The organism is Photobacterium halotolerans DSM 18316 (assembly GCF_000425165.1).
In the GTDB taxonomy this organism is placed as follows: domain Bacteria; phylum Pseudomonadota; class Gammaproteobacteria; order Enterobacterales; family Vibrionaceae; genus Photobacterium; species Photobacterium halotolerans.
This window is the reverse complement of sequence record NZ_AULG01000013.1, coordinates 57,672-115,342: the sequence shown is the minus strand read 5'-3', so window position 1 is coordinate 115,342 and position 57,671 is coordinate 57,672. Positions and strand designations below refer to the sequence as shown.

General features: G+C 47.6%; 58 protein-coding genes and 2 pseudogenes (2 of these 60 cut by a window edge). 21 read left to right on the top strand and 39 right to left on the bottom strand.

Features of this window, described 5'->3' with window-relative positions; genetic code table 11:
• The 3 genes and pseudogenes from hchA to H511_RS0101745 form a co-directional block, all read left to right on the top strand.
• On the top strand, positions 1-92 hold the end of the coding sequence (hchA, locus tag H511_RS0101750; RefSeq protein WP_027250763.1) for a glyoxalase III HchA. The gene continues 772 nt to the left of window position 1, outside the view; only the last 92 of its 864 coding nucleotides appear in the window; its start codon lies off the left edge, out of view; it ends in the stop codon at positions 90-92.
• Positions 93-141: 49 nt separating this feature from the next.
• Positions 142-288 (top strand): annotated as a pseudogene (locus H511_RS24950) (LuxR C-terminal-related transcriptional regulator); the annotation flags it as partial.
• Between the two features lie 182 nt (positions 289-470).
• A complete protein-coding gene (locus H511_RS0101745; protein ID WP_036758396.1) occupies positions 471-1,472 on the top strand; it encodes an NAD(P)H-quinone oxidoreductase in 1,002 nt (333 codons plus the stop codon).
• Between the two features lie 194 nt (positions 1,473-1,666).
• Here the strand turns inward: H511_RS0101745 and H511_RS22205 are convergent, their stop codons facing one another.
• A complete protein-coding gene (locus H511_RS22205; protein ID WP_051287686.1) occupies positions 1,667-2,593 on the bottom strand; it encodes a DMT family transporter in 927 nt (308 codons plus the stop codon).
• 244 nt (positions 2,594-2,837) lie between these two features.
• Here H511_RS22205 and H511_RS0101730 point away from each other — a divergent pair, with 244 nt between their 5' ends.
• The 3 genes from H511_RS0101730 to H511_RS0101715 all read left to right on the top strand — a co-directional run bounded on the left by H511_RS0101730 (position 2,838) and on the right by H511_RS0101715 (position 4,713).
• Entirely contained in the window at positions 2,838-3,242 is a 405-nt protein-coding gene (locus tag H511_RS0101730) for a GFA family protein (RefSeq protein ID WP_027250760.1), read from the top strand.
• A 33-nt stretch (positions 3,243-3,275) separates the two neighbouring features.
• On the top strand, positions 3,276-3,851 hold the full coding sequence (locus tag H511_RS0101725) for a chloramphenicol phosphotransferase CPT family protein (RefSeq protein ID WP_027250759.1): 576 nt from the start codon (positions 3,276-3,278) through the stop codon (positions 3,849-3,851).
• Positions 3,852-3,936: 85 nt separating this feature from the next.
• Positions 3,937-4,713 carry a phosphotransferase gene (locus H511_RS0101715; protein ID WP_036758394.1) on the top strand — a complete coding sequence of 259 codons (777 nt, stop codon included), beginning with the start codon at positions 3,937-3,939 and terminating at the stop codon, positions 4,711-4,713.
• 161 nt (positions 4,714-4,874) lie between these two features.
• Here the strand turns inward: H511_RS0101715 and H511_RS0101710 are convergent, their stop codons facing one another.
• Positions 4,875-6,284 carry a PepSY-associated TM helix domain-containing protein gene (locus H511_RS0101710; protein WP_051287684.1) on the bottom strand — a complete coding sequence of 470 codons (1,410 nt, stop codon included), beginning with the start codon at positions 6,282-6,284 and terminating at the stop codon, positions 4,875-4,877.
• Between the two features lie 123 nt (positions 6,285-6,407).
• Positions 6,408-6,758 (bottom strand): hypothetical protein, encoded by a 351-nt coding sequence (locus tag H511_RS25165; protein ID WP_155804775.1) that lies wholly within the window; start codon positions 6,756-6,758, stop codon positions 6,408-6,410.
• 381 nt (positions 6,759-7,139) lie between these two features.
• Here H511_RS25165 and H511_RS0101700 point away from each other — a divergent pair, with 381 nt between their 5' ends.
• On the top strand, positions 7,140-7,553 hold the full coding sequence (locus tag H511_RS0101700) for an aegerolysin family protein (protein WP_027250756.1): 414 nt from the start codon (positions 7,140-7,142) through the stop codon (positions 7,551-7,553).
• 324 nt (positions 7,554-7,877) lie between these two features.
• A pseudogene (locus H511_RS25190) lies at positions 7,878-8,349 on the top strand (ISAs1 family transposase); the annotation flags it as partial.
• Between the two features lie 526 nt (positions 8,350-8,875).
• Here H511_RS25190 and H511_RS0101695 read toward each other — a convergent pair.
• The 17 genes from H511_RS0101695 to H511_RS0101615 all read right to left on the bottom strand — a co-directional run bounded on the left by H511_RS0101695 (position 8,876) and on the right by H511_RS0101615 (position 26,039).
• Entirely contained in the window at positions 8,876-9,949 is a 1,074-nt protein-coding gene (locus tag H511_RS0101695) for a 3-deoxy-7-phosphoheptulonate synthase (protein WP_051287715.1), read from the bottom strand.
• A 152-nt stretch (positions 9,950-10,101) separates the two neighbouring features.
• Entirely contained in the window at positions 10,102-11,124 is a 1,023-nt protein-coding gene (locus tag H511_RS0101690; RefSeq protein ID WP_027250754.1) for a 3-oxoacyl-[acyl-carrier-protein] synthase III C-terminal domain-containing protein, read from the bottom strand.
• A 9-nt stretch (positions 11,125-11,133) separates the two neighbouring features.
• Positions 11,134-11,361 (bottom strand): phosphopantetheine-binding protein, encoded by a 228-nt coding sequence (locus tag H511_RS0101685; RefSeq protein ID WP_027250753.1) that lies wholly within the window; start codon positions 11,359-11,361, stop codon positions 11,134-11,136.
• Positions 11,351-12,847 carry an AMP-binding protein gene (locus H511_RS22195; RefSeq protein WP_051287680.1) on the bottom strand — a complete coding sequence of 499 codons (1,497 nt, stop codon included), beginning with the start codon at positions 12,845-12,847 and terminating at the stop codon, positions 11,351-11,353. Before H511_RS22195 ends, H511_RS0101685 begins: the two co-directional genes overlap by 11 nt.
• A gap of 71 nt (positions 12,848-12,918) precedes the next feature.
• Complete coding sequence (locus H511_RS0101675; protein ID WP_027250752.1) at positions 12,919-14,079, bottom strand: acyl-CoA dehydrogenase family protein; 1,161 nt, start codon at positions 14,077-14,079, stop codon at positions 12,919-12,921.
• Positions 14,066-14,863 carry an SDR family oxidoreductase gene (locus tag H511_RS0101670; RefSeq protein WP_027250751.1) on the bottom strand — a complete coding sequence of 266 codons (798 nt, stop codon included), beginning with the start codon at positions 14,861-14,863 and terminating at the stop codon, positions 14,066-14,068. The genes H511_RS0101675 and H511_RS0101670 overlap by 14 nt, the downstream gene beginning before the upstream one ends.
• A 22-nt stretch (positions 14,864-14,885) precedes the next feature.
• Positions 14,886-16,316, bottom strand: a complete 1,431-nt coding sequence (locus H511_RS22190) for an MFS transporter (protein ID WP_036758392.1) — start codon at positions 16,314-16,316, stop codon at positions 14,886-14,888.
• A gap of 24 nt (positions 16,317-16,340) precedes the next feature.
• Entirely contained in the window at positions 16,341-17,030 is a 690-nt protein-coding gene (locus H511_RS0101660; RefSeq protein ID WP_211225164.1) for a class I SAM-dependent methyltransferase, read from the bottom strand.
• A gap of 70 nt (positions 17,031-17,100) precedes the next feature.
• Positions 17,101-18,483: an aldehyde dehydrogenase family protein gene (locus tag H511_RS0101655; protein ID WP_027250749.1), complete on the bottom strand. Its 1,383-nt coding sequence runs from the start codon at positions 18,481-18,483 to the stop codon at positions 17,101-17,103.
• A complete protein-coding gene (locus tag H511_RS0101650; RefSeq protein WP_051287678.1) occupies positions 18,483-19,574 on the bottom strand; it encodes an acyl-CoA synthetase family protein in 1,092 nt (363 codons plus the stop codon). The genes H511_RS0101655 and H511_RS0101650 overlap by 1 nt, the downstream gene beginning before the upstream one ends.
• Entirely contained in the window at positions 19,555-20,184 is a 630-nt protein-coding gene (locus H511_RS24245; protein ID WP_081669136.1) for a pyridoxine 5'-phosphate oxidase C-terminal domain-containing protein, read from the bottom strand. Before H511_RS24245 ends, H511_RS0101650 begins: the two co-directional genes overlap by 20 nt.
• A 20-nt stretch (positions 20,185-20,204) precedes the next feature.
• Positions 20,205-21,056: a PhzF family phenazine biosynthesis protein gene (locus H511_RS0101640; RefSeq protein WP_027250747.1), complete on the bottom strand. Its 852-nt coding sequence runs from the start codon at positions 21,054-21,056 to the stop codon at positions 20,205-20,207.
• Entirely contained in the window at positions 21,041-22,972 is a 1,932-nt protein-coding gene (locus H511_RS22185) for a chorismate-binding protein (RefSeq protein WP_036758389.1), read from the bottom strand. Before H511_RS22185 ends, H511_RS0101640 begins: the two co-directional genes overlap by 16 nt.
• The gene (locus H511_RS0101630) at positions 22,965-23,594 is read right to left on the bottom strand and encodes an isochorismatase family protein (protein WP_051287675.1); all 630 of its coding nucleotides are present in this window, start codon (positions 23,592-23,594) and stop codon (positions 22,965-22,967) included. Before H511_RS0101630 ends, H511_RS22185 begins: the two co-directional genes overlap by 8 nt.
• 97 nt (positions 23,595-23,691) lie before the next feature.
• Positions 23,692-24,159, bottom strand: a complete 468-nt coding sequence (locus H511_RS0101625; RefSeq protein ID WP_027250745.1) for a PhzA/PhzB family protein — start codon at positions 24,157-24,159, stop codon at positions 23,692-23,694.
• 134 nt (positions 24,160-24,293) lie between these two features.
• Positions 24,294-24,683 (bottom strand): VOC family protein, encoded by a 390-nt coding sequence (locus H511_RS0101620; RefSeq protein WP_027250744.1) that lies wholly within the window; start codon positions 24,681-24,683, stop codon positions 24,294-24,296.
• A 468-nt stretch (positions 24,684-25,151) separates the two neighbouring features.
• On the bottom strand, positions 25,152-26,039 hold the full coding sequence (locus H511_RS0101615) for a DMT family transporter (protein ID WP_027250743.1): 888 nt from the start codon (positions 26,037-26,039) through the stop codon (positions 25,152-25,154).
• A 356-nt stretch (positions 26,040-26,395) separates the two neighbouring features.
• Between H511_RS0101615 and H511_RS22180 the strand changes: the two genes are divergently transcribed.
• Positions 26,396-27,418: a GlxA family transcriptional regulator gene (locus H511_RS22180; protein WP_051287673.1), complete on the top strand. Its 1,023-nt coding sequence runs from the start codon at positions 26,396-26,398 to the stop codon at positions 27,416-27,418.
• Here H511_RS22180 and H511_RS0101605 read toward each other — a convergent pair.
• The 5 genes from H511_RS0101605 to H511_RS0101580 form a co-directional block, all read right to left on the bottom strand.
• Complete coding sequence (locus H511_RS0101605) at positions 27,399-28,262, bottom strand: dienelactone hydrolase family protein (RefSeq protein ID WP_027250742.1); 864 nt, start codon at positions 28,260-28,262, stop codon at positions 27,399-27,401. The two genes, H511_RS22180 and H511_RS0101605, sit on opposite strands and share 20 nt — an antisense overlap.
• Before the next feature lie 5 nt (positions 28,263-28,267).
• Positions 28,268-29,458, bottom strand: coding sequence for a trans-sulfuration enzyme family protein (locus H511_RS0101600; RefSeq protein WP_051287671.1), 1,191 nt, complete (start codon positions 29,456-29,458; stop codon positions 28,268-28,270).
• Positions 29,459-29,490: 32 nt separating this feature from the next.
• Entirely contained in the window at positions 29,491-30,738 is a 1,248-nt protein-coding gene (locus H511_RS0101595) for an MFS transporter (protein WP_027250740.1), read from the bottom strand.
• Positions 30,738-32,075 carry an iron-containing redox enzyme family protein gene (locus H511_RS24890; protein ID WP_202603985.1) on the bottom strand — a complete coding sequence of 446 codons (1,338 nt, stop codon included), beginning with the start codon at positions 32,073-32,075 and terminating at the stop codon, positions 30,738-30,740. The genes H511_RS0101595 and H511_RS24890 overlap by 1 nt, the downstream gene beginning before the upstream one ends.
• Before the next feature lie 129 nt (positions 32,076-32,204).
• On the bottom strand, positions 32,205-32,660 hold the full coding sequence (locus tag H511_RS0101580) for an HPP family protein (protein ID WP_027250739.1): 456 nt from the start codon (positions 32,658-32,660) through the stop codon (positions 32,205-32,207).
• 107 nt (positions 32,661-32,767) lie between these two features.
• Here H511_RS0101580 and H511_RS0101575 point away from each other — a divergent pair, with 107 nt between their 5' ends.
• Positions 32,768-33,355: a TetR/AcrR family transcriptional regulator gene (locus tag H511_RS0101575; protein ID WP_027250738.1), complete on the top strand. Its 588-nt coding sequence runs from the start codon at positions 32,768-32,770 to the stop codon at positions 33,353-33,355.
• Positions 33,356-33,622: 267 nt separating this feature from the next.
• On the opposite strand, the gene H511_RS0101570 is transcribed toward H511_RS0101575, so the two are convergent.
• The 3 genes from H511_RS0101570 to H511_RS22165 all read right to left on the bottom strand — a co-directional run bounded on the left by H511_RS0101570 (position 33,623) and on the right by H511_RS22165 (position 35,767).
• Positions 33,623-33,970, bottom strand: coding sequence for an endonuclease domain-containing protein (locus H511_RS0101570; RefSeq protein ID WP_027250737.1), 348 nt, complete (start codon positions 33,968-33,970; stop codon positions 33,623-33,625).
• Between the two features lie 64 nt (positions 33,971-34,034).
• Positions 34,035-34,757, bottom strand: coding sequence for an SIMPL domain-containing protein (locus H511_RS0101565; protein ID WP_027250736.1), 723 nt, complete (start codon positions 34,755-34,757; stop codon positions 34,035-34,037).
• Between the two features lie 38 nt (positions 34,758-34,795).
• Entirely contained in the window at positions 34,796-35,767 is a 972-nt protein-coding gene (locus H511_RS22165; RefSeq protein WP_211225163.1) for a LysR substrate-binding domain-containing protein, read from the bottom strand.
• 133 nt (positions 35,768-35,900) lie between these two features.
• On the opposite strand from H511_RS22165, the gene H511_RS0101555 reads away from it, so the two are divergent.
• Positions 35,901-36,707 carry an aminotransferase class IV family protein gene (locus H511_RS0101555; protein WP_027250735.1) on the top strand — a complete coding sequence of 269 codons (807 nt, stop codon included), beginning with the start codon at positions 35,901-35,903 and terminating at the stop codon, positions 36,705-36,707.
• Between the two features lie 127 nt (positions 36,708-36,834).
• On the opposite strand, the gene H511_RS0101550 is transcribed toward H511_RS0101555, so the two are convergent.
• A complete protein-coding gene (locus tag H511_RS0101550; protein ID WP_027250734.1) occupies positions 36,835-37,476 on the bottom strand; it encodes an NAD(P)-dependent oxidoreductase in 642 nt (213 codons plus the stop codon).
• A 111-nt stretch (positions 37,477-37,587) separates the two neighbouring features.
• Between H511_RS0101550 and H511_RS22160 the strand changes: the two genes are divergently transcribed.
• Positions 37,588-38,490, top strand: a complete 903-nt coding sequence (locus tag H511_RS22160) for a LysR family transcriptional regulator (protein WP_036758377.1) — start codon at positions 37,588-37,590, stop codon at positions 38,488-38,490.
• A gap of 20 nt (positions 38,491-38,510) precedes the next feature.
• On the opposite strand, the gene H511_RS0101540 is transcribed toward H511_RS22160, so the two are convergent.
• The 3 genes from H511_RS0101540 to H511_RS0101530 form a co-directional block, all read right to left on the bottom strand.
• A complete protein-coding gene (locus H511_RS0101540; protein WP_027250733.1) occupies positions 38,511-39,086 on the bottom strand; it encodes an NAD(P)H-dependent oxidoreductase in 576 nt (191 codons plus the stop codon).
• A gap of 59 nt (positions 39,087-39,145) precedes the next feature.
• Entirely contained in the window at positions 39,146-39,499 is a 354-nt protein-coding gene (locus H511_RS0101535; RefSeq protein ID WP_027250732.1) for a MerR family transcriptional regulator, read from the bottom strand.
• Positions 39,500-39,561: 62 nt separating this feature from the next.
• The gene (locus tag H511_RS0101530; protein ID WP_027250731.1) at positions 39,562-41,424 is read right to left on the bottom strand and encodes a sigma-54-dependent Fis family transcriptional regulator; all 1,863 of its coding nucleotides are present in this window, start codon (positions 41,422-41,424) and stop codon (positions 39,562-39,564) included.
• A 253-nt stretch (positions 41,425-41,677) separates the two neighbouring features.
• Between H511_RS0101530 and H511_RS0101525 the strand changes: the two genes are divergently transcribed.
• From H511_RS0101525 to H511_RS0101500, 6 genes are read left to right on the top strand one after another with little or no spacing between them, the layout of a single operon-like run.
• Positions 41,678-42,769: an ABC transporter ATP-binding protein gene (locus H511_RS0101525; protein ID WP_027250730.1), complete on the top strand. Its 1,092-nt coding sequence runs from the start codon at positions 41,678-41,680 to the stop codon at positions 42,767-42,769.
• On the top strand, positions 42,769-43,917 hold the full coding sequence (locus H511_RS0101520; RefSeq protein ID WP_027250729.1) for an ABC transporter ATP-binding protein: 1,149 nt from the start codon (positions 42,769-42,771) through the stop codon (positions 43,915-43,917). The genes H511_RS0101525 and H511_RS0101520 overlap by 1 nt, the downstream gene beginning before the upstream one ends.
• Positions 43,907-44,776 (top strand): carbohydrate ABC transporter permease, encoded by an 870-nt coding sequence (locus tag H511_RS0101515; protein WP_027250728.1) that lies wholly within the window; start codon positions 43,907-43,909, stop codon positions 44,774-44,776. Before H511_RS0101520 ends, H511_RS0101515 begins: the two co-directional genes overlap by 11 nt.
• A 2-nt stretch (positions 44,777-44,778) precedes the next feature.
• Positions 44,779-45,579, top strand: coding sequence for a carbohydrate ABC transporter permease (locus H511_RS0101510; protein WP_027250727.1), 801 nt, complete (start codon positions 44,779-44,781; stop codon positions 45,577-45,579).
• A 24-nt stretch (positions 45,580-45,603) separates the two neighbouring features.
• Complete coding sequence (locus H511_RS0101505; RefSeq protein WP_027250726.1) at positions 45,604-45,876, top strand: DUF2160 domain-containing protein; 273 nt, start codon at positions 45,604-45,606, stop codon at positions 45,874-45,876.
• A 22-nt stretch (positions 45,877-45,898) separates the two neighbouring features.
• A complete protein-coding gene (locus H511_RS0101500; protein ID WP_027250725.1) occupies positions 45,899-47,626 on the top strand; it encodes an ABC transporter substrate-binding protein in 1,728 nt (575 codons plus the stop codon).
• Between the two features lie 52 nt (positions 47,627-47,678).
• Here H511_RS0101500 and H511_RS0101495 read toward each other — a convergent pair whose 3' ends face one another.
• Positions 47,679-47,897 carry a VF530 family protein gene (locus tag H511_RS0101495; RefSeq protein WP_027250724.1) on the bottom strand — a complete coding sequence of 73 codons (219 nt, stop codon included), beginning with the start codon at positions 47,895-47,897 and terminating at the stop codon, positions 47,679-47,681.
• 156 nt (positions 47,898-48,053) lie between these two features.
• Between H511_RS0101495 and H511_RS0101490 the strand changes: the two genes are divergently transcribed.
• Both H511_RS0101490 and H511_RS0101485 read left to right on the top strand, forming a co-directional pair.
• Positions 48,054-48,290: an RNA recognition motif domain-containing protein gene (locus tag H511_RS0101490; protein ID WP_027250723.1), complete on the top strand. Its 237-nt coding sequence runs from the start codon at positions 48,054-48,056 to the stop codon at positions 48,288-48,290.
• A gap of 329 nt (positions 48,291-48,619) precedes the next feature.
• Complete coding sequence (locus H511_RS0101485) at positions 48,620-49,093, top strand: peroxiredoxin (protein ID WP_027250722.1); 474 nt, start codon at positions 48,620-48,622, stop codon at positions 49,091-49,093.
• Between the two features lie 46 nt (positions 49,094-49,139).
• Here the strand turns inward: H511_RS0101485 and H511_RS0101480 are convergent, their stop codons facing one another.
• Positions 49,140-49,565, bottom strand: coding sequence for a GNAT family N-acetyltransferase (locus H511_RS0101480; RefSeq protein ID WP_027250721.1), 426 nt, complete (start codon positions 49,563-49,565; stop codon positions 49,140-49,142).
• A gap of 141 nt (positions 49,566-49,706) precedes the next feature.
• Positions 49,707-50,648, bottom strand: a complete 942-nt coding sequence (locus H511_RS0101475) for an alpha/beta hydrolase family protein (RefSeq protein WP_027250720.1) — start codon at positions 50,646-50,648, stop codon at positions 49,707-49,709.
• A gap of 309 nt (positions 50,649-50,957) precedes the next feature.
• Here H511_RS0101475 and H511_RS0101470 point away from each other — a divergent pair, with 309 nt between their 5' ends.
• On the top strand, positions 50,958-51,863 hold the full coding sequence (locus H511_RS0101470) for a LysR substrate-binding domain-containing protein (RefSeq protein WP_027250719.1): 906 nt from the start codon (positions 50,958-50,960) through the stop codon (positions 51,861-51,863).
• 118 nt (positions 51,864-51,981) lie between these two features.
• Here the strand turns inward: H511_RS0101470 and aspA are convergent, their stop codons facing one another.
• From aspA to H511_RS0101450, 4 genes are all read right to left on the bottom strand, one after another.
• Positions 51,982-53,412 carry an aspartate ammonia-lyase gene (gene aspA, locus H511_RS0101465; RefSeq protein WP_036758374.1) on the bottom strand — a complete coding sequence of 477 codons (1,431 nt, stop codon included), beginning with the start codon at positions 53,410-53,412 and terminating at the stop codon, positions 51,982-51,984.
• Between the two features lie 524 nt (positions 53,413-53,936).
• A complete protein-coding gene (locus tag H511_RS0101460) occupies positions 53,937-55,229 on the bottom strand; it encodes a dicarboxylate/amino acid:cation symporter (protein ID WP_027250717.1) in 1,293 nt (430 codons plus the stop codon).
• A 346-nt stretch (positions 55,230-55,575) separates the two neighbouring features.
• Positions 55,576-56,988, bottom strand: coding sequence for a sigma-54-dependent transcriptional regulator (locus tag H511_RS0101455; protein ID WP_027250716.1), 1,413 nt, complete (start codon positions 56,986-56,988; stop codon positions 55,576-55,578).
• A protein-coding gene (locus H511_RS0101450) for a transporter substrate-binding domain-containing protein (RefSeq protein WP_027250715.1) crosses the window boundary here: on the bottom strand, positions 56,988-57,671 show its end. It continues 1,026 nt past the right edge of the window; 684 of the gene's 1,710 nt are visible here — the last part of the coding sequence; its start codon lies off the right edge, out of view; it ends in the stop codon at positions 56,988-56,990. The genes H511_RS0101455 and H511_RS0101450 overlap by 1 nt, the downstream gene beginning before the upstream one ends.

Genomic DNA, 57,671 nt, shown 5'->3' with positions numbered 1-57,671 from the left:
GGAAGATGCTGACGGGCGATAGCCCCCTCGCCGGGAATAATCTCGGGAAACTTGCAGCCAAAGCTCTGCTTGACGAGATTGGCAAAGAGTAATACCTATGCCAGCAGACGATGCAATTCGAGCTGCAATGATCATTGGAGGCGGTCGAAATCTGACATTGCAGCTACTCTTGGGCTATCCATACGCACGGTAGAAAACCACCTCCGCCGGGCCCGTCTTCGTCTTGGTGTGGCAACCACCGCTGAAGCCATCAGAATGGCGATTCGTAATGGTGACATCGAGGGGTGATCCGCGCACTCAATAAACAACACATGCCTATTGAAATGATCGATGCGATCCTAAACGTGGTGGAAGCTGAGCTCCCTCCCTGTAAGAGGGTACGTGCTGCAACGTGCAGAAAAATGGTTAGTGATGAGACAGAATGTGATTGGAATATTCAACGAAAAACGAAATCATAAGGACTGACGTACATGTTACATACTGCGAATAAAATGACTGTCATTGAAATCTCTGAGCCTGGCGGGCCAGAGGTTTTAACGCCCCTTGAGACAACGATTCCGGTGCCAAAGACCGGGGAAATCTTGGTTCGGGTCGAGGCCGCAGGTGTTAATCGTCCTGACGTCATTCAACGCCAGGGTCATTACCCAATGCCTGAAGGCGTCACTCCAATTCCTGGCCTTGAGGTTGCCGGAACGGTTTCATCAATTGGAGAAGGTGTTACGGGCGTACAGATTGGTGACCGAGTATGCGCACTGACTAATGGCGGTGGCTATGGTGAATATTGTACTGTGCCAGAAAGCCAGACACTGCCAGTGCCGGACGGCATGTCAATGACAGCGGCGGCGGCTCTTCCCGAAACCCTGTTCACAGTCTGGGCAAACTTATTCAAGCTCGGTGGCGCAAAGCAAGGTCAGAGTGTTCTGATTCACGGCGGGACAAGTGGCATCGGCACAACCGCGTTGATGCTATGCCGCGAATTCGGTATCGAGGCATATGCGACGGCTGGATCAGATGATAAATGCGATGTAATCGCAGATCTTGGCGCTACCCCTATCAACTACCGGAAAACTGATTTTTCCGATTTCATTTTGAAGCAAACGGATGGCCGTGGCGTTGATATCATTCTCGATATAATGGGTGCATCCTATTTCTCTGGAAATATGCGGAGTTTGGGAATGGATGGCCGGCTGGTAATCATTGGTTTCCTTGGCGGAGTCTGTGCAGAGCGAGTGAATCTGCAAGAACTCGCGTTGAAGCGGGCAGTTGTCACTGGTTCAACTATGCGAGCACGGACTTCGGCCGAAAAAGCCGAAATTGCCAACGACTTGCTTAAAAATATCTGGCCGATTCTCAATGCAGGTCGATGTCATCCCATCATTCACAGCACGTTCCCGTTACACGAAGCCGCGCGCGCACATGCAATGATGGAATCCGGCAAGCATATTGGAAAAATTGTTCTTACGGTGAGTTAGCTTTAAGCCCGGTACAGCGCCCACGATCACTTCATGAGCACATGTAATATCTCAGTACCCACTGATATGAGATGTCATCTGGTTGGTAAAATGAAGGCTCACCATCAGCCATTTAATCCGGGTACCAAAAAAACAGCCAGTCTGAGGCTGGCTGTTTGATCTGTACGTGTATGCTGATAAAGAAGAGAAAAAGTTTACCGGGTCGGGCCCGTCGCCACTTTTCGCTTACTCAGTGATTTCAGCGTGGACAGCTTCACTTCATGGATCAGAATCGCTCCCAAAATGCAGCCTCCGCCCAGCATCTGCATCGGCGAGACTAACTGACCTAAGAAAACAAAACCCAGCATCAAAGCAAAAATGGGTTCCGAAAGTTCAACCAGCTGAACCGTCTGGCTTTTCAAAATAGTCAGGGACTTGGTCGTGCACCAGAAACCGCCTATGGTGGGCAGCAGCGCCAGCAATAAGAGCGTTAACCAGACATTGCTTTCTACACCAGCAAAGCCCGACATGGAAAAGGGGACAAACAGATACACCACACCAAACAGCAGCAATCCGCAAACCGGAACTAACCCGCCGCCAATGTTCAGTTTCTTATTGAGCACCAGAAACAGCCCGTAACCCCCCCCCGCCAGCACCGCGAACACAAAGCCGGTATTATCTGAACTGGCGATAGTCTCATTTTCCATGAAGATCAGGTACAGACCCAGTACTGCGAACAGGACCGACATCCATTCCTGCGCCACCAGGTTTCGCTTTTCAAACAGTGCGTTGGCAAAAAAGGTTACCAGGGTAGAGACACCGAACAGCAGGAAGACCACCACGGCAACATTCAGGGTTTCGTAAGATGCCGTTTCAAAAAAGTACAGCATGAAGAAGCCAAAGAAACTGCACACCGACAAGGCTTTCCACTTGGTTTTTACATAAGAAAGCAAAGTGGCGGTTTGTCCGGTGACGGCCAGTAACATCACAATTATCAGCAAGGCAACGACGCATTTATAAAATGCCACGGCTTCCGGCGAGAGGCCCGACTGAAACAAGTTAACACTCAGTATGCCAACCATGCCGTTAAAAAAGGCGGCAAGCAGTGCCAAAATGACACCAAAGGTATGTTTTCTATCCATGAAGTTTCTCTGTGTAGGGGAAAAAGAGAATGCCAATTCACCATTGAGCCAACTGACGTCAATTTTGCATGCTGGGGTCAGGCTACTATCAACGGCATTACGCATCAACATGAATATTAAACAAAAATGCCATCAGGTGGCGGCCAGCTTTATTGCGTTGATTATTTTTGCATTTACAGTTTGAACAATATGCAATAGTGTTAAATCCAACATTTAGCAGGTTGCGAACAACAAGGAATGTTCAATGCGTAAATTACACGGCGCTTGCCTGTGCGGCGCAGTCACCTTTTCACTGGATGACGATTTTTCTCATTTTTATTTGTGTCACTGCGATCAGTGCAAAAAGCTGACGGGATCAGCCCATGCTTCCAACCTCTTTACTCAGCCGCACAATATCCGGTGGGAGCAGGGTGAACAGGCCATAGTGCGATACAACCATCCGACACGCACTTTCTCCAATGCCTTTTGCGGCCAATGCGGCGCGAACCTGCCCTATTTGTCCCAGAGCGGAAAAGCCTTGATCGTGCCGGCAGGCTCACTGAACGAGTTGCCATCCAAATCCCCGGACTGTCAGATTTTCTGTGATGAGCAGGCACCCTGGCACCAAGCCGGTATGCTAACCAAACACCTGCCGGGGTTTCCGGAGTAACTCTTGCTGCTCACTATTAAACGTAAATAAAAAATGGATCTCATCTTTCTCAACGGACCCAGCAGTGCTGGTAAAAGCTCAATTGCCCGCGAACTACAACACTGTCTGGACGATTACTATCTGCACCTTGGTATCGACACCTTCATCGTGATGATGCCTGATAATGCCAATGCACTGGGAGAATCCGACCAAAAGGCAGATGGGTTTTACTGGCAAACCCAGTTACTGCAAAACCAACCGGTCAAGCGTATTTCCTCGGGCAGTTTCGGTAAAAAAGTAAACACCGTTTACCGAACAACGGTCAGACATATGATTGATTCCGGTCTTAAAGTCATCGTGGACGATGTAATCGACGGTGAAACCGAAATGGCAATCTGGCAGTCTGTCCTTGCTGGCTGCAACTGTTTATACATAGGTGTAACCTGCTCTGACGAATCGCTCAGACTGCGTGAGAGGAAGCGGGGGGACAGGCTCCCAGGCTCTGCCATTGAGCAAGCTTCCCGAGTGCATCAAGGCATTAGCTATGATTTAACCGTCAACACTGACAGATTGTCAGCATCAGAATGCGCCGAGACGATAAAACGTCACATAGCACTCATTGGAAGTTAACTATGGCATATCTCTTTGCCATGATTCTGTGGGCGTTATCTGTCATCCCGGTTATTCAGGTAACCCTGAAACATCAGGTATCACAATGACTCAAGAACTCACTCAAATGGGTAACGCTCAGGTCTTTCTCAGGAAAACGGAAGGCAGACATTACATAGAAAAGCTCAATGCCAGTGACGTTGAATTGCTTTTCTATCTGCAAATTGCCCCGCAGATGAGCACGTTAGGTGTAAATACACCGGCAGTTTACCTTTGCGATACCGACAACCGTGTACTTCAACTCGAATACATTCCACATTCAGTTTCTCTGGAGGAGCTGCAAGACGATCCAAGATGTTTTCGACAGTTAACTGCTGTTCACCACTTTTCGCTTCGTCCCGAGCACCCAAAACGGCTACATGACTGGAAAGCTCAGCATACATTCCAAGCATTAGAACATCTCCAACTTTCAGGCCAAAGCGAAGCACAATTACTTAAGCTGAGAGAGCAGTCTGAACCTCTTTTCTCCCCGCTTGCCTGTCTGTCTGGCGACAGTAACGCTGGTAATTGGGGCAAACGAGACAATGGTGATTTGGTGTTATTCGACTGGGAGCGCTTAGGTCAGGGCAGTCCAGCGATAGATTTAGCGCCACTGGTAAAAGGCATGGGCAACATTACCGCTTATAAAGCCATCACTAACCGGTATCTGGCGCATACTTCCCTGTTAACGCAAGAGACGCTGATAAAGCACCTTATTCTTGCCAAAGCATGGATTGTGGTGGAGGTGGTGAATATTTTGAAAGACAGGCAAAAGCCAGACTGCGATCACTACCTCAACTGGTTTCGGCAGGTTTTACCAGACTGGCTCAATTTAGCTGCATGATCCGAAAATCATGCCTGTTATGGACTACACTACTCGGACAGTTCCTCCCCCTTTTCAAGGGGGAGGTTAGGAGGGGGTTACTGAGCACAAATGCCAAATCCGTGCGCGCTGTTCGAAACCCCACCCTAACCCTCCCCTTGCCAAGGGGAGGGAAATGAAAATTACCCAAAGAATCGCGCGAGTGTCGGGACCCGGCTGAAGATCAGACGGTCGGCGAGCAGCACAGTCACAATCGCTATCCCTGCCAGCGGGAAACACACACCTAACACCATAATCACCACCGTTGCGCCTTTCCACAGCGTCATATTCTTCGGTGCAGGCGGTGCAGACAGCACACGCTTGCCTTTCGGCCGGCGCAGCCACCACATCGCGATACCACTCAGGCTGATCACAATGAATGCCAGGCAGAGCACAGTGTTTGCTGCTTTGTTCCACCAGCCAAAATCGCCCTCGTGCAGCGCAATGCCCCACGCCATCACTTTCGCCATCGGGGAATATTGTTCGTACCTGATATCTGCCAGAATCTTGCCTGTGTACTGGTCGATGTGCAGGGTGCGGTCTTGCGTCGCATCGTTAATATCGTTACTCATGGTGCTTTGCAGCACGCTGTATGCGCCCTGCTCACCTTTAGGCAGATTGACACGAAATGACGTAAAGCCCTGCTGTTTGGCAAACGAAACAACCGACTCCAGATCCACCTTACCCGCCATGCCGTGATGGCCGGCATGTGAGCCAGACACAGGCACAGGCGTTTGCTCCAGGTTCCACGGCACTTCTTCCAGTTCGCCGTGGTTCATGTCGGCATGCTTGGCATCCGAGAGTGGGACATCACCAAATACCTCCGCGGGAAAGCTGTTCCATGCCTGAACCATCTTGCTTCCCCAGATTCCCGACCAGGACAGGCCAGACAGCAGAAAAAGCAGTAAAAACACAGACGTTAAGATCCCAAGATTCGCGTGAAGATCGCGCCAGAACGTACGCTTGCCGCTGGTCATACGCACACGCAGCGCACCGGCTCTGCTGGCGTTGTCGCGCGGCCACCACATGTAAGCACCACTCACAATCAGGATCACGGCAAAACTCGCCGCCAGTTCAATCAGGCGATCGCCGATGTTGCCGATAAGCAGCGTGCCGTGTATTTCATTCGCCAGCGTGTACAGGTTGTTATCGCGATCAAGTGAGCCCAGCACTTCAGCTGTGTAAGGGTTCACTGTCACGAACAAGCCGTGTCCATCTGCTGTCACTACCGCAAAACGCGCCGCATCTTCAGGCTGCTTAGGGGTTAAATATTGATGAATTGTGGCCTGGGGATAAGCTTGCTGAACAGCATTGAGCTGCTGACTGACAGGCAGACTTTGAGCAGCAGGCTCGACAAAAAGCAGGTCTTTGAAACGGATATTATCAATCGTCCCCGCGTAGAGCATCATCAGGCCGGTTACCGCCAGCATGAGCAAAAAAGGCACCACATACAAACCGGCATAAAAATGCCAGCGCCAGGCCGTCATGTAACCGTTACGTTGTGGTGATGGCAGCTTATCCTGCTGCGCCAGAGTCTCGTTATTATTTGTCATTGAGTTTCCTTCCAGTGCGAAAAATACGCACAATTACACCGTTTCTGTCTGTCAGGCAGAAACAACCAGCATAGAGAAATGTTTGGGGAATGCGTAAGCCGGGATCAGACGGATCTATCCCGGTTAAACCGCTGGCGGCGCTCTGGAAGGCGAAAGAAAATAGTGCCACTGGCGAGGCGTGAACTGATAGGCGCTGACTGGTTGTTCGAGCCCTGGCTCACCCAGCCCCAGCCATCTGTCATCAATATGCGCCAGGCTGAAAACACCGATGGGACAGTGCCCCTGAGTATCATGCTTGAGCTGATCTTTACCATCGGCCAGTTTGACGAGTTTAAAACCGCCCAGTGTACACAAGCTGGCCCAGGTGCCCGCAGGCTGGTGATGGGCATTGACCACAGGCATAGCAATGATCAACAGCCAGCTCAACAGGCTGGCAACAATCATCATTCTGTGTAGTGGATTCCCTGGGCGCATTGATACTCTCATCCTTGATAGCGATTGAATAGTAGATGTTGATAAAAGAATCTACAAGGTAAAAACAGCATTCGTGACGGATGAACCGGAGAGCCTTGGTGGAAATCGACGCGTTTCATCAAATTCGGGCAATTCATCGCCTTAGTTCAAAGAAGGGAATATTCGTGCAGAAACCAAATTCTAAGCCAATATGTAAATCATATGATGATGAATTACAGAATTCTTATCCCAAAATCACACATCATAAACATGCTGTTGTTATTCGGATATTCATTAACTAATTTCATGCTGACTGCTTAGAACAATCGCTAGTAAGTGGTAATGAGTCGTCAGCGATAATTCTAGGTTTCTTAAACTTAATTGTATTTTTAAGGAGCTTACATGGCTTACGCACAATGGGTCAGCTATACCGTCATCGCAGATAACTGCAACCTGCAAGTGAAAAATGCGCAACACAGCTGGGGTAAATTTTATCAGTACGACAATAAAGATCATGAACTGTCACCTGAAGAAGTGAATGGGCAAGTCGTCGAAATTGGGCAGGAAGGTTTTAACATCGTAAGCTCCTGTGGTCGCTCTGATTCAGCTTCCGGTACCCAAGGTTCGTTTGATCTGTACGACGGTTCAACAAAAGTCGTGACCCTGGTTTGGGATTGTCCCTGGGGCAGTAAGTCAAACAGCTGGTCTCAAACAGGCCAGAACAGCAAGTATGTTGTCTCTGTGACTGGTGGCTCCATGAACTCTGGCGCCATCGGTGTCCTGACGGTGGAAGTCATTAAGAAACACGTCGGCTAACAACTAAGGCAGTGCGGGATACACTATCCCCACTGCCTTTCTCTTTTTCACCGCATAACGACACATATGCGCCATCACGCTTTACTGCGCCAGAAAGTCTTTGTTAGCCCAAATAGTGCTCAGAAATGCTTTTAGTGCTTTGTCGCTGCCTGGATCGGTTGCAGGCACTCCCGGCACTGACTACCTATAAATTCGTCCAGAATTTTCCCTGAGGATGTCAGCAAAATCAGGGCTGAGTCGCACTTTGTTAGAAACTATCCTTTAATAGACGTAAACTCTTAACTAGTCTAAGAAATTGAACCTTATTGAATATGTTTCTTCGGAGACAGAAAAGCGCACATATTTGCCCAGGTGAAAACAACCAGCCAAAGCTTCATGAAGCCGTTGTTTCTCAATTTCAGGCAGTATTCGACGCACAAAAGAGCAAGCAGTGACAGAAATTGTTCAAGATTAACATGGCCGTAAATTAGAACAGTATGTTTTTCAGCCAAAGGCCAATTGACCAGACGATTTGAAAGAAAAGTGACCGACAGTTCGAAGTATCGTCGCCCTGGAGCGGCATCATGTTATCAAGGTAAAGGTAGCATCGAAACGTTTTATTACGTGTTAGATATTTTTTCAAAGAAGATAGCTCACGAATAACCCCAGATGATGCGGATGAGAACATTGCGCTGTTCAGGCGTTTTGTGATGAACATAATAAAACAGTGTGACTATGGCGCCCTAAGCCAAAAATAAAACTGAAAAAGGTAGCTTGGAGAGATGATTATCGGTCAAGGGATTTCTTTGGGTTATAATATAAGTAAAGGATGCTCCCGCCCTGCTGCAACCACAGATTCGTACGGGTAATACCATGAGGATTAGTTAGCCCGCATTAATTTATAGGCCTATTCACTCCCAGCACTGAAAGATCGTCGTGAAGATATTCCGGCCAACCTCCACTTTAAACTGGAGTGCTTTACTCGAAAAAATGGGAAATGCGTTCAATTTAGTAAAGAAGCAAAACTGAGTTTCTGCGATTTGCAAAATCGCCTCATGCCCTCTGACGGGGAAGTTTCTGGGATATAACTGCAACCATTACCCGTTTATGTACGCTGGCCGACGCCGAACGTGTGCTCTTCAATGTCAGCAGATTACAGAAATCGTCCAGTAACGACTCCAACCGCCTGCAAAAGTATCTAACAAAATTCGGACTGAAATGGTCGGATATTCATGCATAATAGTCGGTGTTCGGTTTATGCCAAACACCGAAATAATTCATTCATGCATCCACTTTTAATCGAAGGTCAGCTCGAAATCATCTGGGATCATACATGCGTTGTATCATTCGCCTGTCTTTCCCGAGTTCACTTTCTTCATTTTTTGATGAATATCCAACAAGATCTTCTCCGTTTCTTGCCAACCAACGCAGCTATCCGTAATAGAAACGCCATATTTCATTTGCTCACGTTGTTCAAGAATAGGTTGATTCCCTTCGTAAAGGTGACTCTCAAGCATTAATCCGACAATATGGCGATTTCCCTGCATAATTTGAATGATCACTGAATCGACGACAATGGACTGACGACGAAAATCTTTCTCTGAATTCCCATGGCTACAATCAACTACAACGTTCGGTCTGACACCGAGTTTCTTCAATTCCGACACATGTCTTATTACATCCTCATGGCTATAATTGGGTGACTTTCCGCCACGAAGAATAATGTGACCATGTGAGTTTCCTGGCGTTCTCATCAAGCAAACTTTTCCGTCTTCATTCACACCAATATGGCTATGCGATAATGACGATGACTGTATGGCATGAATTGCAGGTAAGACACTGCCACTGGTTGAGTTTTTATAGCCAACGGGCATTGATAGACCTGATGCAAGCTCACGATGTATTTGAGACTCAGCAGTTCTGGCACCAACTGCTGCCCAGCTAAAAATATCATTGAAATAGTGTGAAATGTTTGGATCAAGCACTTCCGTTGCTAACGGTATACCAAGTTGAACAAGACGAGTTAAAAAATCTCTCGATACTTTTAACCCTTGTTCAATATTGCAACTCCCATCCATATTGGGATCGTTGATCAATCCCTTCCATCCGGAGACAGTACGCGGTTTTTCAAGATAAGCCCGCATTACAATAAAGATTTGACCTTCAACTTTTTCAGATATCCGCTTCAATCGCTGTGCATACTCAATAGCAGCATAAGGATCATGAATAGAACATGGCCCACAAATCACAAGTAATCTGGGATCATTGCCATCAATGATGTCACAAATAGTTTTTCTAAACTTATTAATTTCGAACTTTTCATTTGCTGATATCGGATATTGAGACTTCAACAAAGAAGGGGATATAAAATCTAATCCACTGCATTCAATATCATTTACTTCAAGAATATTTTCCATAATAAACCGATTCAATTCATTCTTTAAAAATGACGTTTCAAGGCCAATACAAAACATCATCTCATCCATAGACACAGACACTTTCAGCATAGACTTATCGAAAGTGGGTTGAACTTGATAAAAAAAGTAATAGATAGAACAGAATTTTCAAATCATTTTTGATAATGAAAAATAGCAGCTCCCCATTTTAAACCTGTTGAAATGGTACTCATGATAATATCATCACCTGGCTTTATCATCTCTCTATCCACCAAAACATCCAACGATATTAGTAAATCAGCACAACCTGCATGTCCTACTTCAGATAACAATTCCAAATTACTTCTATCTGTCGGTATATCTAATTTCGCACATAAACTTTCAATGCTTTGCTGACCTTCCAATGTTTGAATAAGAAACGGGTTTTCTATTTTCTTTTTACTTTTCGAGATAACCTTATTAATAATATTGATATTATTCTCAGCACGCAGGGCCAAAAAATCATTTAAAGCATCTGCGTCGAAATTATAAATATCTGCGATACGTTCACGTCCCAATTTGTCATGACGCGCATCAAACGCTTCCGTGACATATGGTTGCAGACCACCACCATGCTCAACACGCATCATGTCCACAAAGCGACAATCTGATATATCTTCAGCACCGAGATAGTGTAAAGCAGCCCCATCCATCTCCCAATGCTCAGACGCAACCAATGCGACAGCCGCACCATCACTCAAGATGGCATTCATTAAACCAAATCTGTCTTGATGCGCTTCGCTAATACGCTGAGCAACCACCACAAGGCCAACTTTATCTGCAGATTGTTTTTTCAAGAGAGACGCAGCATGTTCCCAGACACTAATGCCACTATTACACCCCTCAACAATATTAATTGTTCGAATATCTTTACAAGATAATTCCGCTCCGACCTGGCACGCAAAATCAATTCCAATATAGTCAGGTACACCCGATTGACCAGCAACGATAAAGCCAATATCTTCAGGACGAATCCGTGCTTTTAATAAAGCTTTTTTTGCTGCAATACCAGCCATTTCTCTGACACTTCCCGGTTCTTTCCAAAATTGAGCGTACCCGGCAAATTTCAGTGTATTTAATTGCATTTGATTTGGGTGATCGACCCTTTCCAAGTGTTCTGACACTGATAGCTGGCTGCCCATACTGATTATTTTCATGAAATCAATCTACCCTTTTAATTTTGATAATTCGACATCTGATATTTTAGCGCCAAGTAATTGTGTGACATTCACTAAAATTTTATCTCTTTTTTTTAACGTCTCAGATATTTTCATGGCAATAATGGAGTTGCCACCCATCTCAATCAGATTATCACTAACTCTGATATCATTTTCTCCGAGGACAACCTTGATTTCACATAGTAATATTTCTAGCATCTCGTGATTACTGTTCATATAACCTCTTTTCTAATTCTGCCTTATTTGTTTTTCCTCGAATATTCATTGGCCAATCATTTTGTGGAATCATCAAATAGCGCGCAGGTCGCAGCCAAGGAGATAGCTTCGCACAGAATGTCCTTAAGTCTCTGGTCGTCAATAAACTATCAAACATCACATTAATACAAGCACATAAAATGGATAAGTCCTCTGATTTATTTTCAACCAGCACAACGGCTTCGCCAACACCAGGAATTGACTGTAAATACTCTTCAATTTCTAATAAATCGATCCGAAAACCATTCACCTTCACAAATCCGCCTGTCCGCTTGATATAATGAAACACATCATCATAACCAACTGAGCAAATATCACCCGTCTTATATATATTATTCTCCAGAGGTCGCCCTTCATAACCTTCAAAAACCTGACCACCTTGTAATAAAAGCTCTCCGACGTGTTCGTTCTCCTGACTTCCAAGAGAAAAAATCATGTCGTGAAATGCTTTTCCGATCGGTATTGAACCGTTCAGAATATCTTGCTCAGTCACAGTATGTGCTGAGCAAAATATTGTTGCTTCCGAGGGACCGTATGTATTCACTAACTTCACTTGTTGGCCATTAAATTCAGAAAAAAATGGCCTAACTGTTTCCACAGAAAGCTTTTCACCACAAAAGAGTATTTCTTCAAGTGACAGCTTTGTCACATCCTGAGGCCGAACCTCACTAAAAATAAAACGGAATTCCGAAGGTGTTACCATGATTTGGTTGACATGGTTCTCTTCGAGGACACGCCATATGCTACTTGGCTCTCTTTTTTCTTCCTCACTGAGAATCACCAGTCCGCCACCATAAAACAAACACCCCATGATTTCCCATATTGATAAATCAAATGACAAATCATGTAACCATAACCATCTTCTCTTCACTGGTATGTCGAATTCTATATCGACATTCTTGAGAAAAGATGTAAGCTGCCGTGCATAGATTGGGACAATTTTGGGTTCGCCGGTTGTCCCTGAAGTTCTGACACAATAAATCTCAGTACCCGAACGAGAATGAGGATTTCTTGGGATTGTTCGTTCAGGAAATATCGATAACAATCCCGCCCCCATCGAAACTTGATCCAACAAATCAAACTCAGACGTCAGAGAGAATATCGCTGCACAAGATGTATCTCTTGCAAATTTAATTTTACTTTCAGGTTCTAAACTTCTTGGCACATAAATAAATGAAATACCAGAAAGCAGACATGCAATAATAATAGAGTAAAGCTCACTTGATCTTGGCGCATCCAGTGCTAATCGATGACCTTTATCAAGACCTGCTTCTGCGAATTGCTCTGAAATATCTAGTGCTGTTCGGATGACCTGCTGATAACTGAAAGTTACCTGGCCACAGATCAACGCTTCTTTATCCGGTTGTGTTAAAAGTAACCATTCTAATTTTTCATTCAGACATGTAAGACTTGTATTTACATGGCAAGATTTTGAGGTGATGTTCATATCATTTCCATATTAATATCTCTCATACAGACATCATTAATTAGACTCAATACTCTATGAGAGATGAACGATTAAAACATTCTTGACAGTGAAACCGGATCAGCATTGAGCAATGTTAGGCCAATCATTTCCTCTGGTATGAACTTTGAAAATCCGCCATGTCGAGCACCGACATTCACATCACGCCAGATTTTCTCTAGCGGGCAGCTGGTATCCAAACCGGATGAACCATAAATCCACAACAAGGATTGCACGATTTCAGTACAGCCTTTCATCACCTGAGTTGCCCTGGCTCTAATCTCAACCCGGTCGTTATCCGATAAAGGAGCCGATACCTGATCAACGGCATGATCAACGATGCTGGCGTTATACTCTGCCGCACGTATCAGTAGATCTAAATTGCTTTTCAAACGACCTAATTCGTACCTGACAGGACCCGAATCTCGCATTGAAGCATAAGTGCTGCCACCGATTGGCCGTTGCAAATTGGCTACCACATAATCAAGCGCAGATTCGGTTGCACCTAAAATTGTGCCAACCAGGCAGTTCATCAACACGCCGGTGAAATACCCCGCGTACGAGCGCCCTTCAAATCGGCCATCCAAACTGCCTTGCAATATTGGCTGATAATTCACAGTGAATGATTCAGGGATCATGACATCACACGCTTGAATCGTGACACTTTGTGTGCCAAGTAATCCGGTTGAATGCCAGGGTGAAGTGATCTTGAGTGCCTGAGACGGCATAACAACAACCTTCACTATCCCCTCGTTTGTTGCAGCCAAACCGAAAAAGTAGGATGACAATGGATAACCAGATGCATACTTCCACTCCCCATTTAAGCGCCATCCTGTGCCATTTTCGTCAGGAACCAGAGTACCAGGACGCCCCAGCACCATTGACAGCATCGAATTCTCCTTCATGTTCGCAAGAACAGTCTCAGGAAGATCAAAGTTTGCTTTCATTGACCATGAAGAATTCGAAACACCAACGAGCCAGCCAAGTGAGGCATCTATCTTGCCAAGGGACCGACAAACAGAAACCACATCACCCAACAGGCCTGGGCCATTTAATGGGCTCTCGTCAAGAATTCTCAGTAACGAGCTATTCTGGAGCACTTGAATCGTCTGGTTTGATAATATTTCCGAACCATCTTCAAGCACATAGGATGCAATCAATGCATCAATATTAGCGCTCAAATTTTTATGCGGAACAGCTTTATAATTGCTCAAAGGAACCTCTCAATAACTGCATATTTTCCATTGATTTTTCACAAATCATTTCGACAAATGGTTTTGAAGTTGCAATTCTCAGCGGCATTTTGGTTTGATCAAACATCTGCCAGAAAAAAGGTAAACTTGCTGTCGGGTCTTCTACTTGAAAGCCACAGCTTACACGACTTTTCAGTGCTTCTTCGTCATAGAAATCACTCACCTTCTGCCTTTTTGCGGAAAAAGTTGCCCAGCCAGTTTTGTGCGGACCCGGCTCGATAATGCCAACCTGGATAGGCGTATCTTCAAGTTCGAGTCTCAAGGTTTCACCTAATGCCTCAATGGCATACTTACTCATCTGATAAGCACCCAAAAGTGGCCAGCAAGCAACACCACTCATACTGGAAACCAACAAAATTCTTGCTTCTTCCAAAGTCCGCATCAATGGCAGTAACGGTCTGATGACGTTCAGCGTTCCTTCAACGTTCGTTTCGAACTGCTCTCTCAGTTGCTGATTAGATAAATCTTCCAGTGTCCCGAATTGTGCATAGCCAGCGCACGTCACCACGCGATTTGGTGTACCAACCTGATGGGCTAATGCCGTCAGCTGTTCTTTCAGACCTTTTTCATCACGGACATCAGCAATACAAGGGATAAATCGTTCCGAATAAAGTGAAACCATCTCTTCTGCTGATGCTTCAGAGCGAGTAATTCCGATCACGATTTCCTTTCGTTCATTGATAATAGATTCAGTCCATGCACGACCAAGTCCGCTGGAGCAACCACTCACAACCCAGATATTCATAGTATTTGTCCCTTAATAATTCTTAACTTTGCACCGTTTCATTTTCCGTTTTTGTATGCTCTCGAGATAACCAAGCACCCAGGCCAACACAGCCAGCGATGACCAGCAAACATGCGAAAGCTGCATAAGCGACGACTGGAGAATAAGGCTGTAAAGCGTTTTCTTCGGTAAAGCCAAATAACTGATTATTTCGAACCATATAATCAAAAAGCAATGCAACAATGACGCTCCCAAGTGCACTCAGTAATTGACGCGTACTATTAAAAAATGCAGCGGCACGACCAATAACCTGAGGTGATATATCTCTTAAAGCGAGGTTTGCCAAAGGAGCAAAAGCTAAGCCCGTTCCTATTCCTGCAAATATCATTGCGATCACCGTCATGACAAATGCATTCAATCCGCCAGCCATCGTGAGACCAACCCCCCCTAAGAGCAAAGCAGAGAAAGCAAGCGATAAGAGACCATAACGAACAATTACTTCAGGTTCTTTTTTATCCGACAGACTGCCTGCAACTGGCCCGACGACTGCATTCGCCAACGCGATTGTTACCATAATGATACTGATAAAAACAGGACCAAAATTCATTCTTATCTCAATGAGATAAGCCAGCGGCAAATAAAGAGACGTCAGTCCTAAACCTAATAAACCTGAGATAAGACACGTTCTCATAAATTTTATATCTTTCCAGATTTCAAAAGGTAAAACATATGCGGACCGATGAGAAATCTCATGTCTTAATAACCAGAATGTACCTAAAATACCAAGCGCTAAAAATGCCAGAACTTTATAGATGTTTTCAGCGCTCTCATGAATCAGTTGTAAACTGAGAATAACAATGGCAATAGAAAAGCTGAATAGTCCGTTAAACACGAGCTCTTTCAACTTCAGGCCATTCCCTTGTGTCTTTGGTAAATAGATCGATGTCACCAACAGTCCAATCATGGCGACGGGTATATTAATCCACATAACCCATCGCCAGTCAGACACCTGTAAGAAGAATTGCGTGACAACCGGGCCTGTTGCCGTCGCTATCCCTGCCACAGCGCCCCAGATACCAAATGCTTTTCCCCTGCCACCTTCAGCAAAGATAATGGAAATAAAAGCCATACTTTGAGGTGTTAATAAGCCAGCACCAACGCCCATGATGGCACGGCCGATAATGACCTGATTTAAAGTTTCTCCATAACCACTGAGTAAAGCGCCAAATGCGAGAAGGAGTAAAGCGCTCGATACCAGAAGTTTGCGATTGTATGCATCGCCAAGGCGACCACCTAATAGCAGAAATGCTGCATAAGAAATTAAATAGCTGTTATTCACCCACGCAGCCATAGCAGGGGTTACACCAAAGTCTTTAATTAATGATGTATAAATCAATGGAACTGTGGTTGTATCCATCATTACGATGAAAAATCCAAGACACAGACCACCAAAGGCCATTTTATTCTGACTCATATTCAGATCCTAGTTCAGTTATTTTCAGATTTTCACTTTGAGAATAACGTGCCAGCTTGGTAAACAAGTTAATCCATTTTCATCCGTGAGTATGTTAAGGTTCTTTTTCTTTTGGAAATCAGAAATAGCTCCTGCATTTCCTTTATATGTCACCCGTTCAACAGATTGGATCGCCCAATCATTTATTTCGGCCAATTGTATAATCTCTGACAATTCAATTGCTAAAGGTTTCGGCATACCATGTTGTGATGGCGCAAAGGTGATTAGATGAAATTCAGCGTCATCATTCGCCAAGCGCCGCATTTCTTTCATATAGGCACTTCTGTCACTCGATGGAATTGAGTGATAAACAGCTGAATCTAAGATAATATCAAATTTTTCATTGAGTCCAGTATCGCAAGCATTCGCTAATTGAAACTGAATGCCGGTCTTCTGATGAACATTTAAACAATGTTCAATCGCTTTTGATGCGCTATCAATCGCAGTGACCTGATATCCCAAATCATTCGCTTGCTTTGCGTTCAGCCCCAATCCACAACCAACATCCAATAACCTGTTTTTCTGACCTTTTTCCAGAATATCTTGAACTACTGGCTGTGGTCGACCAATATCCCAAGGGACGGCAGTTATTTCTGCACTGCTTATTAATGTTTTACCTTCGTAAACACCTTGGAAATCCGCTTTATCAAATTCATTTATTGTTGGGTTATTCATAAATCATTCGCTACTAAATGCTCAATTTAAATTAAACTTCTGATAAGAAGCATCGAATAAAACTTGCCGCTCAACTAAAATCGACTCGATATCCCCTTGACCGGGTTAAAAACTCAGCAATATACCCATCATGTGGGACGTGGGCTTGCATCCAGATTGTAGGAACCTGACCAATGTATAGGTTTCTAATCTCCGGGATCTCACTGATCGACTGAATCAAAGCCACTTTCTTTGTCGCAACCGAGACAACAAGTGCTGGTGCTAAAAATGATAAACACGCCTGATGTTGAAATGGCACAAATGTTACCGATGCAACAGGTAATTCAAGTTGGACGATGGGTTGATCAGTAGAATCAGCCAGCATGATCAATGGCATGACTTGTCTGGTACCCGATTTTAGAGAAAACACTTCCGGCCGACTGAATATAAAATCCTGATACTGCTCAACTTGCTGTATCCACCAGTCATAACGCTGAGATGACAATTGAGGAAGATAACGCTCTCTCTCGTGTGGATCCTGCAGCCGATCGTACACATAATCCTGAAAAGCACGGGCAAACGCTTCGGCATCACCTTCAATGAAGACACTGCTCGTGCAGACACATGCCGCGCCCCCTAATCCAAGGACTGATTCAAAAACAAGTTCAAAAGCATCTTGCTGAGGATAATCATTACCAATCACCATTTTGGATCTTCCCGGCCCTTGCACCAGAACATCAGAACGGTTTTCATACCGAGTGACGGTGTCTTCTCCGCCATACACGATACTCAGATCTGCCGCTTCAATGATTTCCTCAACGCCGTCATGAGCGGTTGGCAACATGACAACATAATCAGCAAGCCCAGACTCTGTCAAAGCTTGGACTAAACGGTGCGCTGTCCATGGCTCACGTTCTGATGGTCTTAACACAACGCGATATCCCAATGCGATAGCCTGCGGCCAAAGCGCATGAACGCCTGTTCCATTTCCTGGCGCGATGACAGCTAATACTTCCCCTTTACGAACAACCTGCGCACAACCTCTTTGTTTCACCTGATCTGAATAAGCATCTGGGACGCCTTTCGCGAAACCCAATGCTGAATCACGAAAAGCATGCGAGGTGGCATCACCGATCTTTTGAAGAGCCTTCTTAACAACCTCTTCTGGTAAGCCGGTGACAGAAACAACTTGATTGACGTAATCGTCCGGATTGAACCCGCCAACTGTGCCTGAATGAAAAAGCTGACCTGCTTTTTTTAAGGCGATTTTTCGCTCATCATCCGTTAGATGTTTACCTTTGCGAAGTTTATTCACTGCATGACTGATAAACATTTTGGGTAATTGAATTAAATGAGCGAAATCTTTACCTGTAATATCAGAAACAGTCACGTAACGTGCGATATTGTCTTGGCTAACAGGAGTGATCGCTTTAATGATTGGCATTTCGGATAAAGACAGCGTTTCTGTGCCCATCAGTAGACACCCTCAATCACCTGATTACCCTCAACAACACGCAGGGGTGAGATATTAGCCACCCTATCGCCAACTTGGCCCTGTTTTCCTTCTAATCTGATCGCGGTATCACGTTCAATCACACGGGGATAAAACGCATATCTGCTCAGATGAGACACAATAACTTGTCCCCGCTGACCATAATTGACAGGCTCTTGTGTTGCAGCATTGACAACTTCATACGTAATAAACGGACTATAGTTGTCGTATTCCACATATAAGCTCTCACGATGAATCAGTGAAGAGCGAGAAACACCTAATGCTGAAGTGCTTCCATAGCTCGCACTGAATTCACATTCAGGCAAAATTTCTGTTGCAATAAACTTAACTTCATCCAGATCAATTTCTGTCCCACCTAAAGTAATCTGAACAAGCGTTTTTCGCATATGTTCTACCAAAGATTCATCTTTGAGCAGGGCTCGTAAAATAGGTGGCGTGGTGACAAGAAAGCGGATCTGTTGAGTCAACAGCGTATTTCTGATCTGTTCAACTAAATGAGATGAATAACTCCGAACTGACTGCATTTCATTTTTCGAGATTAACTGTTTTACCCAACGGGGATCAATATCGATCGAAAAAAAAACGCCACCTAATGCTTTGGCCCGAATTTTATTAATAGCACCAACAATATGTGGACCAGTAGGGACCGCGGCCAATGTATTCCCTGTTGGGCGACCCGGACGATTTTTATAGGAGGACATTCGCCAATCTACAAGATTATTTATCCATGCATCATAGGCTATCACATACTTAGGTGCCCCAGTGGTTCCTCCACTTTCATAAACTGAAAAGTTCTTATCATCTTTCAATCCACGTGGGATTAATTGCTCGACAGGAACCGTTCTTAAACGTTCTGAAAAATCAGGAAACTTCTTCAAGTCGCTGAAAGTGTTAACTTCCTTTATTGGATCAAACTCCAACTCAGAACGTATTTTCAACCAGAACTCTGACCCTGTTTCTTCAGAAAAATGCCATTTAATTATTGACTGAATAAAAAGATCAGGTTTATTTAAGTTTTCAATTTCGTTCAGATCATGGCTGTAATCTTTCACAGTACCATCCTTTTTCAGTCAATGTATAAGCTAATCTTTGATGAATCCGGTCTTGGTTTGCCGACCAAAATTCACAATGATTAATTTTCAACGCATAAACAACAAAACGTTCAGGCTTTGGTTGTTTCCCTTGATTTTCATATCCTTTAACATCTCTATAAAATGAATCAAAATCATTAAATTTTTCACTTTGATGAGACACAACAGAAACAGGATCATAAGCAGCATCACGTGCATTCCATGCCGAATCAGCGATCGATTCATCCGCTAAACTCATTGTACCGGAAACACTTAACTGACGACCGATCTCACGCCAGTAAATATGTGCACTCGCGATACCACTTTCTCTGATATCACTCCCTTTTCGACTACAACTATGCGTTGCAAATAACATGACTTCGCCGTCTATAGTGATCGGAAACATGGTTCTCATTGTTATTTCACCGGCAGAATTACATGTCGCAAGTGTATAAGCGTCAGGTTCTCTGACATCACCGGATCGGGCTCGGGTGATCCATTGATTTATGATTTCCTTAGGTGAATCCGGTGGTGTATCATATTGTGGAAATGGTAAATTCAATCGCCCAGTTAATGACTCAAGTCTACTCATTTTCTATCTCTTTCACTCAATTAAATTCTGGCTTGACAATCCGAGAAGTGATAAACATTTCCTGATAATATTGCATGGGTTCCGATACCTTGATCAGACTTAATTTCACCATACATTTCAGATTGCCGGCTCAGTTGTGTCCCTTGCAGTATCATCAGTTTTTTATTGAGTGAAAACTGTCCATATTGAACCAGATGTTGTGCTATTGGCCATACCACAGAACCCGTACCAGCATCTTCTTTGACGCCATACGCTGGTGAAAACATTCGATTTTCAATGCTATCTCCATCCCAGCAAAAACAGTTAATTGCCATATTTTCGAATGCTTCAAGCGCGGTATGATTGGGTTTGATCTGATGTAACACAGATTTATCACTCACTGAAACCAAAACATGTCTGGCACCTGCATCATACATTTCGATGGGTAACTCAGACCCTTCCAAACCTAATGCTTTTAGCAATTTATCTTTCTCAGAAAAAGGTTGTGATGTTGCAAGCGGAACTGTCATTTCCACTTCGCTCACATCATCAGAGATATGTTTGACTGAGACTGATGCAGGACCCTTTTTTGTATGAAATACAAAATCATTAACGTTGTACTTTCTTGCATATGCAGCAGCAGTACCCATTAACGGATGACCAGCAAATGGTAATTCATTCACAGGTGTAAAAATGCGAACTTCCACATTTTTTTTATCATGACTCGTATGGAGAAAAGTCGTTTCAGATAACTGTAGTTGACTGGCAATAGACTGCATGAATGATGCTGATAATTGCTCAGACTCATAAAAAACTGCCACAGGATTTCCTGAGATTGGCGAGTGAGTAAAAGCATTAAACACACCATATTCTAATTTTATATGACTGCGCATACTTCTGCTTCCTTAAAATACTGATAATTCAAGAGAGGCTTCACAAAATAATCGAGAAGTTGTGGGCCATTAACCGTTAAAAATGATTCCAAATGAAATTGTACTGATGCAAAACAACTGCTTTGGATCGCATATATTTGATGTGTTTTTTCATCTAAAAATAAGTCGATATCTCTTTCTTTCATTTTGAGGATTGTCATATCATCTGCCGTAACACAAAATGTATTGTAAAATCCAACAAGTTCTTTTTGGTTACCCAAAGTGATGGCTTTCTGTAATCCTTGGTTTGGCGGATTAAGACGAATGATTGGTAACCCAAGCTCTTGAGCCAATAATTGATGACTCAGACAAACAGCAAAAAATGGGTGTTCTGCTTCAATTAATCTTCTGATCAGTTTCCGCATTAAAAAGACGCGTTTATCCGATTTATCTTCTGGATTTCCGGGTCCAGGCCCTGCCAGCACCAGGTCATAGGAAGTAAAATCAATCTCCTCTGCCACTTTGACAACTGTCGCAATAGCGCCAGCAGAGGTGAACAACGTCTTTAACATTGATGTGAATGTATCGTTACCGTCGATGATTAAAACCTGTTTGCCCAGATAACAGTCATCCTGCCGATTTCGTTTATTGGGTTCAGTTCGCCAGAAATTCGAATTTTCTGTGCTTCGCCGTGCTAATAGCTCCTGAACCCCCGGGATATCATTCAGCAAAGTTGCTTGCTTATCTGGTGAGTTCCGTCCTTGTTTGACTCCCGAACGTTGTTCTGCACCAAACATTGCATGATACAAAGAAGCTGCTTTACTGCGAGTTTCGTTGGTTTCATTAACCGGAATTGAATCTCTAACAATGGTCGCCCCTGCTGTGATTTCTACTTCACCTTGCTGACCGATTTCAGCCGTACGAATGAGGATCGCAGAATCCAGCGCTGTAGATTCACCGTGCTTCTCAACGAATGCCACAACTCCGCTGTAATAACGGCGTCCTTCAGGCTCATAACGCGAAATCACATTACAAGCATTTTGGACTGGGCTGCCTGTTACGGTTGGTGCAGGCAACGTCTCTTTCAAGACTTTAGCAATACTCGCTTCACTTTGACCACTCAGAATATACTCTGTATGCGCTACGCGACTCAGTTGTTTTAATTTCAGGGCACTCACTTGTCCACCCGATTCACAGAGGCTAGACATCATTTTTAGTTCTTCATCTACAACCATGGATAACTCTCCGATTTCTTTCTGACATGAAAGAAAACTCAGAATTGATTCATCCATCGCTCCATCAGATGGGTAAGCATAGGTACCACTAATTGGATTCATCATCACTTCACCATTATTTAAAGATGCGTGTAGTTCAGGAGATGCTCCAATAAACGATTGCTCACCTGTTTGAATCAAGAAAATCCAATAAGCTGAACTTTCTGTTTTTAATAAATTTCGAAACAAGCTGAACAACTTTGATGGTTCATATTCATCAATGGTTGCATGAAGTTTTCGTTGCAATACAAAGTTTGACCCTGCACCTTGTCCGATTTCATTGTCAATCAAATGACGAACCCGGCGACTATATTCTTGATCGTTTAAATTAAAATGTTCATGCTTTGTGTTAACTGAATAATCTGTTATGGAATGAATAAACTCATGTACAGGAATTTTTTCAGATACCTCAATTGCCAAACTCAGCACGGGCATTTCATCGTCTATCGCATTATAATCATTCTCTATGACTTGTCTGAAAGGCAGTAATAAAAGGCCTTTATCTGATTTTAATTGTGTCTGTTCTATAGCTTCATTAATTACCATATGTTTATCAACACTGCACTGAAATAGGTTAATCATTCCAGCGTCTATTGTGGGACGATAAATAATAGCAAATGGTTTTTCTGGATTTGAAATAATTGAAGATAGCAGACTACTCATAATTATCTAACTCAAGTTTTGATATGACTTTTGCGCACGTGTCTGACATGTAATTCAAAGCTTGCTGATGACTTATTCTTGTAAAATCAGCCGTTGCATCAGCAATAACAATTGGACGAATATCCCGTGTAAATGCATCAATGGCTGTCGCCTGAATACCTATCGATGCATACAGGCCCGTAATCATTAATGAATCACAACCGCGCGCTGAAAGTATTTCTTCTAATTCGGAATTAAAGAATGCACTATAACGCCACTTCGTTAATACGATATCGTCAGACTGTGGAGTGAGTTCATTAATCACCCGACGGTCTTCCTCACAGGTCCGCATGCCGGGTCCCCAAAGGTCAGCAAGTAATCCACGCTGTTCCAGTGACATTCTCCCTGGTTGCGCACTATAGATAACTGGGATGTTATTTTTTCTCGCCCAATGCATGATTCTTTCAGTTGCAGTCACTAAATTTTCTGCAGTCTCTTCCGGTAATGAATTCACAAAATATCTTTGCATATCATGTACGAGAAGCGCGCAACTTTTTTTATTAATATCCCAATTCAAAACTTGATTAGAAGGGAGGATCAAATCGTTAGTATTATATGGTTCTGACTTAAGAGTCCTATACATTGAAAATCCTTTTTAACTCCATTTTCTTGAATGCATCAAGCATGATATTCATGAACGTTAAATTTATCTTCTCGGCATTTAAATAAATATTAAATTATTAGGCAGGTATACCTTCTCTTTTTATTTTCGGAACACTGATATCTAACGCTTTTAACTGCATGATTGGGTTCATAAACTCTCGATTTCTGACAATCAACCCATCATGTAATTCAAACGAATGAATAAAGTGATTCTCATAATATTTCTCTGGATACCCCGGAAAACGAATGATGCCTCTGCCATCACATTCTACCCAGATATGATTTGGATTGTCCGTTGTATAAATTTCAATGTTATACCACTCCCAATCGGGAAAACATTGTAGAGACCAATGTGCATGACGCTCCAAACTTTCAATTCCACGAATGATAATCGGTTGACCAGTCTCAGTCGTCCAAAGCCCTCCTTGTGCATCGTCTGCATACAATTTATGTCGTTCTAATCGCAATTTTCCTTTTGTATATTCTAAATACTTCCTGACAACTTCACGGTTTGTTTCGCGTATTGTATTTTCTTCAACATTCATAATAAAAATTCACTTTTTAGAGTAAAAAATAGCGCCCATACATCAATGATGATAGCTAAAAGAAAAGAATTTTAATAATTGGGTACCAGAAGGCTCAATGTTGAGTAATTCAACTGATACCCAGATTAAGATGATTAATCGAGTGGACTGATACGAATTAAGTGTCCATCAGGATCTTTTACAACAAAAGTTCGACCAAATACTTCATCATAAGGTTCTTTAACGATAGATAAACTTGGATGTTCTTTTAACGTTTCAAACTTAAGGTTTACATCATCATTAGTTTTTAGCATGATTCCGATTTCACTATATCTCTGGATTTCAGGATCAGGTACGGCTCCGCCCGACCACAGTGCAAATAATGCACTCCCGGATTCAGAAGTAGGAAACGCGACATAACGTGGGCTACTGAAAACAGGTTCAGCATTAAAAAGCTCTTTATATAAATCTGTTGAACGCTCGACATCAGACACATATATCAAATGTAGGTTAGCTAATGATGCTGGTGCGTTTTTATTAACCATTTTCATTCCTTCAAAATTGCCTTATTAACATTTTGAGAAACTTTAACATCTTTATTTACAACTTCAATACTCAATATGCAAAAAAGTGCCTATAGAATTATCTATAGTCAGAAATCTCACTATAAGTGATTGTTTTAAAAATTTATTATTCTATATTTCTCTTTTATTTAAGTGTTTTTTGTGGAAATAGTCACACTAAGCATTTTATGTTCAATGAGTTAGAATCAATTTTATCCCTATATGGAATATAACCTTTGATTTTCTCGGATGGATTTTGATCATCATCAAAACAATGACATCAAAATTAATTCATCATCGGATCTTTCTGCGCAACTGAGTTCTCTTTGGTGAAGTTTTTAATTCAAATTTATTTGACTATCAGCAATCAACAGCAATAACTGTGCACTACTGATAAAAAAAGCAGCGTTTCCGCTGCCTTTCTGAATGCTATCTTTGACTGATTCACTGTTATGCCGTCACCAGTTTGCTCCGGCGGGCTTTCAGCCTCAGTTGGGCGACGGCCACCCCGCAAAGCACCATACCGCCGCCGATCAAATGCACAGCTTCCAGCTGTTCGTTCAGCAGAACACTCGCAATGATAGCGGTGATCACTGGCATCAGGTTCATGAACATGGCTGTTTTATCTGCGCCCAGCATTTTGATCCCTTTCATCCAGCACCAGGGCGCAATCACAGAAGCAGGAATCGCGGCAAACAACACCAGAGGTAGTGCATCGCCGGTAATCGCCACCCGCTGACTGTTAAACAGCATAGGCAGGAGGAACAGAACGGCAAACATGCCCTGAACATACACAGACTGCCAGTTACTCAGGGGCATATCCCAGCGTTTGAGTAATACACAGTAAAGCGCATACACGAACGCAGCCAGCAGGAGTAAGCCATCACCCTGATTAATACCCTGTGCGAGCAACTGAGACGGATCGCCGTGGCTCAGCATCAATACCAGCCCGCCAAGCGACAGTACAGCACCCACCATTGCCAGTGGCGATAGCTTTTGTTTCAGAATAGGCACACTCAGAAACATGCTCATCAGAGGAACCAGTGACATAATCAGCGCCATATTGGTGGCTGTGGTGGTCGGTGCAGCAAAATACCCCAGCGACTGGTTAAGCACCATGCCCAGAAACGCCAGCAATGCCAACTTCGACAAATGCGGTTTAATGTTTGGCCACTGACGGATAACAGAGGTAATAACAAAAGGTGTCAGTGCCAGCATGGCAAAAAACCAGCGGTAAAAGGCGATCGCTCCCGGATCGATTACGCTGTAGGAAAGTTTGTTAACAATGGCATTCCCTGCCCAAATTGAAACCGTCAATAAGGGAAATAAGTAGATCATGCGCTGCCTTCGCTGAGATGGTAGAAAAATACGCTGTACGTATGTATTCATTGTCTCAGGTCAGCTCAGAAATACATATCTCTAATCGGACACTCTACCCTTAGATTCAGACATATCAGTAATTATCGGCATTAACTGAAATCGTAATACGGTTTCGCTACCCCCTGCATCGGTATAGGATCCCAAATACCGGCCGCCATTGCGAGGCCTGCTCCATTTCCATATCTCGACCTTACATTGAATAAAATCATAGTGTTATTGTCCAAGACTACCATACTCTTTCAATGGCACTAGTCACTCTGTCTGGCTGGGTGGTACATTGTTTCCTGAATACACCTTCAATGGACTGAATGGTAATGAAGCATGCCAACCCGAATAATACCCCGATTGATATCTACTTCCTGCTGACACCTGACGTGCATTTACTCGATCTGGCAGGCCCCTGTCAGGCTTTTCATGAAGCCATCAGCTATGGCATGGATCTGAATCTGCATTTCATCAGTGATCAAAACTCTCTGAACAGTCATCAGGGGCTCACTCTCGGCGGTATACAGCCTTTGCCGTCTGTCTTGCCACATAATGCCATCGTGGTTGTGTGTGCATCGAAATACCATGAAGAGATATACCGCAATCAGGCCAGTGAGCGATGCATTGAATGGCTCAGGCGCACCCCGAAAGCCGATACCCGGATTCTCGGTATTTGCACCGGGGCTTTTTTACTGGGCTTAGCAGGCTGGCTGGATAACCGTCAGTCGACAACGCATCACAAGCTGACAAAAGCATTATCACGCTATTTCCCTGCTGCGAAGGTGTTGCCGGAACGGATTTTTGTACAGGATGGTCAGGTTTACACCACGGCAGGTGTCACAGCCGGTATTGATCTGGCCCTTCAGCTCATCGAAGAGATCAGCGGCAGCCGGTTTGCTATGGAAGTGGCACGGGAGTTGGTGGTCTATCGGCGCCGGATGGCGAACGATCCGCAGATATCCAAACAGCTCAGCTATCGCAGTCACATTTCACCACTGGTGCATTCCATTCAGGATTACCTGCAGGCCAGACTGCATGAAAAACTGGCACTGGCCGATATTGCCGACGCTTTTCGGGTTTCTTCCCGCCATATGCAGCGGGAATTTAAAAACGCCACCGGCCTGACCATTCGGGAATTTCTGGTCGAGCTGAGACTGGAAGAAGCCAAATGCTACATTGAAAATGGTGACACTATTGAGGTAGCAGCGTTAAAATCCGGTTTCCCCCAGGCCAGCTCATTGCGGGCCGCCTGGAAGAAAAAGTATAAAACCCTGCCAAAAGGATCCGCCGCAAAAGTGGACGCGGCGGCCGAAAGTACAGGGAGATACCTGTTCAATCGCTCAACTGGGTAACAAAAAACTGCGACGCCAGTTTAAGAGCATGTTTGGTCGCCTCCGGGTTATAACGGATGGGAACATTCCCTCCTTTGCCCCGAAAAGCATAAGGATCAAAAAAGGTACTTTCTGCTCTGGGCAACTCAAAAGCATGAGTGGCGCCGGGCAGCGTCACCAGTTTCACCAAGGACTGGTTAGACGGTGGCAACTGGCTGACCAGTGTCTTGCAATCATCCGGGCCATCATATTTGTCCTCTTCGCCAGACAGGATCATTAAGTGGCGGTCTGCAGCAATACCGGTAAACGGATACCCTGGCACCTTGTTATAGGCCCAGCACACAGGATAATTGGCCACCAAGGCTTTCAGCGAGCCAGATTCCTGCTCGCCTGCCATCAGCATGGCAACTACACCGCCCCAGGAAAAACCAATCAAACCCAGTTCGCCGGCATTGATATCCTGGCGGGATTTCAGATAATCAATCGCCGCATACACATCCGGTAGCGTGTCTTTGACATGTTTCGGGCGAGACAGCCCGCCTTCCAGCCCGCGGGCAGCCCACATGTCGATTTCCAATGTGGCAAAGCCCTGCCTGTTCAGTACCTGGCTGTAGAGTTCGCCGCGTTCGTCCACACCGCCAGAACCGTGCACTATGATAACCGCAGGCAGCGGTGTCTCAATACCGTCAGGTTTGGTGAAACGTGCAGCCACAGTCACCGGATTATCAGCCGATTGGCCCGACTGAAAAGCGACATAGTTATGTTTGTACAAAATGTCCGCGGTGTGGCTCTGCGCCGCATTGACTGTACTGGTTACCAGTACAGAGGCAACCCAAAGAGCAGCATTACGAAATGTGTTCATCATGACAGCTATACAACTTCCCTGAGTGAATGTTTTACCTGAGAGGCAGCCAGTGCCTGCCCCAGATCCAAAATGATATCCTGACTGGCTTCCAGCCCGACACACAGCCTGACCAGGCCGTCTGAGATGCCATACTGCTGCTTCTCTTCCTGAGAATAGCGGCAATGGGTCGTCGAGGCCGGGTGGGTCACCATCGACTTGGTATCACCAATATTGGTACAGCGGGCCACCAGATTCAGCGCATCAATACACCGCCAGGCCGCTTCCTGACCGCCCTCAACAACAAAACTGATCACCGGGCTGTGGCCGGTTTGCTGTCTGGCAATCACCTCAGCCTGCGGATGTGAATGACTGAAGGTGGAAAATACCTGCTTGACACAAGACTGCTGGCGCAACCAGGCTTCTACTTTTCTGGCGTTCTGTTCATGCATAGCCATTCTGGCTGTCAGCGTGTCCAGACCGTGACTCAGCACCCAAGCCGTAAAGGCATTCATGCAAGTCCCGGAGCTGCGCAGATAGTTTTTCAACGGCTGGATCACGTCTTTACGTCCGGCAATGACACCGCCAACCGTTCTGCCCTGCCCGTCCATGAATTTGCCGGTTGAGTGCAACACCAGATCGGCACCATGGTTTAACGGACGCTGGTTGACCGGAGACAGCAAAGTGTTATCCACCACCAACAAAGCATTATTTCGTCTTGCCAGCCCGGATAACCAGGTTAAATCCGCCACTTTCAGCAATGGGTTGGTGGGAGACTCAACCAGTATCATGCGGGTACGATCGCACATGGCGGCTTGCCAGGCATGCTGATCATCGAGATCCACGCAGGTCGCCGTGATACCAAACTGGCCGAAATACTGACGAAACAGGTGGGTCGTGGTACCGAAAATACCGCTGGCCAGCACGACATGGTCGCCCTGTTTTAGAAACGTCATGGCCAGTGCCAGATAAGCGGCCATGCCAGAGGCAAAGGCCACCGCGGATTCCGCGTTTTCCAGTGAGGCCAGTTTTCGTTCAAAATGTTCGACTGATGGGTTGGTAAAACGGCTGTAAATATTCCCTTCTGTTACACCGTTGAACCTGTCACTGGCTTCCTGCGCCGATGTAAAGTCATAGGCCGATGTCATGGCAATGGCAGCGGCATGAGAGTCATCCAGTGAAGGAAACCCCATGTGTATTGCTCGGGTTGATTGCTCCATGCTTTTTATTCCTTTCATGATTGAGTCGGCGATTAAGATGGTGTAACAACCTGCGATTGCGGTTTGTCTTTAAAGGCGTCAGAGAAGTAAAAAACCAGCCCCATTGCGACAGAGACAAAGCACAACCCGGTCACCGCCAGTGTGATGAAGGAATAACTTTGCGTCGCATCATAAGACAGGCCGCCCAGCCATACCGTGCCAAAGACGAACACCTGGTGGACGGTAAACAGGCAGCCAAAAATCTTGCCTTTCACTTTCTCGCCATAGGCTTTAAGACACATAAGGGACGTCACTATCACGGTGCCCATATAGGTCAGGCCAAACAGTACGGCAAAAATCATACACAGCAGTAAATTGTCTGCAGAGAGCACAATCAGCATAGAAGCGCCACGGACCGCGTAAAGCAGAGACAACATCAATGCCGGCGCCGAGAAGCGCAGCAAATACCCTACCAAAAACGCACCGATGAGCTCTGCGGCACCCAGCACGCTCAATGATGAGGCAACTATGGTGGCCTCCCCTTCTCCCCCGGTAAAACGTTCCTGTAACATAGGAACCAAATGCACATCGACATAAGCCATCGAGGCACCACAACCGCCGAATGACAGCGCCAGCAACAGAAACAATGGTTTTCTCAGGTGTTGATGCCATTTCAAATCATCTTCGTGGCTCTCGGCACCTGTTTCAGAGATAAACTCCCGGCGAGGAAAAACACGGCATAGCCAGATACAGGCAGGCAGGATCACCACAGCAAACACACCGAAGATGATCAGGCTGATGTCTTGCCAGATCACAAAGGTATTCAGCCACACCCAGAATGGCGACAGCACCATAAAGCCAATCGCGGTACCATTGGTAATGGCGGCGTAGGCCATACCTTTGTTCTGACTGTCAAAGATACGGTCGACCAAAAGCGCCAGCGGCACAAAGGTCATCGCTGTTAATGCATAAGCCGCCAGCACACCGAACAACACCAGAAACAGCCAGAAGTTGAATGACACAGCCATCAACAGATAGACAAACACCGCAACAACAGCGCCAGACAATATGGTCAGCGCCGGGCCGATACGGTCACATATCCAGCCGACAACAGGGGACAATATACCAATCGACAAGCCAAACAAGGCGCTGGTTAACGAGAAGACACCCCGTCCCAATCCGCACATGCTGGCTAAATCCAGGAAGTAAACCTGATAGCTCCCCTTAATCGATGACGCCCAGAAAGTCACCAGCACGCCAACGAAAATGGCGATGATCTGTTTATTACGGGATATATCCATCAGGCCTCCTGAAGCGACTCCGCTTTCACCTGTTGATCTTTTTTGTCATAACCAAAGTGCTCATACACCCCTTGATACATCCCGTAAAACAGCTCGCAAGTGGTATTAATCGCTTCAAGCGCTTCCTGTTGCTTTTTCGGTGTATCACAGAGATCAGCCAGCAGCGCCAGACCTTGTTGAACATGGCCGACATCTTCTTCCTGATGAACAGAGAAGAACAGCAAATCGGCTTCTTTGAGGTCATACACTTTACCCAGAATATTGTGACGCGCTTCGTCGCCCACACTTTCCAGGTTCTGCCCTTCACTGGCGACCATCACGGCCGCTGCACCTATGTGGTACAAATCCGGGTTTTTACAGGCGATCAAGCGATAATCAATCAGTGCCTGAGTCTGTGGCAATGCAATAGCCGCGTCACGCTCAGTGTCCGAAATGCCTAATGCCTTGATAAAATCCTGCATCAGCTCAACATGGTTTTTGGTATTGGATAACCGGCCGGTTTCTTCTTCATACATGTTGTGCAGCAGCGCCCGCTTGTGTTTTGGCAAAGGGCAATGAAAGAACAAATGCTCAATATACGTCAGGAAATGCTTGGTGAGCTGATAGCCCTGCAAAGTGGTGAACTTTAATAAATCCGGGTTGGGATTATTTTCATCCAGCAGATATTTAAAAAGCGGGTGACCTAAGGTCAGGTGATTTTCTAATGTCTCACGCATTAATTCGCGAAAATCTTTTTTATGAATAAGTTCAGCGCCAACTGACATAGTTTGACTTCCTTGTTGATGGAATGTTTTAAAACGGTTCCAGAGATCAACCGTGCGTTGTTTCATGAAATGTCCGTCGAATGACTGCCCCTGATAGCGGCTGTAATCATTCAGAATTCCATAAGTTTCAAACCCACACTTGTTCCAGATTCGATGAGCCTTTGAACCACCCCGCACATCCAGTGTGAGCAGTTCAACACCCTGCGCCATGCACGAGTGTGCTATCGCAGCCAGTGTCTGTTCCAGTAATCCCTGGCTGCGGCAATGGGGATGAATCATCCCCTTTTGTAGATCACAAATATGCCTGGTGGTTTGCTGATGGCTTTTCTTAAAGAAACAGCAAACCACTACTGTGCCGTTTTTCACCCCAACCAGAATTTGCAGTACCTGACTGGCGATATCTCTTTCCAGTGAAGATAAATACCGGCTCGCTTTGTGTTCATCAAAGCCAGCATCAAAACCTAAAATAGCGTCGTCAGCCTGGCTGAGTTTCAGCAGCTCTATCAGCGACTGCTGATAGTCCGCAAACAGTTCAACGCTATTGATCAGCACGTAAGAAAGAGAATCAGACACAACAAATTCCTGTGGGTATGGTTATCAATCGAATGATTAATGAGTTGGCTCAATCCTATTAACCATTGAATCAGTTTCATAGCGCAAAAAGAGACATTTTTTCACCATAAAAGTGACATTTCACCGCGTTCAGACTTGTCGCCTCCAGCGCCAGAGACCTTTATTGACCAGCAGGCCGACAAGCACCATGACAACCGCGCCAATCAATACCGGCGTTATCAAAAACGACCAGCTTTGCCCGGTCAGCATGATCAAGAGCGGATTCGCACCCGCTGGCGGATGGGTCGTTTTAGTCAGCAGCATGGCAGAGACAGCAAGGCCTGAAGCCAGCGCCAGAGTGAAGGGCGTGACGCCAACAACGCTGACAAAAAACACCCCGATAAATGCCGTTAACAAATGACCGGCTATCACATTTCTGGGTTGTGCTAACGGGCTGTCCGGTATCCCGAAGACCAAGACTGCCGTCGCGCCAAAAGGAGCCATCAGCCATAGTCCGGCCGAAGTCAGGTTCTCTGCCAGCGACAATAATCCGATAGCGACCGCCGCACCCAGCCCGGATAACAGTGCAATCCCGTATTGATTCATGTTGTACTCCTTTTTGATAAGTGGTAGACCGATCTGTCTACAAGACAAAAACAGAGTAGACAAGTCAGTCTACTGATGTCAAGATGCTTTTCAGTTCAGGAGGATGCATGAGTACGACAAAGTCATTAAAAACGGACAAAAAACAACTGCTGACAAATACCGCGCTCACCCTGTTTTACCGCCAGGGCATTCATGCGGTGGGGATCAACGAAGTGCTGAAAGTCTCTGGGGTGGCAAAGAAAACCCTCTACAGCTACTTCAGCAGTAAAGACGAGCTCATACTCGCGGCACTGGCAGCGCGCGACGAGATTTTTATGACGTGGCTGGAGCAGCAATTAGCGCCGGCGAGCAACGATGAAGAGGTGATCACCTTTCTGTTCAAGGGCCTGAGCGACTGGTTCCATGGCCGGGTGCCGACCTTAAGCCCTTTTCGCGGCTGCTTCTTTATCAACGCATCGGCTGAATTCAGCGAAGAAAACACCGCAATTGCCGACTATTGCTGCGAGCACAAACGCAAAGTCCGGGCACTGATTCAGCAGCACCTTCACAACAAAGCGGAGCACTTAACAGACGCAATTTGTCTGATGAAAGAAGGGGCGATTGTGTCGGCATTTGTCGGGAAAGATCTGGATGCGGCAGAGAAGTGTGTGGATGTTTTGCTGAACCAGCTTTCTCATGGAAATCAGCAGGCATAGATTTGAACCCTTCCCCTTTTCAAGGGGAGGCCAGGAGGGGGTTACCGGGCACTGACTTAACATCCGCGCTCACTTCACGACCCCCACCCTAACCCTCCCCTTGCCAAGGGGAGGGAATTCTGCAATTACGGCACACTCGATCAGTTCCTCCCCCTTTTCAAGGGGGAGGCTAGGAGGGGGTTACCGGGCACAAACTCAACATCCGTGCTCACTTCACGACCCCCACCCTAACCCTCCTCTTGCCAAGGGTAGGGAATATTCTGCACCTTATCGGTGAACAGCACGATATATCACCTCAACAACATCGTCCAAATTGCTCATCACTTCCAAATTTGTAAAACGTAATATCCGAATACCTAATTCAGCCATTAAGGCATCACGTTTTGCATCGTATTGAAGAGCCAGATCCGAATAATGGCTATCACCATCAATTTCAATCACTAGCTTTTTATCCTGACAATAAAAATCCACAATATATCGACCAATGCCATGCTGACGGCGAAACTTCACCCCAAGTTGATGACTGCGAATTCTTTGCCAAACCTGATGCTCAGGTTCAGTCATATTGATACGTAATCGACAACGATAATTTTTGTTTTCTTTGGTATTAAAAATAGTACTGATATTGTGATTCCTTCACGCCAAACTCAACCCAGTGTTCTTATTTATTACTCTTTCATTAATCAGACAGATAGTACTCAACCGTCGAAACCACTCTGACTTTCTTAATATGCGGATTATTTTTATCGCGCGCACTGATTGAAAACTGTCCCTGCGACGCTTTGCGGATTTTTCCGAGTGTGCTGTCGGAATCCGAGGCAAACTTCTGCGCCACTTCACGGGCGTTTCGGGTAGCTTCTTCGATCATCTCAGGTTTAATGGCGTTCAGGCGGGTAAAAATGTATTCGGTCTGGGTCTGATAGGCATCGCCAGTGAAAACGATACCTTGTTTACCCAACTCAGAGAGCGATCCCATCACATTACGTACCGCATCAATATGAGTGGAGTACACAGTGACCGTCTGCATCGCGGTGTAACGATACTGCGCCTGCGCGTCATTACCATACTGCTGAGCGGACTTATCTGTAATCGCCGGAGTAGAGACAGAAATCTCATCAGCACCGATCCCATTGCCCCGCAGGTAAGATCGGATCTGCGATGTCTGACCATCCAGCATCTGATACAGCTCGGTTAAATCATTACTGGCGACATTGTACTGAATCGGCCATATCACAATATCGGCCGGGTATTCTCTTTCCGATAACCCTTTCACCGTTACACTGCGGTCAAGCTGCTTATAGCTCAGCGCAGCATGACCAAGCAAATAGCCCAGCAGAGCCAGCCCGAGTACAATACACACTCCCAGCACCGCAAAGCCGATTCTGTCCTGTCGCTGCTGCATTGTGCCTCCTTGGCATTCAGGTAATTTATCTACTGAGTTTAACAGGAATTTTTTACCACGATGGGCTCACTCTCCAGAGACCTGATGTTTTCGTGATGACTCTCAATGACAGTAAATAACCAACTCAAAAAATCTGCCACTGCTTTTTCTTTCTCACTGCTACTCGGATAAACAAAGTAATACGCAAACTCATCGGGTAGTTTCATTGTCAGATCAAACAGTTGCACGAATGACCCTTGCGATAACTGGTTTGCTACAAGTATAGGTTCAACCAAGCCCACAGTGACATTGTCCTGAACCGCTTGGATCACATGGTTGAGATCAGAGAACGCAATACTCTGGCTATAATCAAATCCATTGACATTTGCCTGGCTCATCCACATTTTCCAGTCAGGCCAGGTTTGCCCGTTTACCGAACAATTAACATAACTTAGCGGCAAACTGAGAAGATCTTCCGGTTTATTTATGTCCTGATGATTCGCTAAAAACTCGGCACTACAGACAGGTGCGACTGACGTTTCAAATAGCTTATTAACCACACAATCAGGAAATCGGCCATTACCGAACCGGATGGCCATATCAATGCCATCACGACCAAAATCTCTGACGTCATCCGTAATGTCTAACGTTATCGATAAATCTGGCCTCAGTTGTTTAAATTCTCCCAGTTTAGGTAATAGCCAGTATGTGGCAAATCTGGCGCCGACTGACAAAGTTAGATGCGAGCTATTCTTGTTAATCCTTCTGACATAGCCGAGAGCCTGTTCCATATTATCGAGAGATTCAGAAACAGCGGTAAACAATATACTCCCCTCAGGAGTCAATTGAATGGAACGGCTGTTTCTTTTAAATAAAGAAAAACCCAGTTGCTCTTCCATTTCCTTTATCTGATAACTCACCGCCGCTGGTGTGAGGCTGATTTCTTTTGCCGCTGCTGAGAAATTTAAATGCTTTCCCGCTGCAACAAATATCCGCAGGGCTCTGGTTCCCGGTATAAATTTACTGATCATTCATCTTCAAAAATTATCAAATGCAGATTCAAGTATTACTTGTTTCTCTTTCCCGACGCAATAAATCAATATTCTTCCCAGCATTTAGCTTCTTTCAATCAATAAATTCATGCTTATGGAGGCAAGGAGACACATGCCAACTCAAGATACAGCCGTCATCAATGGGCAGCTGGCTACCGGATCTCAATTGTCAACGCTGACGTTTGCAGGCCATGCCCACTTTACTGCCATGCAAGTGCGCAAAGGGAAAATTCGGGGACTCGACCTGCACCTTGAACGCCTGCAACAAGCCTCGCACTATGTATTTGGAAAATCGTTAAGTGACGATGCCATTCTTAATCAGATTCGCGACGTCTTACGGTCCGGAGAGGAAAATACATCGCTCATGGTCTACGTGTATTCTGACAGCGGAGAGTTTACTCCCCGTGAGGATGACTCAAGGTTAAACATACTGATTCGCCAGTCCGCTGCCAGTGACGGGCCCCAAGGCCCTTTAACCATGAAAACCTTTGCTCATGAACGAATGCTGCCTTCCATTAAGCATGTCGGTGAAATTGCAAAAACCCATTTGATGCGTCAAGCGGTTAACCAAGGATTCGATGACGCCATCTTCACAGATAATCAGGGTCGGTTCACTGAAGCGAGTATCTGGAATCTCGCCTTCTGGGACGGTGAAACTGTGATCTGGCCCAAGGGTGCAAAGCTGTGTGGCACCACAATGCAGATAGTGCAGCGTCAGCTGGATGCAATGCAGATACCGCAGCAAGAGCAAGATATCACGGAAACCAACTTACTCTGTTTTCAGGCGGCCGCTGTCATGAATTCCTGGACACCGGGTATCGCGATTTCCAAGATTAATACAACACATTTCTCTGATACCCGTGATTTTATCGCTTTACTACACCGCGCATTTGCTAAAGAAGCTTTCATCGCGCCCTGAGTACCAGCATTTTAGTTTTCAGATGGCGACTTTACACAATCAAGACCGCAAAAAGCAGTGGGGTAAAGGGATAACAAAAAACGCAGCCTAAGCTGCGTTTTTCCATCCAAAGGCAGGGACGGCGGGATCAGGCGTAAGCCAGCGTAAAGCGTTGATTGACATGCGCAGAAGCTTCCAGCTCATCAATCATGGCTTTTGCGTAGTCTTCCACAGAAATACGGCTGTTGCCCTCTGCGTCAGTCAGCAGTTGATCTGAGCCCAGCTGATACTGGCCGGTCCGCTCGCCCGGTGCAATCATGGCTGCCGGAGATAACATGGTCCAGTTCACGCCCTGCTGTCCACGCAGGACATTCAGCGCGTATCTGGCTCCTTCTGCTGTGGCTTTGTATTCAGCCGGAAACTCAGGGGTATCAATCAGTTGTACGCCGGGTGCGACTTCCAGCGAGCCCGCGCCACCGACGACCATCAGGCGCTTGGCATCAGCAGCCTGTGCCGCCGCCAGAATACTGTCGAAACCCTGAGCAAAGTAGCCGGCAACATCCGTCTGGGCGTGGCCGGAAAATGCGCTCAGTACGGCATCGTAACCCGCCAGTTGCGCTGTCAGTGCCTGGGTATTGTGCGCATCGGCTTTCTCGATCGTCAGGCCGGGTTGTGTTGCCAGACGTTCCGGACGACTGACCAGTGCGGTCACCTGATGACCCCGGCTCAGGGCTTCTTCTCGCAGTGCTGAACCAATAAAACCACTTGCGCCAATGATTGCAATTTTCATGATGTTGTCCTCGATTGTTTTCGTTGATGGACACATTGTGCGATGAAAGATTGATTTGAAAAATACGCCGTTGGATAATTCACTGTTATTGAATTCATAACAGTGAACACAATGAGTCACGCACTTGACCTGAATACCCTGCCCTTATTTATTGCCACCGTTGAGGCAGGGTCATTTACGGCTGCGGCCGAGAAACTGGGCTGTACGAAAACCAAAATCAGCCTGAATATCAAAGCGCTTGAAGCCCATCTGGGTTCAGCACTGTTTAACCGGACCACGCGTCAGGTCACGCTGACAGAAGCAGGACAGCAGCTCTATCTGGCCTGCCAGCCATTGTTGACTAAACTGGACGAAACCCTCAGCGAAGCCAGCACCAGTGCACAAGCCCTGTCCGGCACGCTGCGGATCACAGCTCCTGTAGATCATATGACGCTGATGCTGGCGCCCGCTGTCGCCGCGTTTGCCAAAGTGCATCCAAAGCTCACCATTGAGCTGCGCGGCGGCGATAAGGTGTCGGATATGGTGCGCGATGGCATTGATTTGGCCATTCGGATGGGATGGCTGAAAGATTCCAGCCTTCGGGCGCAGAAACTGGGCGAGTTTGAACAACGTGTGATGGCCTCAGCCGGGTATTTGCAGGAAATGGGCAGACCGCAGCAGCCAGCTGAACTGAAACATCATCGCTGGATTGAGTTTTCGCCCCTGCCAAGCGCGCTGACCTGGACGTTCACCCGAGCAGACGAACAGGTTCAGGTTCAGATGCAAAGTCATGTTCGGGTCGACAACACCAGTGCCATGCGCAGCCTGATCAAAAGTAACGCGGGATTGTCGGTGATTGCGACCCATTTTGGCGAAAATGATCCGGAATTAGTGCCCTTGTTCACCGACTGGCAATTGCCCCGTGGCGGGATTTACGCCGTATTCCCGCCGGGTGCTTTTATTCCGGCGAAAGTCAGAACTTTTGTTGAATTTTACCGGATATGGCTGACCGAAAAAATGTCAGCCCATACGTAAATTCAATTCAGACGGCATTGCTAACTACCCTGCCGCCCAAGTGCTTGGATCTCTCTCAGCCAGGAATCCCGCTGGGTTTCCGTCGACGAGATCACCGATCCCAGCAAGGTGGTATCGGCAGGGCTGACTCCGCAAAACTGAAGCGTGAATCGGTCAAGCTGGGCCTGCACAGGTTCAGCCTGTTCGGCCTGCAATTCGGCAGGGGCATCCATGCTCAGAATGATCCGGGCTGTTTTACCTTGCAGTAACTGCACCGGGTAGGGATTGTTTTCCTCAAACTGAAAAGCGAAACCGGGCAGAATCGCTCTGTCGATCAGGCCCTTGAATTTTGCCGGTATGCCACCCCACCAGATCGGAGAAATCAGCACCAGATGATCCGCCCCGGCAAGTTGACGCTGAAACGCTTCTAAACAAGGCTCAAGTGGCTGGATAGCATCATAGCCAGCGACCAGATTCGGGTTGAAGTCCATGTCCGATAAATTTACACGATGCACCGTGAATTGCTCTCGCGCCTCAACTTCATAGGCGTCAGCCAGCACCCGGGCAAAACTCTCTGTTTTCGGGTTGGCATTCAGTAAAAGAATGTTTTTGCTCATGATCGTTCCTTGTTATCCAAAATCAATCATGAGTGTAAAGCCTCCCCTATAGGGCAGAGTCAAGCAGTCTGCGGGCAGCTATCCATAGATCGGAGACATAGCTCCACGCGTTTTATTTTCTGCTCAAGCAATGCGTGCTCTGCCATCAGTTGCTGCCTGACATCAAGCAAGAAACAATGGATACGATCCCAGTCCACGTCACCATCCCGATAGCGTATCACGCCTTTCAGCCGGTTCAGGGTCACGCCAAGTTGCTTGGCCTCTTTGATAAGCTGGAGCACCTCGACGTCCGTCTCTGTATATACCCTGTAATTACCCTGACGAAGCGGGACGCGGATCAGGCCCATGTCTTCATACAATCTGATGGCCTTGACTGACAACCCTGTCCGCTTGGATACCGCGCCGATGTACATGTGATTGACCCTGATAAAATACTGACTGCCACAATCATACTGCAATAACAGTGCAGATGTGATCACCCGTCATGCCACAAGCCCAGTTGCTTCAAGCGTTTATAGACAGTATTGCGGCTCACGCTCATTGCTTCCGCGGTTTTACTGACATTGCGGCCCAGCGCCAGGTACACTTTCGGCAACGCGGTCTGCCAGTCCTCTTCCAGCAGTTCGTCATCAATGTCGTCGGCGATGCGGGCAACCCCTTTGAGATCCCAGAAAAAATCATCCGGCAAATGCTGGGGTTCAATGATCTTGCCTGCCGCCAGCACAGTGGCGACCCGCAGCACATTATGCAACTGACGAATATTACCGGGCCAGTTGTGCGCATTGAACAACTGCATCACCTCATCACTGATAGCGACATGGCGATCACCTTTACAGACTTCACCAAGCACAGACAGTACCACCTGCTCAATATCCTGCCTGTCACGCAGGGCAGGCAGAGCCACGGTCAGACCGTTGATCCGGTAATATACATCTTCCCGGAACTGCCTGGCTTTTATCTCATCACGCAGCGACTGATGTGTAGCGCAGACCAGCTGAAAATCCACCGGATAGCTTTCACTGCTTCCTAAAGGCGTTACCCGTTTTTCTTGCAGCACACGTAGCAATCTGGCCTGGGTCGGCAACGGCATATCACCGATTTCATCAAGAAACAGCGTGCCTTTATCAGCACGGCGGATCAGCCCCATGCTGCCTTTGGGGTTGGCACCGGTAAAGGCACCCTTAACGTAGCCAAACAGCTCAGACTCCACCAGCTCGGATGGAATGGCGGCACAGTTGACGGCCACCATCTCAAAAGCAGCCCGATACGAAGAGGCATGAAAAGCGCGCACAAAACGCTCTTTTCCCACGCCGGTTTCGCCGTGTATCAATAAGGGAATATCGCTGTTGAGCACACTCATCGCCTGATGAACGGCTTTCGCCATCTGCTTATCACCCGTATCGAGATCCGTCAGCGAGGGCTCACACTGTAGTGTTTTTCGATTTGTATGGCGGGAAAAGGCAATGTCAGCTGTTACCGCAACAGACGCTTCAGCCGGGGCTTTAATTCGGGCAAACAGCGGAAAAGACGTCAACCCGCTGAATGTCAGTGTGGCATCCTGCTGTGTTGTCATCAGCGCCTGCAGCGACATGCCGGCCACCATGTCTATGGTGATGCCCGCCAATGGCTTACCTAACAACAAATCAGCCCGGCGGTTAGCCGAGACAATTTGCCCCTGAAAATCAAACACCAGCAGCCCGGCCCACTGGCTGCCCAGGTTATCCGGGCTGGTATTGAAGACAAACTGCCAGAAGTGCTGGCCATAAGCGGCAAGAATCAGCTGATTTTCAATCGCCTGAGACATGACTTTCACCATGCCGTGTATCTGGGTCGTTGGCAGGTAAGCATCGCTGGAGACGTTAAGCACTCCCACTGTCTGACGATGCGGATCAACGATGGGCGATGCCGAGGCGTTCATAAAACGGTTTTGCAGCAGGAAATGCTCATCGCGGCGGATGTCGGTAATCTGATGCGTGTGCAAGGCTGTACCAATCGCATTGGTGCCTATCACTTTTTCCTGCCAGCAGGCTCCGGGTTCAAATAATGCCGGTGCCATCTGCTGCATGAAAGACGGATTCCCCCACCGCTCCAGCAAATACCCCTCATGATCCGTGAGGATGACCAAACTGCTGCTGTTGGCGAGCATGCTCTGAAAACCGGGTAACACCTTCTCGCGGGTGACAGCTACCATCACCTCTGCCAGTTGTCGTTTCTGCTGCCAGTGCAAGGGGTTAGGTAGGGTTAATTCAGGAGTCTGGTGACTTGCCAATCCGTAATCCCGACAACGCTGCCAGGATTCGCAGACAAGGCGATCATCGCTTTGCAATCTGTTATCCATGTCCGACCTTTGCTTCCCGCTCTCATTGCTGTTGGCCGCAGCCAGCCCAAACACACATTCCTGAACGTTAACTATTGTTCACACAATGTTAACAATCAACATATCCAACATGTTTTTAACGAATAACAAGCAAAACAATAAAGACAAAATACCCTGTTAATCATAAGGATAGATAACATATAAAGATGTTAAATAAATGTGGCATATTTTTCGCGTAGTGCTGGTGAGTAACAGACAAGGAGCCAGAACAGACATGTCGCTCATTTTGGACACAATCACCCGCACGGTAGACGGGCTCGACTGGATAAAAGATACCAGCCTCGAACTTGAACCCGGCTCCTTTAACGTATTGCTGGGCCGCACGCTGGCTGGAAAAACATCCCTGATGCGGCTGATTGCGGGTTTGGATAAACCCACCTCTGGCAACATTTCTTTCAATGGCCGGGATGTAACGGGCATTCCCGTCCGCGAGCGCAATATTTCCATGGTGTACCAGCAATTCATTAACTACCCCAATCTCACGGTTTACGAAAATATCGCCTCTCCGCTGCAACTGGAAAAACTGCCAAAAGCACAGATTGATGAACGTGTTATGCAGACCGCAAAGATGCTGCACATTGAAGATTTCCTCAAACGCTACCCGCTTGAATTATCAGGTGGTCAGCAACAGCGTACCGCCATGGCCCGTGCACTGGTGAAAGATGCCGACATCATTTTGTTCGACGAACCTCTGGTCAATCTCGATTACAAATTACGCGAAGAGTTAAGGCAGGAAATGAGGGAGCTGTTTGCCTCCCGCAATACCATCGCGGTGTATGCCACCACTGAACCCAATGAAGCCCTCGCCCTGGGCGGCAATGTGGTGCTCATGCATGAAGGAGAGATCATTCAGTCGGGGCCGACCTCCGAGGTCTACCACAACCCGGCCAGTGTGACCTGCGCCGAGCTGTTCGGCGAACCGCCGATCAACCTGATCACAGGGCAAATCAGCGCGGACAATGTGTCTTTTTCCGAACACGTTCACTTTGCCCTGAACGATGATTTAAGCGATCTGCCGCCCGATCACTATGTCTTCGGCATCCGGCCGAATCACCTGACCTTAGTGCCGAACAACGATGACGATCTTGAGCTGGCCGTTGATGTCGAACTGGCCGAAATCAGCGGCAGTGAAACTTTTCTCCATGTGTCCAACCGGGAGTTGTCCATGGTGCTGCACCTTCCCGGCGTGCATGAATACGCGGTCGACAGCCGTATCAATATTTATGTGCCAACCCACAAGCTTTATGTGTTCTCAAAAGAACGGCAGCTGATACAGGCCGCCCGTTCAGGCTGGGAGAAACAATAATGGCAGAAATTCGTCTGGAATCACTCGCGCACAGTTACTCGGCGCACCCTGCCAGCGATGCGGATTACGCCATTCGCCGGATGACCCATGTCTGGGAAGACGGCGGCGCCTTTGCCTTGCTTGGCCCGTCCGGCTGCGGGAAAAGCACCATGCTCAATATCATTTCCGGCCTGCTGACCCCCTCGGAGGGTGCGGTAAAATTTAATGGTCAGACGATGAACGGCCTGGAGCCGCAGGATCGCAACATTGCCCAGGTTTTCCAGTTCCCTGTCATTTACGACACCATGACAGTGTTTGACAACCTGGCCTTCCCGCTGCGTAACATGAAAACACCGGCAGCAAAAATCCGCAGTAAAGTGCAGGAAATTGCCGAGATTCTGGAACTGACGCCGGTGCTCGACAAAAAAGCCCGCAACCTCAATGCCGATGAAAAGCAGAAAGTGTCGATGGGACGAGGCCTGGTCCGTGATGATGTCTCGGCCATTCTGTTTGACGAGCCGCTGACCGTGATAGATCCGCACCTGAAATGGAAGCTGAGGCGAAAACTCAAGCAAATCCATGAGCAGTTCAATATCACTATGGTCTATGTCACCCACGACCAGCTGGAAGCGGCCACTTTTGCCGACAAAATTGCCGTGATGTACGACGGTGCGATTGTCCAGTTCGGCACGCCACGCGAGCTGTTCGAGCAGCCTAACCATACCTTTGTCGGTTACTTTATCGGCAGCCCCGGCATGAATTTACTGCCGGTTAAAAGAGCGCCAGATTCAGCAGACATTACTTTCAAAGGCTTACCCATTGCACTGACCGCCAGCCAGCAACTCGCCCTGTCTCACACCCAGTCAGAGAACATCAAAGTCGGGATACGCCCGGAATTCGTTCATTTACGGGACACACAAAAAGAGGCCAGTTTCGCCGTCACTGTCACCCATACCGAAGATCTGGGCACCTACAAAATCGTCACCGTGATGCTGGATGATACCCCAATCAAAATCCGGCTTGCCGAAGGTTCCCCAGTGCCGGCCCGCCATGGCTGGATCAATTTTCCCAGCCGCTGGCTGAAGCTGTACATCGATGAGTATCTGGTCGGCGAAGACAGTGAAAACGGCGATGGCGACCCTCAGGGAGGCAGCGGCAATGCAGCATAAAACCGTGAATAACAAAGCATGGTGGCTGGTATTACCGGTTTTTCTGCTGGTCGCTTTTTCTGCCATCATTCCGTTAATGACAGTGGTGAATTACTCGATCCAGGATATCTTCGATCAGAACACCGCCTATTTCGTGGGCAGTGAATGGTATAAAGAAACGCTCAACGATTCGCGTCTGCATGATTCGCTGCTGCGCCAGTTTATCTATTCGGCCTGCGTGCTGCTGATCGAAATTCCGCTCGGCATTCTTGTCGCGCTCACTATGCCGAGCAAAGGGATCAAAGCGTCACTGGTACTGATAGTGCTCGCGATCCCGCTGCTGATCCCCTGGAACGTGGTCGGCACCATCTGGCAAATATTTGGCCGAGCTGACATCGGCCTGCTCGGCTGGTTTTTGAGCAGTATCGGGGTTGACTACAACTATGCATCCAACCCGGTCGATGCCTGGGTCACAGTGCTGGTGATGGACGTCTGGCACTGGACCTCACTGGTCGCGCTGCTGTGCTATTCCGGTTTACGCGCTATTCCCGATGTCTATTATCAGGCCGCCAAAATAGACCGGGCCTCCAACTGGGCGGTTTTCCGCTACATTCAATTGCCCAAGCTGAAAAATGTGCTGCTGATCGGCGTGCTGCTGCGCTTTATGGACAGCTTCATGATTTACACCGAGCCTTTTGTACTGACCGGCGGCGGCCCAGGTAACGCCACCACTTTCCTGTCGCAGACCCTAACCAAAATGGCGGTGGGTCAGTTTGATATCGGCCCTGCCGCAGCGTTCTCCATCATCTATTTCCTGATCATCCTGCTGGTGTGCTGGCTGTTCTACACCTCAATGACAGTGATGGATAAGGAGAAATAATCATGCATAAGCGGAAAACGTTCATTTTGCTGCTGTACATCCTGTTTTTGCTGCTGCCGATTTACTGGCTGCTGATGATGTCATTCAAAACCAATGAAGAGATCCTTGGCGGACTGACCTTCTGGCCCACTGAATTTACCCTGGCCAATTACAAAGTGATCTTTACCGATCCCTCCTGGTACAGCGGCTATATCAATTCGCTGACTTATGTCTCGATGAATACCGTGATTTCTCTGCTGGTCGCCCTGCCGGCTGCCTATGCCTTTTCGCGCTACCGCTTCATTGGCGACAAGCACATGTTCTTCTGGCTTCTCACCAACCGCATGGCGCCGCCTGCGGTCTTCCTGCTGCCCTTTTTCCAGCTTTATTCTTCGGTCGGACTGTTCGACACCCACATTGCCGTTGCACTCGCGCACTGCCTGTTCAACGTACCGCTGGCGGTGTGGATTCTCGAAGGCTTCATGTCGGGCGTGCCGAAAGAAATCGATGAAACTGCTTATATTGACGGCTACAGCTTTCCGCGCTTTTTCGTCCGCATATTTCTGCCGATGATCCGCTCGGGGATTGGGGTCACCGCCTTCTTCTGTTTCATGTTCAGCTGGGTCGAACTGCTGCTTGCCCGCACCCTGACCTCCGTCAATGCCAAGCCGATTGTCGCCACCATGACCCGGACTGTCAGTGCCTCCGGCATTGACTGGGGCGTGCTTGCCGCAGCTGGTGTACTCACGATCATTCCCGGATTGCTGGTGATTTGGTTTGTTCGCAACCATGTCGCCAAAGGGTTTGCCCTTGGCCGTGTTTAGCATGATACCGCAAAGGAGATCATCATGAATTGGATGGCCTGGACCCTGCCCAGCGCACTGTTCTTTATTGCTATCGCCGGCATCTTGCTGACGATGACCGTCTTCGAGATCCTCAAACCTTGTGTTGAACGCAAAGGCTTTTTGCCGATCAGCACAACCCGGGGAGATCGACTGTTTATCGGCCTGCTCAGCAGTGCCTATATACACCTGCTCTTCCTTGGCATCACTGACCTGTCAATATGGATACCGTTTACGTTATCTGTGTTATGGCTGGCCATTTTGCTGCGTTGGGGATAATACAAGACTAAGGAGTTCACGCATGAACCGGACACGCTTTGTACCTAAACCGACTACATTAGGGCTGCTCATCAGCTTATTGCTTTCGCCGGCTGCACTGGCTGATCAATACAGCGATGCGGCGAAGAAATGGATTGACGATGAGTTTGCGCAGTCGTCGCTCAGCAAAGACGATCAGATGAAAGAAATGGCCTGGTTTACTGAAGCTGCCAAACCCTTCCGTGGCATGGAAATCAAGGTGGTTTCTGAAACCATCACCACCCACGAGTATGAATCAAAAGTGCTGGCAAAAGCCTTTGAGGAAATCACCGGCATCAAGGTGACCCATGATTTGATTCAGGAAGGGGATGTGGTGGAAAAACTGCAGACCGAAATGCAGTCGAACCGCAGTATCTACGACGCCTATATCAATGATTCCGATCTGATTGGTACCCACTTTCGCTACGGCAAGGTCATTCCGATCAGCGATTACATCACAGGGGAAGGGAAAGACGTTACCCTGCCCACGCTGGATCTGGACGATTTTATCGGCCTGAGCTTTACCACAGGGCCGGACGGCAAGGTCTATCAACTGCCCGATCAGCAATTTGCCAACCTGTACTGGTTCCGCGCTGACTGGTTTGAACGCGAAGATCTGCAGAAACAGTTCAAAGAGATCTACGGTTACGATTTAGGCGTGCCGGTCAACTGGTCTGCCTATGAAGACATTGCTGAATTCTTTACCGAGCATGTGAAAGAAATCGACGGCAAACGCGTTTACGGCCACATGGATTACGGTAAAAAAGATCCCTCACTTGGCTGGCGCTTTACCGATGCCTGGTTCTCCATGGCGGGCGCGGGGGATAAAGGGTTGCCGAACGGTAAACCCGTCGACGAATGGGGCATTCGGGTGGAAGGCTGTCGTCCGGTTGGCTCCAGCGTCGAGCGGGGCGGTGCAACCAATGGCCCGGCGGCTGTCTATGCCACCACCAAGTATGTCGAATGGCTGAACAAGTACGCGCCCGCTGAAGCCCAGGGCATGACATTCTCTGAAGCCGGTCCCGTTCCCGCACAAGGCAATATCGCTCAGCAAATTTTCTGGTACACCGCTTTCACGGCCGATATGACCAAACCCGGGCTGGAAGTGGTGAATCCGGACGGCACGCCTAAATGGCGTATGGCGCCGTCACCCAAAGGCCCTTACTGGGAAGAAGGGATGAAACTGGGCTACCAGGATGCCGGTTCATGGACACTGATGAAAGCCACCGATCCCGAGCGCCGCAAAGCCGCCTGGTTATATGCCCAGTTCACGGTGGCTAAAACCGTGTCGCTGAAGAAAACCCTGGTCGGCCTGACCCCGATTCGTGAGTCAGACATCAACACTGACATCATGACAGAAGCGGCGCCTAAGCTGGGCGGTTTGGTTGAATTCTACCGCAGCCCGGCACGGGTTCAGTGGACGCCAACCGGCACCAATGTGCCTGACTATCCGAAGCTGGCTCAGCTCTGGTGGCAGTACATAGCCGAAGCCGCGAATGGTGAGAAAACCCCGCAGCAGGCACTGGACGGGCTGGCAACCGCACAGGATCGGGTGCTGGAACGTTTGGAACGTGCCAATGTGCAGGGGGAATGTGGCCCTAAACTCAATAAGCCAAGAGATGCCGCCTACTGGCTGGCCCAACCCGGCGCACCGAAAGCCAAGCTGGCTGACGAAAAGCCCAAAGGCGTGACCATCAAATACGATGAGCTGCTGAAATCCTGGCAGCAGTGATGAGCCGGTAACAAAACCATCAGGGAGGCATAATGCCTCCCTGACATTACAATCAGCTGAACGTTGAAATATATAACTTTTCCACTTTTGCTCGTGCCCAGTCCGTTTTGCGTAAAAACTTCAGTGACGATTTAATGGAAGGGTCATTTTTAAAACAGTTAATATCGATTTCGCACGCCAGAATCGTCCACCCATAATGATCAACCAATTGGGTTAAGATTTTTTCCAGGGTAAGACCGTGCAGGGGGTTATTCGGTTGTTCGCGGGTCATAAGCTTTTCTTCGGTAGCAGTGTTGGTAACGGGGAAGAGTATACAGAATATTTCGCCATCCGGCATGGAGACAATGCCTCAGCGCCAAAGTATTACTTTCACTCTGGTCGGTAAGCTGAGAGAATGCCGCTGTCATTTCAAATAAAACGACCCATCATGAAACTTTTAGTTCGTAACCTTTCTCGTTCAACCACTGAGCAAGACATCCGTAAAGTGTTTTCTGAACACGGCAAAGTCACAGAGTGCACTTTGGTGTTAGATCAGGAAACCGGCCATTCCAAAGGCTTCGCTTTCGTCGAAATGCCGGATCAGGATCAAGCCAAAGCGGCCATAGCCAGCCTGAACATGACATCGCTTGCCAAAAGCAAAATCCGGGTGAAAAAAGCTCACTAAATCAGTTCTCCGACAGCCAGAAAAGAAGCCCCTTTTCTGGCTGTTTCATCTTTGCCTATCTGTAATCAAATTCATAACTAAGCATCGCATACCGATATTCATCTCCTTAGCCACCCGCGAAGAAAGTAATTTGCTTGAACCTCCAAAGCAATGCCATGTAACTGCTCTGTCGATAAGGCTTCTCTGTCTATCATCTTTGGTCTGTCATCTTTGCCTGTATTTTTGATCAGGCTGAAAATAGTAGCTTGAATCCCATAGGATTTATCTGTGTTTATTCATATCAAATCAGACTAGACTGAGTTGAACTCTCATTGCTAAAGGAAAATACCATGATTCAACAAGGCCAGACTCTGCCAGCCGCAACCCTGGGTGAACTGACCAAAGACGGCATGGTCAACCATGACGTTACAGAACTGTTTGCAGGCAAGAAAGTGGTGTTGTTTGCAGTTCCCGGCGCCTTCACGCCGACTTGCTCGGAATCTCACCTGCCAGGTTATGTGGTGCTGGCAGATCAACTGAAAGCCAAAGGCGTGGATATCATTGCCTGCGTGTCAGTCAACGATGCCTTTGTGATGCAAGCCTGGGGCGAAGCACAAAATGCTTCAGAAATTATGATGCTGGCAGACGGTGACGGCAGCTTCACCAAAGCGCTGGGTCTGGAGATGGACACCGCGAAGTTCGGCGGCCTGCGCTCGCAACGCTATGCGATGATCATCGACAACGGTGTGGTCACACAGCTGAACGTAGAAGCACCGAAAGAATTTGAAGTCAGCAAGGCAGAAACCATTCTGGCAAGCCTGTAATTTCAGAAAAACACAACGGAAGCGCAAGCTTCCGTTGTTCTCGGATTTACTTTATCTCTGTCATCGAAAAGTGGTGGCTGGCAATGTGAAACCCTTCCCGTAAATAGAACTTATGCGCTGCAAAGCGCTGCACGCCTGAATCCAGATGCAATTGCTGGCACCCCTGCGCCTTTGCGTACACTTTAAACCAGTCAATCAAACATTCTCCGACCCCCTTGCTGCGGTGTTGCTCAGCCGTCACCAGATCATCAATATAAATGGCTTTGCCCCAGGCCAGCTTTTCTGACACCACAAACCCGGCCACACCCATCACCTGATCGCCCGACTTGACGTAAACCACCTGATAGCCCTGCGCCATCTGCTTGGTGATCTGCGCCTGTAAAGCGGCTCTGTCGTACTGCGGCCGCAACTCGCGCAACACATCCAGCACCAAAGGGACATCCTGATTATCTTCAAAAAAATGTACTTTCATCGGGTTCCTATGACTTGCTGTTCAGACCTTAATGTCGTTGTCTGTTTATAACGTTTTCAGCCACAGCGGCACAATGGTTTTATGGATAGAAATGCAACCATCCAGTTTGTTTTGCGAACAACAATTCAGAAGCGGTTCACTTTAATTCTTTGCCTGCACCCTGCCACCAATCCAGGCTTTGATATCTGCCAGCACGCGTTCAACCTGGCTCTGGCCCTGTGCATCATTGAAAGCATGATCAAGGCCAGCATAGGTATGTGGCTGGATGTGGGGGGCGGTTTTCTTTAATGCCCTGACCATAGATTCGAAAGCGTGCGGATCCACATTGGTATCCTCTTCCGACTGAATCAAAAGAACAGGAACATCAATCGTTTGCAGTATCTGCTGCTGATCTGCCGTCAGCATGGCTTTCCACCATTTGAAACCGTGCCCACTGACAGCCGTGTCCATCTCGTTACTTTGCAGCACAGCTTCAGCAAACTGCCTGAACCCTTGTTCTGCTTCACTGAATGCCTGCGCTGGCATCTGAGATTGCATGTTGTAGAGCACGTCATCAATGAAAAAACGCCCACCGCCGTTAAGCGCCACCACAGCGGTCACTTTGTCACTCTTTGCGGCCAGCAGATTCGCCACCAACGCCCCTTCACTGCCCCCCAGCAGGATAATCTGGCTATAACGATTGTCCTGATCCAGTTTATCCAGCACCGTCAGGTAATCATCCACCCGTTGCAGCGGAGAATCCTGTTTCAGATAGGTGTCAGGACAGTCCGTCCGCTGCGGATCGGTATTCCAGCTCAGCCCGTTATCAATCCCGTATTTTTCTACCGTCAGGATGTCGGCACCTGCCATCACCTGGCTAAAATAGTCATTGATATTGTTGTTATGAAAAACACTGTTGCAGTCTGAACCCTGAATCAGCACCAACAAATGGTCGCTGTCACGCCCGGTCAGGTAATAGGTAATCTCCGAACCATCGCTCCGTTTGGCCTCTTCCGTTACCATTGAAAAAACCGGCAAGGACGCCACTGAAAAGACCGCAGCCACTGTTAACATTAAGGGCTTTAACAATAAAGGCTTTAACATCCGTTTATCTCCTTCTATTCAATCATCTTCTTGGATAGCGCTTTTGGCATCTGGTTCCCAGCATAAAATGCAACACCACACATAATCTACACTATTCTATCCAGGCCGGTCGTACCATGATCCTGACGAAGGACAATTGAGAAACATGACTGCCGTTTTAATCATGACGACCTCTTAGCCAATGCCGTAACCAAAATGATTTCAGATAAAGATGGCAGGCATTATCATGGATTTGGTAATCTTATCCGGCAACGGCTCCTGTTGAACCGTAAATACAAATTATTATTCGATAAAACAGCCACTTAAATAATGAAAAATATCGAAACGAAATGGCTACAGGATTTTCTGACACTGGCCGAACTGCGTAACTTTTCCCATGCTGCCGCTGTCCGCAATGTGACGCAGCCGGCTTTCAGTCGCCGGATAAAATCCCTTGAGGCCGAACTTGGGCTGAATTTAATCGATCGCAGTAAAACCCCCATCGAGCTGACACTGAAAGGCAAGCAGTTTAAAACGACTGCGCTGTCGATTCTTCAGCAGCTGGATGACGAGGTGAACCGTCTGGCTGGCAGCTCATTTCTGGGGCGTCATACCGTGCGGATCAGCTCCTCACACTCAATGGCGATAAGCGTATTGCCTAAGCTGCATGCCTGTTTGTTTAACCCGACCTTAAACACTCAGCTTTCAGTGGTAGCCAATGAAGTGGATGACGCGGTGAAACAGCTGATCGACGGTAAATGTGATTTTCTGTTTTCATTTTATGAGGACAGTTTGCAGATGGCGCCTTACCGTTCTGTCTATCTGGGGCGCTCTTACCTGTATTGCGTGTCGGCGGTCGATGAGCACGGTAAACCCTTATTTGATCCCGCAGACAATGCCGCCGTGCCGTCGCTGGACTATACCCCGGAAAGTTATATGGGCCGGGCGCTGCAACGCGCCAACCGGACATTAACGCAGAATACTGTCTGTACCTCATCAATGACAGATTTTATCAAAGCCCTGGTGATGCAAGGGAAAGGCATCAGCTGGTTACCGGATTACGCCATCAAAGATGAGCTGGCCGCCGGACGTTTGCAGATACTTACCGCACGAGAACCTGTGCCGCTGGATCTGTACATTTACCGTTATCACTCCAGATTACACCCGACCTGCGAAGCCATCTGGAGTGCACTGAGTAAGATCAGCCCGATTGATGGCCTGATGAGCAGGGACTGACAATCACTGTCCCCCAGAAATAAAAAAAACCTCCCTTGCAAACAAGGGAGGTAAAGGATGTAGGGTTTCAAGACCTTTTATTTTTTGTTCTTTATATTCTTTCAGTTATTACATTCTTTTAGCTGTACAGTTTGGCTTTGTAGGTCGGGCGCATCAGGTTCTGAGCAGAGAAAATATCGTTCAGCTCCTCTTCGCTCAGCAGGCCACGCTCCATCGCAACTTCTTTCACGCTGCGACCGGTTTCAGCACAAATCTTACCGACGATATCGCCTTCGTGATGGCCGATATACGGATTCAGGTAAGTCACGATACCGATAGAGTTGAAGACGTAATCTTCACAGATCTGGCGGTTCACTTTGATACCCGAGATACATTTGTCTGCCAGATTGATACAGGCATTGCTCAGCAGTTCAATCGATTCGAAAATGGCCTGACCGATCACCGGCTCCATCACGTTCAGCTGCAGCTGTCCGGCTTCTGCCGCAAAGGTCACTGTGGTGTCGTTGCCGATCACTTTAAAGCACACCTGATTTACCACTTCCGGAATCACAGGGTTTACTTTAGCTGGCATGATGGACGAACCCGCCTGCATTTCCGGCAGGTTAATTTCATTGAGACCGGCACGCGGACCCGATGACAGCAGACGCAAATCGTTACAGACTTTCGACATCTTAACCGCCAGACGCTTCAGCGCGCCGTGCACAGTCACGTAAGCGCCACAGTCAGAGGTTGCTTCAATCAGGTCTTCTGCCGGTACACAGTCCAGGCCAGTCGCTTCTGCCAGATATTTCACCGCCAGTTCCTGATAGCCAGCCGGGGCGTTCAAGCCGGTACCAATCGCGGTGGCGCCCAGGTTCACTTCCAGCAGCAAGGCTGCGGAATACTTCAGGTTTTTGATTTCTTCTTTCAGCAGGATACTGAAAGCGTGGAATTCTTGTCCGACCGTCATAGGCACAGCGTCCTGCAGCTGAGTACGGCCCATTTTCAGCACATCACTGAATTCTGCGCTTTTGGCATCAAACGCCGCCTGCAGATGCTCAATCGAACCCACCAGCTTGATAATGCTGTTGTAGACAGCGACACGGAAGCCGGTCGGGTAAGCACAGTTGGTCGACTGGCTCTTGTTGACATGATCGTTCGGGTTAATGATGTGATATTCGCCTTTTTCATGGCCTTTCAGCTCCAGCGCAATATTGGCGATCACTTCATTGGTGTTCATGTTCACTGAAGTGCCGGCACCGCCCTGATACACGTCTGAAATGAACTGATCCATGCATTTACCTGTTTCCAGAATCAGATCGCAGGCTTGAATGATGTACTTGCCCACTTCCGACGGAATGCTGCCCAATTCCATATTGGCACGTGCTGCCGCTTTCTTGGTAAAGACCATGCCGCGAACAAACTCTGGCACGTCGGAAATACGCATTGAAGAAATATTGAAGTTCTCGTAAGCGCGAAGAGAATGGATGCCGTAATAAGCAGAAGCGGGAATTTCACGCTGGCCTAACAGATCTTCTTCAATACGTACTTGCTGGACAGTATCAAGCATAGCGGTCACCTTAAACTCATGGGTAGGAAAGAGATACCACTTCGCCGCTTATACGAGCCATCTTCAGCTTCTTATGGCGGCTAAGTGATTCATACAATCGTCGTTTTGAGCGACAAAGGGAAATGCATAAAAGTAAGCAACAATGCAATTAATGCATAGCTGAAGAGATTGCAAAAAAAGGCTATTTATTCTTATCAGCAAGGAATGCTTAATAACCGGCACTTTATGCATCACTTGTGCATGAAACCAATAAACACCTGTATAAGCAGCCTGTTAGCCTGCACTCTGGCGAGATCGCTCAATGGGCAGGAATATGATCCTGATCTTAATATTGTCTTTTATCCATCACACTGAAAATACACCGCCTACCCAGTGTAATCCACAAACTCTTAAGCGATATTCCTCAGTTTCGGTCCACAAAACCTATTCATCTGTATAAAAAGTCACCTGTATAAAAAGCCGCCTGTATAAAAAAGGCCAACCTTGTTCGGCTGGCCTTTCTCGCTTTGCGCGTTCAGAGAAGATTAAGCAATATCTTCGCTCGCCGTCAGGGTCGTTTTCTCTGTGCTGCGGTTATAGACTTCAGTGTCCAGCTCGTCTTCGCTGCGGCCAACCAGAACAGCAACCATCAGATCGCCACAGACATTCACTGTGGTACGCGCCATATCCAGAATACGGTCAATACCGGCAACAATCGCCAGACCTTCCATTGGCAGGCCAACTGTGGTCAGTACCAGCGACAGCATGATCAGGCCGGCACCCGGTACACCAGCGGTACCAATGGAAGCCAGTGTTGCTGTCATCACTATGGCAACATAGTCGGCAAACTCCAGGTTAATACCAAATGCCTGCGCGACAAACAGCGCTGCCACACCCTGATACAACGCCGTGCCGTCCATGTTAATGGTCGCGCCTAACGGCAGAACAAAACTGGACACGCCTTTAGACACACCCAGCTCTTCACGGGCGCATTTAATGCTGGCAGGCAAGGTGCCTGAACTGCTGGTAGTGGTAAAGGCCACTGCAGCCGGGGTCGCGATACCTTTGATATAAGGCATAGGGTTAAGACGACCGAAGACTTTGATCACTGCCGGGTAGAACAGCAGCACGTGCAGCAGGCTGCCGATGTAAGCCACTGCAATCACTTTAAACAGCGGCAGCAGGATCTCCAGACCGTATTTACCGGCCACCCAGGCCATCAGACCGAAGATACCGTAAGGCGCCAGCTTCATCACCAGTTCAGTCAGCTTGTACATGGCCTCGGCCAGACTTTCGAACACCTGAACGGCAGGTTTGCCTTTCTCACCACACAGGTTCAGCGCCACACCCAGGCCCAGGGCGAAGACGATGATTTGCAGAATGTTCCCGGTTGCCAGCGCACTGATAGGGTTGTTCGGGATTAAACTGAGCAGTGTCTGAACCAGCGTCGGCGCTTCTTTCGCGTCGGCCGCCGCCGCTGTTGCCGTCATCTCCAGACCGGCACCCGGTGCCAGGATACTGGACAGGCCAAGACCGATACTGATGGCCACTGCGGTAGTCGAGAGGTAAATCACAATGGCTTTGGCGCCAATGCGTCCCATCTTGCGGGTATCTTGCATGGAGGTCACGCCGACCACCAAAGAGCAGAACACCAGAGGCACGATGAGCATTTTAATGGCATTGATAAACAGAGTGCCGATAGGCTTGAGGATTTCTGCATCCGGGCCGAGCAGACTGCCCGCGATGACCCCCAGAATCATACCGACCAGAATTTTCTTCCATAAGGCGAGTCCGCCCCACATACCTTTCGGGGTTGGCTTCTCGTGAGCTTGTTCCATGTTATTTCCTTATCCAATTGACAGAAGTCGGGTGAATCCCCGTTTCTGCTTAGCTGTCATTGTTTACACGTCAGAATGGGCTGAGCCCATACATACAGGAGCAGGATTAATGCAAGCATGATGCCAAACACCAAACATAATACAAGCAATTGTTTTTAATAAGAAAAATTAAAATAAGAGAAATAGACCGACTCAAGAAGGGGTATAACCAAAGGAATAGGCACGAGTGGAAAACCCGTACCTTTTCTTTATAAAACATAACCTTACTGACTATTTACAAAGTTATAACCTTTACTTTGGTTATAGGGGTTCTGCCAGCCCGACCCTGTAAAGTCTGATGCGGTGATTATTCCGGCTGAGATTTTTTCAGTCGCTTGCTGAGCGCGGGCTGCGAGATCCCCAGAAACTTCGCCGCCAGAGACTGATTACCCTCCGCCCGGCGCATGGCTTCCTGGATCAGCAAATCGCCCATTTCCTGCAGGGTCGGCAGGGACTGCTCCGGGTCGAACATCGTCAGGGGGCTCCCTGCAGCCATCTCACTGACGTCATTGTCCTGATCCAGCACCCGGCGAAACACCTCCATGGACAGCATGCGCGAGCGGTGCTGACTCATGGCATCATACGCCAGTGCCCTCAGCTCGCGGATATTGCCGGGAAAGGCATAGTTTGCCAGCAGCACCGGCAGTTCTTTCGGGATGGTCGGCTTGGTTTTACCCAACTCATCGGCCGCTTCCTGTAAAAAGTGCTCCAGCAGCAAAGGAATATCCTGACGGCGCTGGCGCAGAGGCGGAATGTCCACCTGATGGGTTTTCAACCGGTAATACAGGTCTTTGCGGAACTCGCCGCTTTGCTGCTTTTGCACCAGATTCTGATGCGTGGCCACCACAATCCGCGCGTTCAGACGTTTCGGCCTGTCACTACCGAGGGGATAGTATTCCCCTTCCTGAATCAGGCGCAGCAGCTTGACCTGTGAGGCCTGGCTCAAATCACCGATTTCATCGAGAAACAGGGTGCCGCCGGCCGCTTGCTCGATCAGACCGGCGCGGGGTTTATCGGCACCGGTAAACGCACCGCGGTGGTGACCAAACAAGGTGTCGGCAAACACATTGTCGTCCAGTCCGGCCACATTCACGCTGATCAGCGGCCCGGCACGCTCACTCAGGGTATGCAGCGCGCGGGCGATCAGCTCTTTACCGACACCACTTTCACCGCACACCATCACAGGCTGGCTGCTCGGCGCTACCGATTCGAGATACTGGAACACAGAGCGCATGCCTTTATCCCGGGTAATGATATCGCCAAAAGCCTCCGGCCGCTCCAGCGTGTCGGTCAGGAAACGGCGCCGCAGCGCGTTGTGCTCTTCACGCATCTCCTGCAGCAAAATGGCCCGTTTCACACCTTCGATCAGCCGGTTTTCCTCTGTGGTTTTCACGAAGTAATCGTAAGCACCGAGCCGGATACAGTTGACCGCCGTTTCGACCTGATTCAGCCCGCTGATAATAATGACGCCGACTTCAGGAAATTCTGTCTTGATCTGCTGCAGCAAGACTTCGCCGGACAGGTGCGGCATGGTCAGATCCAGCAGCACCAGGCCGATATTTTCCTGTTCAATAATGGCCATGGCATCGCGGCTGTCCTGACACTGGACGATATGATTGATGCCGCCCCGTCGCTCCAGCACAATACTCAGGCTGCGCAGAAAGGCCGGTTCATCATCCACCAGCAATACACCGAATGCAGGATAGCGATTTGTCTTCATTAAACAGTTGTCCCTTTCAAGGCCGGCAGCGCAAGCGTCACGCAGGTGCCTTGTTGTAGTCTGGATTCATATTTCAACGTGCCGCCATGTTCACTCACTATGCTGAATGAGATAGACAGCCCCAAGCCCGTACCGCCTTGCTCACGCTTGGTGGTAAAGAAAGGATCACTCAAATGAGGAAGATGCTCAGGGTCGATGCCCTGCCCCTGATCGCAGATTTCCAGGATCAGCAAATTGTCAGCCGGGTTGAAGCCTGTCGTCACCCTGATGCTTTGTTGCTGTGACGTCAGCGCCTGACAGGCATTGATGATCAGGTTGATGATCACTTGTTCGATCCGCTGGCCGTTGCCTTCAAAACACGGCAGCTGATCGCCGTATTCGACAGAAAAGTGATGGGTCGATGTCGATAAGGTGCTGTCGACCAAACGAATCGCCGCCGCCGTGACCTGATTGAGATCCACCACTTCATTGAGCGCACTGGGTTCCTGGCGGGCAAAATCCCTCAGATCATCGACAATCCGGCGGATCCGCTGGGTCCCCGCCTGCATATCATCCAGCATGGAGGGAATTTCCTCCCGCATCCGGCTGTAGGCCAGCCCGCCTAAGGTGAAATCGCCATACTGCTGATAGTGGGCATCCAGAATGTCTTCTGCGTCCTGATACGCCTCTTTGAGAATGGGTAA

Bases quoted from the DNA above. Each gene is read 5' to 3' on its own strand.
- H511_RS0101745 (WP_036758396.1), top strand. From the start codon at position 471: ATGTTACATACTGCGAATAAAATGACTGTCATTGAAATCTCTGAGCCT.
- H511_RS22205 (WP_051287686.1), bottom strand. From the start codon at position 2,593: ATGGATAGAAAACATACCTTTGGTGTCATTTTGGCACTGCTTGCCGCC.
- H511_RS0101730 (WP_027250760.1), top strand. From the start codon at position 2,838: ATGCGTAAATTACACGGCGCTTGCCTGTGCGGCGCAGTCACCTTTTCA.
- H511_RS0101725 (WP_027250759.1), top strand. From the start codon at position 3,276: ATGGATCTCATCTTTCTCAACGGACCCAGCAGTGCTGGTAAAAGCTCA.
- H511_RS0101715 (WP_036758394.1), top strand. From the start codon at position 3,937: ATGACTCAAGAACTCACTCAAATGGGTAACGCTCAGGTCTTTCTCAGG.
- H511_RS0101710 (WP_051287684.1), bottom strand. From the start codon at position 6,284: ATGACAAATAATAACGAGACTCTGGCGCAGCAGGATAAGCTGCCATCA.
- H511_RS25165 (WP_155804775.1), bottom strand. From the start codon at position 6,758: ATGCGCCCAGGGAATCCACTACACAGAATGATGATTGTTGCCAGCCTG.
- H511_RS0101700 (WP_027250756.1), top strand. From the start codon at position 7,140: ATGGCTTACGCACAATGGGTCAGCTATACCGTCATCGCAGATAACTGC.
- H511_RS0101695 (WP_051287715.1), bottom strand. From the start codon at position 9,949: ATGGAAAATATTCTTGAAGTAAATGATATTGAATGCAGTGGATTAGAT.
- H511_RS0101690 (WP_027250754.1), bottom strand. From the start codon at position 11,124: ATGAAAATAATCAGTATGGGCAGCCAGCTATCAGTGTCAGAACACTTG.
- H511_RS0101685 (WP_027250753.1), bottom strand. From the start codon at position 11,361: ATGAACAGTAATCACGAGATGCTAGAAATATTACTATGTGAAATCAAG.
- H511_RS22195 (WP_051287680.1), bottom strand. From the start codon at position 12,847: ATGAACATCACCTCAAAATCTTGCCATGTAAATACAAGTCTTACATGT.
- H511_RS0101670 (WP_027250751.1), bottom strand. From the start codon at position 14,863: ATGAATATCTGGGTTGTGAGTGGTTGCTCCAGCGGACTTGGTCGTGCA.
- H511_RS22190 (WP_036758392.1), bottom strand. From the start codon at position 16,316: ATGAGTCAGAATAAAATGGCCTTTGGTGGTCTGTGTCTTGGATTTTTC.
- H511_RS0101660 (WP_211225164.1), bottom strand. From the start codon at position 17,030: ATGAATAACCCAACAATAAATGAATTTGATAAAGCGGATTTCCAAGGT.
- H511_RS0101655 (WP_027250749.1), bottom strand. From the start codon at position 18,483: ATGGGCACAGAAACGCTGTCTTTATCCGAAATGCCAATCATTAAAGCG.
- H511_RS24245 (WP_081669136.1), bottom strand. From the start codon at position 20,184: ATGAGTAGACTTGAGTCATTAACTGGGCGATTGAATTTACCATTTCCA.
- H511_RS0101640 (WP_027250747.1), bottom strand. From the start codon at position 21,056: ATGCGCAGTCATATAAAATTAGAATATGGTGTGTTTAATGCTTTTACT.
- H511_RS22185 (WP_036758389.1), bottom strand. From the start codon at position 22,972: ATGAGTAGTCTGCTATCTTCAATTATTTCAAATCCAGAAAAACCATTT.
- H511_RS0101630 (WP_051287675.1), bottom strand. From the start codon at position 23,594: ATGTATAGGACTCTTAAGTCAGAACCATATAATACTAACGATTTGATC.
- H511_RS0101625 (WP_027250745.1), bottom strand. From the start codon at position 24,159: ATGAATGTTGAAGAAAATACAATACGCGAAACAAACCGTGAAGTTGTC.
- H511_RS0101620 (WP_027250744.1), bottom strand. From the start codon at position 24,683: ATGGTTAATAAAAACGCACCAGCATCATTAGCTAACCTACATTTGATA.
- H511_RS0101615 (WP_027250743.1), bottom strand. From the start codon at position 26,039: ATGATCTACTTATTTCCCTTATTGACGGTTTCAATTTGGGCAGGGAAT.
- H511_RS22180 (WP_051287673.1), top strand. From the start codon at position 26,396: ATGAAGCATGCCAACCCGAATAATACCCCGATTGATATCTACTTCCTG.
- H511_RS0101605 (WP_027250742.1), bottom strand. From the start codon at position 28,262: ATGATGAACACATTTCGTAATGCTGCTCTTTGGGTTGCCTCTGTACTG.
- H511_RS0101600 (WP_051287671.1), bottom strand. From the start codon at position 29,458: ATGGAGCAATCAACCCGAGCAATACACATGGGGTTTCCTTCACTGGAT.
- H511_RS0101595 (WP_027250740.1), bottom strand. From the start codon at position 30,738: ATGGATATATCCCGTAATAAACAGATCATCGCCATTTTCGTTGGCGTG.
- H511_RS0101580 (WP_027250739.1), bottom strand. From the start codon at position 32,660: ATGAATCAATACGGGATTGCACTGTTATCCGGGCTGGGTGCGGCGGTC.
- H511_RS0101575 (WP_027250738.1), top strand. From the start codon at position 32,768: ATGAGTACGACAAAGTCATTAAAAACGGACAAAAAACAACTGCTGACA.
- H511_RS0101565 (WP_027250736.1), bottom strand. From the start codon at position 34,757: ATGCAGCAGCGACAGGACAGAATCGGCTTTGCGGTGCTGGGAGTGTGT.
- H511_RS22165 (WP_211225163.1), bottom strand. From the start codon at position 35,767: ATGATCAGTAAATTTATACCGGGAACCAGAGCCCTGCGGATATTTGTT.
- H511_RS0101555 (WP_027250735.1), top strand. From the start codon at position 35,901: ATGCCAACTCAAGATACAGCCGTCATCAATGGGCAGCTGGCTACCGGA.
- H511_RS0101550 (WP_027250734.1), bottom strand. From the start codon at position 37,476: ATGAAAATTGCAATCATTGGCGCAAGTGGTTTTATTGGTTCAGCACTG.
- H511_RS22160 (WP_036758377.1), top strand. From the start codon at position 37,588: ATGAGTCACGCACTTGACCTGAATACCCTGCCCTTATTTATTGCCACC.
- H511_RS0101540 (WP_027250733.1), bottom strand. From the start codon at position 39,086: ATGAGCAAAAACATTCTTTTACTGAATGCCAACCCGAAAACAGAGAGT.
- H511_RS0101535 (WP_027250732.1), bottom strand. From the start codon at position 39,499: ATGTACATCGGCGCGGTATCCAAGCGGACAGGGTTGTCAGTCAAGGCC.
- H511_RS0101530 (WP_027250731.1), bottom strand. From the start codon at position 41,424: ATGGATAACAGATTGCAAAGCGATGATCGCCTTGTCTGCGAATCCTGG.
- H511_RS0101525 (WP_027250730.1), top strand. From the start codon at position 41,678: ATGTCGCTCATTTTGGACACAATCACCCGCACGGTAGACGGGCTCGAC.
- H511_RS0101520 (WP_027250729.1), top strand. From the start codon at position 42,769: ATGGCAGAAATTCGTCTGGAATCACTCGCGCACAGTTACTCGGCGCAC.
- H511_RS0101515 (WP_027250728.1), top strand. From the start codon at position 43,907: ATGCAGCATAAAACCGTGAATAACAAAGCATGGTGGCTGGTATTACCG.
- H511_RS0101510 (WP_027250727.1), top strand. From the start codon at position 44,779: ATGCATAAGCGGAAAACGTTCATTTTGCTGCTGTACATCCTGTTTTTG.
- H511_RS0101505 (WP_027250726.1), top strand. From the start codon at position 45,604: ATGAATTGGATGGCCTGGACCCTGCCCAGCGCACTGTTCTTTATTGCT.
- H511_RS0101500 (WP_027250725.1), top strand. From the start codon at position 45,899: ATGAACCGGACACGCTTTGTACCTAAACCGACTACATTAGGGCTGCTC.
- H511_RS0101495 (WP_027250724.1), bottom strand. From the start codon at position 47,897: ATGACCCGCGAACAACCGAATAACCCCCTGCACGGTCTTACCCTGGAA.
- H511_RS0101490 (WP_027250723.1), top strand. From the start codon at position 48,054: ATGAAACTTTTAGTTCGTAACCTTTCTCGTTCAACCACTGAGCAAGAC.
- H511_RS0101485 (WP_027250722.1), top strand. From the start codon at position 48,620: ATGATTCAACAAGGCCAGACTCTGCCAGCCGCAACCCTGGGTGAACTG.
- H511_RS0101480 (WP_027250721.1), bottom strand. From the start codon at position 49,565: ATGAAAGTACATTTTTTTGAAGATAATCAGGATGTCCCTTTGGTGCTG.
- H511_RS0101475 (WP_027250720.1), bottom strand. From the start codon at position 50,648: ATGTTAAAGCCTTTATTGTTAAAGCCCTTAATGTTAACAGTGGCTGCG.
- H511_RS0101470 (WP_027250719.1), top strand. From the start codon at position 50,958: ATGAAAAATATCGAAACGAAATGGCTACAGGATTTTCTGACACTGGCC.
- aspA (WP_036758374.1), bottom strand. From the start codon at position 53,412: ATGCTTGATACTGTCCAGCAAGTACGTATTGAAGAAGATCTGTTAGGC.
- H511_RS0101460 (WP_027250717.1), bottom strand. From the start codon at position 55,229: ATGGAACAAGCTCACGAGAAGCCAACCCCGAAAGGTATGTGGGGCGGA.
- H511_RS0101455 (WP_027250716.1), bottom strand. From the start codon at position 56,988: ATGAAGACAAATCGCTATCCTGCATTCGGTGTATTGCTGGTGGATGAT.